Source organism: Streptomyces sp. A012304 (assembly GCF_026008495.1).
GTDB lineage: Bacteria > Actinomycetota > Actinomycetes > Streptomycetales > Streptomycetaceae > Streptomyces.
Genome location: NZ_BQUN01000112.1, coordinates 273,111 through 317,746 on the forward strand (window position 1 = coordinate 273,111; position 44,636 = coordinate 317,746).

The 44,636-nt window shown below is 73.3% G+C and carries 42 protein-coding genes and 1 pseudogene; 19 read left to right on the plus strand and 24 right to left on the minus strand.

The window, feature by feature from the left end:
- Nucleotides 1-43 precede the first annotated feature (43 nt).
- Complete coding sequence (locus tag ALMP_RS29965; protein WP_264933900.1) at nucleotides 44-1,087, plus strand: NUDIX hydrolase; 1,044 nt, start codon at nucleotides 44-46, stop codon at nucleotides 1,085-1,087.
- Nucleotides 1,088-1,298: 211 nt separating this feature from the next.
- Here the strand turns inward: ALMP_RS29965 and ALMP_RS29970 are convergent, their stop codons facing one another.
- Entirely contained in the window at nucleotides 1,299-2,654 is a 1,356-nt protein-coding gene (locus ALMP_RS29970) for a dipeptidase (RefSeq protein ID WP_264933902.1), read from the minus strand.
- 135 nt (nucleotides 2,655-2,789) lie between these two features.
- Here ALMP_RS29970 and ALMP_RS29975 point away from each other — a divergent pair, with 135 nt between their 5' ends.
- Nucleotides 2,790-4,022 carry a geranylgeranyl reductase family protein gene (locus ALMP_RS29975; RefSeq protein WP_264933904.1) on the plus strand — a complete coding sequence of 411 codons (1,233 nt, stop codon included), beginning with the start codon at nucleotides 2,790-2,792 and terminating at the stop codon, nucleotides 4,020-4,022.
- A gap of 16 nt (nucleotides 4,023-4,038) precedes the next feature.
- On the opposite strand, the gene ALMP_RS29980 is transcribed toward ALMP_RS29975, so the two are convergent.
- Nucleotides 4,039-4,494, minus strand: a complete 456-nt coding sequence (locus tag ALMP_RS29980) for a nitroreductase family deazaflavin-dependent oxidoreductase (RefSeq protein WP_264933905.1) — start codon at nucleotides 4,492-4,494, stop codon at nucleotides 4,039-4,041.
- Nucleotides 4,495-4,669: 175 nt separating this feature from the next.
- Here ALMP_RS29980 and ALMP_RS29985 point away from each other — a divergent pair, with 175 nt between their 5' ends.
- The gene (locus ALMP_RS29985; protein ID WP_264933906.1) at nucleotides 4,670-5,362 is read left to right on the plus strand and encodes a TetR/AcrR family transcriptional regulator; all 693 of its coding nucleotides are present in this window, start codon (nucleotides 4,670-4,672) and stop codon (nucleotides 5,360-5,362) included.
- 151 nt (nucleotides 5,363-5,513) lie between these two features.
- On the opposite strand, the gene ALMP_RS29990 is transcribed toward ALMP_RS29985, so the two are convergent.
- Nucleotides 5,514-6,170, minus strand: a complete 657-nt coding sequence (locus ALMP_RS29990) for a maleylpyruvate isomerase N-terminal domain-containing protein (RefSeq protein WP_264933907.1) — start codon at nucleotides 6,168-6,170, stop codon at nucleotides 5,514-5,516.
- A gap of 140 nt (nucleotides 6,171-6,310) precedes the next feature.
- A complete protein-coding gene (locus tag ALMP_RS29995; protein WP_264933909.1) occupies nucleotides 6,311-7,801 on the minus strand; it encodes an MFS transporter in 1,491 nt (496 codons plus the stop codon).
- 86 nt (nucleotides 7,802-7,887) lie between these two features.
- On the opposite strand from ALMP_RS29995, the gene ALMP_RS30000 reads away from it, so the two are divergent.
- Nucleotides 7,888-8,283 (plus strand): MarR family winged helix-turn-helix transcriptional regulator, encoded by a 396-nt coding sequence (locus ALMP_RS30000; protein WP_264933911.1) that lies wholly within the window; start codon nucleotides 7,888-7,890, stop codon nucleotides 8,281-8,283.
- A 10-nt stretch (nucleotides 8,284-8,293) separates the two neighbouring features.
- On the opposite strand, the gene ALMP_RS30005 is transcribed toward ALMP_RS30000, so the two are convergent.
- Nucleotides 8,294-9,040, minus strand: a complete 747-nt coding sequence (locus ALMP_RS30005; RefSeq protein WP_264933913.1) for a maleylpyruvate isomerase family mycothiol-dependent enzyme — start codon at nucleotides 9,038-9,040, stop codon at nucleotides 8,294-8,296.
- 181 nt (nucleotides 9,041-9,221) lie between these two features.
- Here ALMP_RS30005 and ALMP_RS30010 point away from each other — a divergent pair, with 181 nt between their 5' ends.
- A complete protein-coding gene (locus ALMP_RS30010) occupies nucleotides 9,222-10,046 on the plus strand; it encodes an SAM-dependent methyltransferase (protein ID WP_264933914.1) in 825 nt (274 codons plus the stop codon).
- Between the two features lie 693 nt (nucleotides 10,047-10,739).
- Here ALMP_RS30010 and ALMP_RS30015 read toward each other — a convergent pair.
- Both ALMP_RS30015 and ALMP_RS30020 read right to left on the minus strand, forming a co-directional pair.
- Nucleotides 10,740-11,951, minus strand: a complete 1,212-nt coding sequence (locus tag ALMP_RS30015; protein WP_264933915.1) for an MFS transporter — start codon at nucleotides 11,949-11,951, stop codon at nucleotides 10,740-10,742.
- Between the two features lie 254 nt (nucleotides 11,952-12,205).
- Nucleotides 12,206-13,018: a VOC family protein gene (locus ALMP_RS30020; RefSeq protein ID WP_264933917.1), complete on the minus strand. Its 813-nt coding sequence runs from the start codon at nucleotides 13,016-13,018 to the stop codon at nucleotides 12,206-12,208.
- Nucleotides 13,019-13,324: 306 nt separating this feature from the next.
- Here ALMP_RS30020 and ALMP_RS30025 point away from each other — a divergent pair, with 306 nt between their 5' ends.
- Entirely contained in the window at nucleotides 13,325-15,673 is a 2,349-nt protein-coding gene (locus ALMP_RS30025; RefSeq protein ID WP_264933919.1) for an MFS transporter, read from the plus strand.
- Between the two features lie 178 nt (nucleotides 15,674-15,851).
- Here ALMP_RS30025 and ALMP_RS30030 read toward each other — a convergent pair whose 3' ends face one another.
- Nucleotides 15,852-16,202 carry a hypothetical protein gene (locus ALMP_RS30030; RefSeq protein WP_264933921.1) on the minus strand — a complete coding sequence of 117 codons (351 nt, stop codon included), beginning with the start codon at nucleotides 16,200-16,202 and terminating at the stop codon, nucleotides 15,852-15,854.
- A gap of 216 nt (nucleotides 16,203-16,418) precedes the next feature.
- Nucleotides 16,419-16,541: a hypothetical protein gene (locus ALMP_RS30035; RefSeq protein ID WP_264933923.1), complete on the minus strand. Its 123-nt coding sequence runs from the start codon at nucleotides 16,539-16,541 to the stop codon at nucleotides 16,419-16,421.
- Nucleotides 16,542-16,796: 255 nt separating this feature from the next.
- Here ALMP_RS30035 and ALMP_RS30040 point away from each other — a divergent pair, with 255 nt between their 5' ends.
- Together ALMP_RS30040 and ALMP_RS30045 are read left to right on the plus strand one after the other, a co-directional pair.
- Nucleotides 16,797-17,678, plus strand: a complete 882-nt coding sequence (locus ALMP_RS30040; protein ID WP_264933925.1) for an SIS domain-containing protein — start codon at nucleotides 16,797-16,799, stop codon at nucleotides 17,676-17,678.
- Between the two features lie 18 nt (nucleotides 17,679-17,696).
- Nucleotides 17,697-18,539 carry a class II fructose-bisphosphate aldolase gene (locus ALMP_RS30045; protein WP_264933926.1) on the plus strand — a complete coding sequence of 281 codons (843 nt, stop codon included), beginning with the start codon at nucleotides 17,697-17,699 and terminating at the stop codon, nucleotides 18,537-18,539.
- Here the strand turns inward: ALMP_RS30045 and ALMP_RS30050 are convergent.
- Nucleotides 18,526-19,686, minus strand: a complete 1,161-nt coding sequence (locus tag ALMP_RS30050) for a methyltransferase (RefSeq protein ID WP_264934019.1) — start codon at nucleotides 19,684-19,686, stop codon at nucleotides 18,526-18,528. The two genes, ALMP_RS30045 and ALMP_RS30050, sit on opposite strands and share 14 nt — an antisense overlap.
- 67 nt (nucleotides 19,687-19,753) lie before the next feature.
- Here ALMP_RS30050 and ALMP_RS30055 point away from each other — a divergent pair, with 67 nt between their 5' ends.
- The 3 genes from ALMP_RS30055 (at nucleotide 19,754) to ALMP_RS30065 (ending at nucleotide 22,696) form a co-directional block, all read left to right on the plus strand.
- Complete coding sequence (locus ALMP_RS30055) at nucleotides 19,754-20,416, plus strand: alpha-ketoglutarate-dependent dioxygenase AlkB (protein ID WP_264933927.1); 663 nt, start codon at nucleotides 19,754-19,756, stop codon at nucleotides 20,414-20,416.
- Nucleotides 20,417-20,444: 28 nt separating this feature from the next.
- Nucleotides 20,445-21,689, plus strand: coding sequence for an ROK family protein (locus tag ALMP_RS30060; RefSeq protein WP_264933929.1), 1,245 nt, complete (start codon nucleotides 20,445-20,447; stop codon nucleotides 21,687-21,689).
- Nucleotides 21,690-21,799: 110 nt separating this feature from the next.
- Complete coding sequence (locus ALMP_RS30065; RefSeq protein ID WP_264933931.1) at nucleotides 21,800-22,696, plus strand: NAD(P)-dependent oxidoreductase; 897 nt, start codon at nucleotides 21,800-21,802, stop codon at nucleotides 22,694-22,696.
- 19 nt (nucleotides 22,697-22,715) lie between these two features.
- On the opposite strand, the gene ALMP_RS30070 is transcribed toward ALMP_RS30065, so the two are convergent.
- The 6 genes from ALMP_RS30070 to ALMP_RS30095 all read right to left on the minus strand — a co-directional run bounded on the left by ALMP_RS30070 (nucleotide 22,716) and on the right by ALMP_RS30095 (nucleotide 26,492).
- Nucleotides 22,716-22,901: a DUF1272 domain-containing protein gene (locus tag ALMP_RS30070; protein ID WP_264933932.1), complete on the minus strand. Its 186-nt coding sequence runs from the start codon at nucleotides 22,899-22,901 to the stop codon at nucleotides 22,716-22,718.
- A gap of 194 nt (nucleotides 22,902-23,095) precedes the next feature.
- Nucleotides 23,096-24,004, minus strand: coding sequence for a phosphotriesterase (locus ALMP_RS30075; RefSeq protein ID WP_264933933.1), 909 nt, complete (start codon nucleotides 24,002-24,004; stop codon nucleotides 23,096-23,098).
- A complete protein-coding gene (locus ALMP_RS30080; protein WP_264934021.1) occupies nucleotides 24,001-24,579 on the minus strand; it encodes a DUF4865 family protein in 579 nt (192 codons plus the stop codon). Before ALMP_RS30080 ends, ALMP_RS30075 begins: the two co-directional genes overlap by 4 nt.
- Nucleotides 24,580-24,605: 26 nt before the next feature.
- Complete coding sequence (locus tag ALMP_RS30085; protein ID WP_264933935.1) at nucleotides 24,606-25,178, minus strand: TetR/AcrR family transcriptional regulator; 573 nt, start codon at nucleotides 25,176-25,178, stop codon at nucleotides 24,606-24,608.
- 229 nt (nucleotides 25,179-25,407) lie between these two features.
- Entirely contained in the window at nucleotides 25,408-25,956 is a 549-nt protein-coding gene (locus tag ALMP_RS30090; protein ID WP_264933937.1) for an ATP-binding protein, read from the minus strand.
- Between the two features lie 212 nt (nucleotides 25,957-26,168).
- Nucleotides 26,169-26,492 carry a hypothetical protein gene (locus tag ALMP_RS30095; RefSeq protein WP_264933939.1) on the minus strand — a complete coding sequence of 108 codons (324 nt, stop codon included), beginning with the start codon at nucleotides 26,490-26,492 and terminating at the stop codon, nucleotides 26,169-26,171.
- A 341-nt stretch (nucleotides 26,493-26,833) separates the two neighbouring features.
- Here ALMP_RS30095 and ALMP_RS30100 point away from each other — a divergent pair, with 341 nt between their 5' ends.
- Nucleotides 26,834-27,958, plus strand: coding sequence for a PLP-dependent cysteine synthase family protein (locus ALMP_RS30100; RefSeq protein WP_264933941.1), 1,125 nt, complete (start codon nucleotides 26,834-26,836; stop codon nucleotides 27,956-27,958).
- Nucleotides 27,959-28,003: 45 nt separating this feature from the next.
- Here ALMP_RS30100 and ALMP_RS30105 read toward each other — a convergent pair whose 3' ends face one another.
- Both ALMP_RS30105 and ALMP_RS30110 read right to left on the minus strand, forming a co-directional pair.
- Nucleotides 28,004-28,480: an SRPBCC family protein gene (locus tag ALMP_RS30105; RefSeq protein WP_264933943.1), complete on the minus strand. Its 477-nt coding sequence runs from the start codon at nucleotides 28,478-28,480 to the stop codon at nucleotides 28,004-28,006.
- Nucleotides 28,481-28,531: 51 nt separating this feature from the next.
- The gene (locus ALMP_RS30110; protein WP_264933945.1) at nucleotides 28,532-29,362 is read right to left on the minus strand and encodes a DeoR/GlpR family DNA-binding transcription regulator; all 831 of its coding nucleotides are present in this window, start codon (nucleotides 29,360-29,362) and stop codon (nucleotides 28,532-28,534) included.
- Nucleotides 29,363-29,663: 301 nt separating this feature from the next.
- Here ALMP_RS30110 and ALMP_RS30115 point away from each other — a divergent pair, with 301 nt between their 5' ends.
- Nucleotides 29,664-31,991 (plus strand): hypothetical protein, encoded by a 2,328-nt coding sequence (locus tag ALMP_RS30115; protein WP_264933947.1) that lies wholly within the window; start codon nucleotides 29,664-29,666, stop codon nucleotides 31,989-31,991.
- Between the two features lie 36 nt (nucleotides 31,992-32,027).
- Here the strand turns inward: ALMP_RS30115 and ALMP_RS30120 are convergent, their stop codons facing one another.
- The 4 genes from ALMP_RS30120 to ALMP_RS30135 form a co-directional block, all read right to left on the minus strand.
- The gene (locus ALMP_RS30120) at nucleotides 32,028-34,463 is read right to left on the minus strand and encodes a right-handed parallel beta-helix repeat-containing protein (protein ID WP_264933949.1); all 2,436 of its coding nucleotides are present in this window, start codon (nucleotides 34,461-34,463) and stop codon (nucleotides 32,028-32,030) included.
- Between the two features lie 106 nt (nucleotides 34,464-34,569).
- On the minus strand, nucleotides 34,570-35,175 hold the full coding sequence (locus tag ALMP_RS30125) for a hypothetical protein (RefSeq protein ID WP_264933951.1): 606 nt from the start codon (nucleotides 35,173-35,175) through the stop codon (nucleotides 34,570-34,572).
- A gap of 183 nt (nucleotides 35,176-35,358) precedes the next feature.
- Entirely contained in the window at nucleotides 35,359-36,183 is an 825-nt protein-coding gene (locus tag ALMP_RS30130; RefSeq protein ID WP_264933953.1) for an MOSC domain-containing protein, read from the minus strand.
- 41 nt (nucleotides 36,184-36,224) lie between these two features.
- Nucleotides 36,225-36,656: a DUF6643 family protein gene (locus tag ALMP_RS30135; protein ID WP_264933955.1), complete on the minus strand. Its 432-nt coding sequence runs from the start codon at nucleotides 36,654-36,656 to the stop codon at nucleotides 36,225-36,227.
- Between the two features lie 309 nt (nucleotides 36,657-36,965).
- On the opposite strand from ALMP_RS30135, the gene ALMP_RS30140 reads away from it, so the two are divergent.
- Nucleotides 36,966-38,246 (plus strand): TerD domain-containing protein, encoded by a 1,281-nt coding sequence (locus tag ALMP_RS30140; RefSeq protein ID WP_264933956.1) that lies wholly within the window; start codon nucleotides 36,966-36,968, stop codon nucleotides 38,244-38,246.
- Between the two features lie 6 nt (nucleotides 38,247-38,252).
- Here the strand turns inward: ALMP_RS30140 and ALMP_RS30145 are convergent, their stop codons facing one another.
- Complete coding sequence (locus ALMP_RS30145) at nucleotides 38,253-39,446, minus strand: glycosyltransferase (protein ID WP_264933957.1); 1,194 nt, start codon at nucleotides 39,444-39,446, stop codon at nucleotides 38,253-38,255.
- A 39-nt stretch (nucleotides 39,447-39,485) separates the two neighbouring features.
- Between ALMP_RS30145 and ALMP_RS30150 the strand changes: the two genes are divergently transcribed.
- Together ALMP_RS30150 and ALMP_RS30155 are read left to right on the plus strand one after the other, a co-directional pair.
- On the plus strand, nucleotides 39,486-40,271 hold the full coding sequence (locus tag ALMP_RS30150; protein WP_264933958.1) for a glutamate racemase: 786 nt from the start codon (nucleotides 39,486-39,488) through the stop codon (nucleotides 40,269-40,271).
- A 108-nt stretch (nucleotides 40,272-40,379) separates the two neighbouring features.
- Nucleotides 40,380-40,922 (plus strand): hypothetical protein, encoded by a 543-nt coding sequence (locus tag ALMP_RS30155; protein WP_264933960.1) that lies wholly within the window; start codon nucleotides 40,380-40,382, stop codon nucleotides 40,920-40,922.
- 11 nt (nucleotides 40,923-40,933) lie between these two features.
- Here the strand turns inward: ALMP_RS30155 and ALMP_RS30160 are convergent, their stop codons facing one another.
- Nucleotides 40,934-42,067, minus strand: coding sequence for an O-antigen ligase family protein (locus tag ALMP_RS30160; RefSeq protein WP_375803550.1), 1,134 nt, complete (start codon nucleotides 42,065-42,067; stop codon nucleotides 40,934-40,936).
- Between the two features lie 204 nt (nucleotides 42,068-42,271).
- On the opposite strand from ALMP_RS30160, the gene lnt reads away from it, so the two are divergent.
- The 3 genes and pseudogenes from lnt to ALMP_RS30175 form a co-directional block, all read left to right on the plus strand.
- On the plus strand, nucleotides 42,272-43,876 hold the full coding sequence (gene lnt / locus ALMP_RS30165) for an apolipoprotein N-acyltransferase (protein ID WP_264933964.1): 1,605 nt from the start codon (nucleotides 42,272-42,274) through the stop codon (nucleotides 43,874-43,876).
- A 98-nt stretch (nucleotides 43,877-43,974) separates the two neighbouring features.
- The gene (locus ALMP_RS30170) at nucleotides 43,975-44,454 is read left to right on the plus strand and encodes an NUDIX domain-containing protein (protein ID WP_264933966.1); all 480 of its coding nucleotides are present in this window, start codon (nucleotides 43,975-43,977) and stop codon (nucleotides 44,452-44,454) included.
- Between the two features lie 54 nt (nucleotides 44,455-44,508).
- A pseudogene (locus ALMP_RS30175) lies at nucleotides 44,509-44,636 on the plus strand (3-hydroxybutyrate dehydrogenase); the annotation flags it as partial.

The window sequence follows — 44,636 nt, forward strand, 5'->3', positions numbered from 1 at the left end:
TGGAGCGGGCAAGCCACAGGGGGCCAACAGAAGAGGGGGAAACGTGACCGTCGTCTGGATCAACGGCGCGTTCGGTGCGGGGAAGACGTCCACCGCACGGGAACTGATCGACCTGATCCCGAACAGCACGCTCTTCGACCCCGAGGTCATCGGGGCGGTGCTCCCGCACCTGCTGCCGCCCAAATGCCTCGCCGAGGTCGGCGACTTCCAGGACCTGCCGATCTGGCGCCGCATGGTGATCGACACCGCGGCCGCCCTGCTCGGCGAGGTCGGCGGCACCCTCGTCGTCCCCATGACCCTGCTGCGTCAGGACTACCGCGACGAGATCTTCGGCGGCCTCGCCGCACGCAGGATCCCCGTCCGGCATGTGCTCCTCGCCCCGGCGGAAACGATACTGCGCGAGCGGATAGCCGGGCGGGACGTCCCGCCCGACCTCCCCGACGGCGAGCTGCGGATACGCCAGTGGTCGTACGACCACATCGAGCCCTACCGCAACGCCCTCGTCTCCTGGCTCACCGCCGACGCCCACCCGGTGGACACCAGCCACCTCACCCCGCACGAGACCGCCGTGCGGATCGCGCAGGCCGTCGGCAGCGGAAGCGTCGCCGCCTGTGACATCGTGCAGACCCCCGAGCCCACCGCCGAGACCCTGGCCGCGGGGGTGCTGCTCTTCGACGAGCGGGACCGGGTGCTGCTGGTCGACCCGACGTACAAACCCGGCTGGGAGTTCCCCGGCGGGGTCGTGGAACCGGGCGAGGCGCCCGCGCGCGCGGGCATGCGCGAGGTCGAGGAGGAGACCGGCGTCCGGCTCGACGACGTCCCCCGGCTGCTCGTCGTCGACTGGGAGCGGCCGACACCTCCCGGATACGGCGGACTGCGCCTTCTCTTCGACGGCGGCCGTCTCGACTCCGCCGCGGCCGCGGGGCTGCTGCTGCCCGGCCCGGAGCTGCGCGGCTGGCGTTTCGCCACGGAGGAGGAGGCGGCCGACCTCCTGCCCCCGGTCCGCTACGAGCGGCTGCGCTGGGCGCTGCGGGCGCGGGAGCGCGGTGCGGCGCTGTACCTGGAGGCCGGCATCCCGGTCGGGTGAGTCACCGGGCGGCGCGCTCCAGCTGCTGTGCCGGGTAGGGGGTCGACCTGCTCTCCTCCCGCAGTCGTCGTTCGAAGTCCGTCATCACCGTGGCGACCCGGGCGTGACGGGTGAGGAGGGGCAGGGGACGTGTCGGCCGTTCGCCGCGGTCGGGCGGTCCCGTGGGCCCCGCCCCGGTGGGCGGGACCGTCGCCGGGGCGGGGCCCACGGGTCAGCTCGCCGCGTAGCTGCGCAGGAACAGCGCCTCCGCCACCGACAGACGCTCCAGCTCCTCGGGCGAGACGCTCTCGTTGACCGCGTGGATCTGGGCCTCCGGCTCGCTCAGACCGATGAGGAGGATCTCCGCGCGCGGGTAGAGCGCGGCGAGGGTGTTGCACAGCGGTATGGATCCGCCCTGCCCGGCGTACTGCATCTCCTGGCCCGGGTAGGCCACCGCCATCGCCTCGGCCATCGCCGCGTACGCAGGGCTCGCGGTTTCCGCGCTGAACGGCTGGCCCTGCCCGATCTGCTCGGTCTGCACCCGCGCGCCCCACGGCGTGTGCGCCTCCAGATGGGCCTGGAGCAGCTTGGTCGCCTCGGCCGCGTCGACACCCGGCGGCACCCGCAGACTGATCAGCGCACGGGCGCTCGCCTGCACCGACGGGGTGGCGCCGACGACCGGCGGGCAGTCGATGCCGAGGACGGTGACGGCCGGCCGGGCCCAGATCCGGTCGGCGACCGTGCCGGAACCGATCAGCCCGACGCCGTCGAGGACCTTGGCGTCGCGGCGGAACTGCTCCTCGTCGTACTGCAACCCCTCCCAGGAGGCGCCGTCGGTCAGGCCGTCGACGGTCGTCGAGCCGTCCTCGGCGCGCAGCGAGTCCAGGACGCGGATCAGCGCGCCGAGCGCGTCGGGGGCGGCGCCGCCGAACTGGCCGGAGTGCAGATTGCCCTCCAGCGTGTCGATCCGCACCCGCATCATCGTCATGCCGCGCAGGGTGGAGGTGACGGTCGGCAGGCCGACCCGGAAGTTGCCCGCGTCACCGATGACGATGGTGTCGGCCGCGAGCAGCTCCGGGTGCTGCTCGGCGTAGCGCTCCAGACCGCCGGTGCCCTGCTCCTCCGAGCCCTCGACGATCACCTTCACATGGACCGGCACCCCGCCGTTCGCCTTCAGGGCACGCAGAGCGAGCAGGTGCATGATGAAGCCGCCCTTGCAGTCGGCGGTGCCGCGCCCGTACCAGCGGCCGTCCCGCTCGGTCAGCTCGAAGGGCGGGGTGGACCAGCCGGCCTCGTCCAGCGGCGGCTGCACGTCGTAGTGGGCGTACAGCAGGACGGTCTTCGCGCCCTCGGGGCCCGGCAGGAAGCCGTAGACGGACTGGGTGCCGTCCGGGGTGTCGAGGAGGGCCACGTCCTGGAAGCCCTCGGCGCGCAGCGCGTCCGCCGCCCAGTTCGCCGCCGCCTCGCTCTCGCTCCTGGGGAACTGGTCGAAGTCCGCCACCGACTTGAAGGCCACCAGTTCGGTGAGCTCCGCCTTGGCCCTGGGCATCAGGGAGGCGATGGTCTCGGCGACCGGATTCGACGACATGGGCACGCTCCTTGTGGGTGCGACGTTGTACCGATGAGTGCCGTCGATCCTCCCACAGCGGCCTGTGGCGATCACGGTCGTAGGATGCGGGGGGACAGGTGCGGCAGGCGGCTTGATCGGGAGCAGTAGACCATCGTGAGCAGCGAGAACTCTTCGGCGGACGACGTGCGGCAGGTGTGGGACGTCGTCGTGGTGGGCGCGGGACCCGCGGGGGCTTCGGCCGCCTACGCGGCGGCGGTCGCGGGGCGGCGCGTGCTGTTGCTGGAGAAGTCGGAGCTGCCCCGCTACAAGACGTGCGGCGGCGGCATCATCGGACCCTCGCGCGACGCGCTGCCCCCGGGCTTCGAGCTGCCCTTCCGCGACCGGGTGCACGCGGTGACCTTCTCCCACAACGGCCGCTTCGCCCGCACCCGCCGCTCCCGGCAGATGCTGTTCGGGCTGATCAACCGGCCCGAGTTCGACCAGCAGCTCGTCGAGCACGCCCAGAAGGCGGGTGCCGAGCTGCGTACGGGCGTCACCGTGCAGCGCGTCGAGCAGCACGGCTCGGCGGTGCCGGACCGGCGCACGGTCGCGGTCGTCCTCCAGGGCGGCGAGACGGTGCTGGCGCGCGCGGTGGTCGGCGCCGACGGCAGCGCCAGCCGCATAGGGGCCCACGTCGGAGTCAAGCTCGACCAGGTGGACCTCGGCCTGGAGGCGGAGATCCCGGTGCCGGAGACGGTCGCCGAGGACTGGAAGGGCCGGGTCCTCATCGACTGGGGCCCTATGCCGGGCAGTTACGGCTGGGTGTTCCCCAAGGGGGACACGCTGACGGTCGGCGTGATCTCGGCGCGCGGTGAAGGCGCCGCGACCAAGCGGTACTTGGAGGACTTCATCGGCCGCCTCGGCCTCGCCGGCTTCGAACCGAGCATCTCCTCCGGCCACTTGACCCGCTGCCGGGCGGACGACTCGCCGCTCTCACGCGGGCGGGTGCTGGTGTGCGGGGACGCGGCGGGCCTGCTGGAGCCGTGGACCCGGGAGGGGATCTCCTTCGCGTTGCGCTCGGGCCGGCTCGCGGGGGAGTGGGCGGTCCGCATCGCCGAGGCGCACGACGCGGTGGACACCCGCCGCCAGGCGCTGAACTACGCCTTCGCGGTCAAGGCGGGCCTCGGTGTCGAGATGAGCGTGGGCAAGCGGATGCTGGCCCTCTTCGAGCGCCGCCCCGGCCTCTTCCACGCGGCCCTCACCGGCTTCCGCCCGGCGTGGCGTGCGTTCACCGACATCACCCGGGGCCGTACGACGCTGGGCGAGATCGTCCGTACGCATCCGCTGGCCCAGCGGGTGCTGCACGCGATGGACCGGCGCCAGTCGGGGGAGGAAGCCGGTTCCTGAGCCGGGGTGTCCGCGATCACCGGCTGTGGGTGACGGTGATCCGGAACACCGGGTGGTCGGGGGCGATGCGCCGCAGGTCGGCGTCGGCGGAGTCGGGGCCGACCCCGTTGAAGAACGCGCCGACCTCGGCCTTCCAGCGCTTGAGATAGGCGCGCAGCAGCGGCACCTTCTCGTCGTCGCCGACCTCGACCGCGGTGAACTCGTCGACCTTCTTGCCGAGGTGCAGTTCACCGCCGCCGGCCGCGCGCATGTTGTGCGTCCACTGGACGTGCCCGCGCGGGGCGACCAGGTACTGCTGCCCGTCCACGGTCAGCAGGTTCACCGGGGTGGTGCGCCACTGGCCGCTCTTGCGGCCGCGCACCGCGAGCACCCGCGACCCCCACACGCTCAGGCCCCGACGGGTCAGCCAGGACACGGCACGGTTGAAGACGTTGATGGTGAACCAGCCGGGCTTCTGGACGTGGGTGGACATGGCAGGGGCCTCCTGGATTCAGAAAAGTGTGAGCAGTGCTCTCGATCTGAAAAGAGTGTGCCCTGGATCGACACCCCATAGCAAGAGCGCTGCTCTCTTTTTTGTTCGGTGATCTCGAATGTGTTGCCCGCTCACGGTTGTGTGCAGTGCTCCGTCTCCGTGGGACACTGGACGCATGAGCAACGTCGCCCGAGGGGCCCGCGCCCGCGCCAGGATCGAAGTGACCGCCGCCATCAAGGAAGAGGCGCGCAGACAGCTCGCGGCGGAAGGAGCCGCCAAGCTCTCCCTGCGGGCCGTGGCCAGAGAGCTCGGCATGGTCTCCTCCGCGCTGTACCGGTACTTCCCGAGCCGTGACGACCTGCTCACCGCGCTGATCGTGGACGCGTACGACTCCCTCGGCGAGGGCGCGGAGGCCGCGCACGCCGCGGTCGCGGACGCCGACCCCGTCCGGCGCTGGGTCGCGGTCTGCGAGGGGGTGCGGGAGTGGGCGTTGGCGCATCCGCACGAGTACGCGCTGATCTACGGCTCGCCGGTACCCGGCTACACCGCTCCCGAGACGACGCTCCCCGCCGCCGCCCGGGTCGGCACTCTCCTCATCGACATCGCCCGCGACGCGCGGCAGAGGGCCGGGGGGACGCAGCTGCCGCCGCTGCCGGCCGAGCTGCGCACCGAGGCCGAGCGCATCGCCGCCGACCTCGCGCCGGACCTCCCTCCGGAGACGGTCGCGGTACTCGTCGCGGCCTGGGCCCAGTTGTACGGGCTGGTCGGGTTCGAGCTGTTCGGCCAGTTCAACCGGCTGGTCGAGGACCGCGAACCGTTCTTCCGGCACGCGGTGACGCGCCTCGCGCAGGGGGTGGGGCTGGTCTAGCGGCGCCCTGGGCCTCGGGTGGCAGGGGCCCGCCCTCAGGCGCCGTCTCCTGGCCATGGGTGTGCGCCGCGTCGGATGCGGCGAGTGACAGGCTGACCAGGCCCGTTTCGACGAGGATGGAACTCCCACCTGGCGGCAGCCCTCCGGGCGGTCAGCCGAGGAGGAGCTGGAGCCTCGCGGTGAGATCGCCCAGCGCGGCCTGTTCCGCGGCGGTCGGGGTGCGGCGTCCGGTACCGATCAGCAGGGCGTCCGGGTCGCGGAGCGCGGCGGGAAACGGCGCCCCGGCGATCCTCTCCAGCGACGCGCGTGCCGCGGCGAGGGTCTCGGCGGGCGGCTCGGCGGCCGACGGCAGATGCGCGATCAGATCGAGGTGGTGCAAGGTCCACTCGAGCACGTACGCGTGCAGGTAGTCGCCGACGGTCAGTACCTCGTCGCGGGTGCTGACGCGGAGGGTGGGATCGGCGAGGCCGGCCGCGCGGCCGGCGGCGGAACCGACGTCGTCGAGGTGGAACTTGAGCCACCGCGGCTCGCCGTACGCGGCGGCCAGCCGGGGGATCAGCGCGTCGAGCGGGTCCTCGCCGGTCGGTGGTTCCGCGAGGAGGTCCCAGTAGGTGACCGCGTCCACGGTGGGCTCGGTGTCGGCGGGTGTGACCAGGGTGATCAGGACGTCCTGCGCGTCGAGGACCAGATGACACACCAGGTCCCGCACCAGCCAGCCGGTGCAGCCGGACGGACGCTGGAAGTCCTCGTCGGAAAGGTCGGCCACCGCGGTGCGCAACGCCGTCCAGGAACGGGAGAAGAGATCCACCGCGGCACGGTAGTCCCGGACCGGAACGGCGGACAAAGGGATTTTCGGCGGAGCCGGCCGTTCCGGCCCCTGAGCCGCCGCACAGGAGCGCGCCCGGCGGGGCAAGCAAGCCCCGCCGGGCGCGCCCTGGAGGCGTCCCCCTAGTCGCGGACCGGGACCCGTTCCGCGTGCGCCTCCTCCACGGTGGATTTCGCGACGACCACCGACGGCCGCGCGCGCCGGGTGCGCAGACCGGTCAGGGTGATCAGGAGACCGGCGGCGGCGATGCCGGTCACGACGGTCAGGCCGGGGCGGTAGCTGTCCAGGACGGCCTGCGGCGTCGGATCGGCCGGGGCGCCCGCGGTGACCACCGCCGTGACCACGGCCAGGAAGATCGCGCCACCCACCTGCACGGAGGTGTTCAGCAGGCCGGAGACCATGCCCTGCTCGTGGTCCTCCACCCCGTTGGTGGCCTGGATGTTGAGCGAGGGGAAGACCAGCGCGCAGGCCGCGCCGATCAGCAGCATGCTGGGCAGGATCACGGCCGCGTACACCGGGTCGAGGTCGACGCGCAGGAACAGCGCGTACCCGGCGACCATCAGGGCGAAGCCCACCACGATCAGCCGCGGCGTGCCGAACCGGTCGACGATCGAGCCCACCTTGGTGGAGGAGAGCGCCACCAGCGCGCCCGCCGGCAGGAACGCCAGCGCCGTGTGCAGCGCCGACCAGCCGAGCAGCGTCTGCATGTACAGCGTCGCCAGGAACTGGAAGCCGACGTACGAGCCGAAGAAGGCCATCGCGCCGAGCTGGGCGCGGATCTGGGTGCCGGAGCGCAGTACGCCGAGCCGGATCAGCGGGCCGGACGAGCGCCGCTCCACCAGGACGAACACAGTCAGCAGGGCGGCCACGGCGAGGAAGGACAGCAGCGTGCGGGCGGACGTCCAGCCGATTTCCGGCGCCTGGACGACGGTGAAGACCAGCAGCAGCATCGAGGCGGTGCCGAGGACGGCGCCGGGGACGTCGTAGCCCTGGTGGTTCTTCTCGCGTTCGCTGCGGGGCAGCAGCTTCAGGCCCGCCAGCAGGGCGATCAGCGCGATCGGTGCGGGCAGCAGCATGGTCAGGCGCCAACTGGCCTCGGTGAGCAGGCCGGACAGCACCAGGCCCATGGAGAAGCCGGTGGCGGCGCAGGTGGTGTAGATGGACAGCGCCCGGTTGCGCAGCGGGCCCTCAGGGAACGTCGTGGTGATGATCGACAGGCCGGCGGGCGCGGTGAAGGCGGCGCTCAGGCCCTTGATGAAGCGGCTGGCGATCAGCAGCGGACCGGAGTCGACGAGCCCGCCGAGCAGCGAGGCGAGCGCGAACACTCCCAGGGCGACCAGGAAGACCTGGCGGCGGCCCAGCAGGTCGGCCGTGCGGCCGCCGAGCAGGAGGAGGCCGCCGTAGCCCAGGATGTAGCCGCTGACGATCCATTGCAGCGTCGAGGTGGACAGACCGAGGTCGGAGCCGATGGACGGCAGGGCGACGCCGACCATCGACACGTCCAGTGCGTCGAGGAACATCGCGGCGCACAGCACCAGCAGGGTGCCCCACAGGCGTGCCGTCCAGCGTCCCGCCGTCGAGGGGGAGGCGGGGGAGGTGAGCGGAGAGGTCATGCCCAGAACACTACATGCGCATGCATGGAATGCAAGCGCATTTAATTCTGATGCAATGAATTCGGTTCTCTGCTACGGTGCGCCCCATGGCGGCGAAGAAGGCCGAACAGGCGCTCGTGGAGCAGTGGCGGGGCATCCTGGCGCTGCATGCGCGGACCCAGTGCGAACTCGACCGCGCGCTGCACCACCACGGCCTGTGCGCCAGTGACTTCGAGGTGCTCGACGTGCTCGCCGGGGGAGCCGCGGCGGACGGCTCGTGCGGCTATCGCGTGCAGGAGATCGCCGACCGGGTCCATCTGAGCCAGAGCGCGCTGTCGCGACTCATCGCCCGGCTGGAGAAGGACGGTCTCGTCGAACGCGGCATGTGCGCCGAGGACCGCAGGGGTGTCCGGGTCGCGCTCACCGGCAAGGGGCGCGCGCTGCACCGCGAGGTGCTGCCGGTGCAGCGCGCGGTGCTGACCCGGATGCTGGAGTCGTCCTAGCCGGTCACTCTCATATCACGGCGGACTTCTCGCGCCACAGGGCGGCGAGTGCGTCGTCCCCGGTGACCGTGGGGAAGGGCAGCCGGTTCCACAGGGCCAGGTAGAGCTGCCCCGCTGTCCCCGTCACCTCGCAGTCGGCGTCCCCCGCGTCCCCGAGCTCCGTCACGGGCGGCTGGGGCGACAGCCGTACGGTCCACACGGCGCCCTCGACGTCGGTCGCCCGCACCCGCAGGGTGCGCGGCTCCTCGGTGCGCACCGCGCTCTTGGGGCGGGCGTGGAAGGCGCGCAGCAACTCGTCGACACCGTCCACCGCGAACCGCGGGGCGAGGGAGGCGGCGATCGCCTCGGGTGCCGTACCGCGCGCGGACTCCGCGTCCACGCGGTGCACGGTCGTCTCGTGCGCCTGTCGCCGAGTCCAGAACGCGAGGGGTGAGGGGGCGGGCATGAAGTGCCAGCACTCCACGTCGGGCGGGGCGCTGGCCAGGGTGTCGACGAGCCGGCGGTGCCCGTCCCGGAACCAGTCCAGCAGCGCGGTGCCGTCCAGGTCGGGCAGTCCGTCCAGGGGACGGGGGGAGGTGTGCCTCTCGGCCACGAACGAGGTCGCCCAGCGGTGCACCATCCCCGTGTGCCGCAGCAGGTCCCTGACCTGCCAGTCCGGGCAGGTCGGCACCTTGGCGTCGGGGCCCGCCTCGGCCGCGGCGGCCGCGAGGCCGAGGCCCTGCTCGTCGAGCGCCTGTATGAACGCGGTGGTCTCCATGGGGCTGAGTGTGCCGGATGGAGTGCGCTCGATGGCCAGGATTTTCGGTGGAACGGGCCGCCGCGATTGGCCGAAACGGCACGGTGCGGGGACGCCGTCCGCTCGAACTGGCATGCGTGCACGGCAAGTTCGCCTAGGTTTGGTTCCTGATCATCAGTGTGAGCACGCAGGAGGCCTTGCCGTGTCGGATTCCACCCCCCAGACCACTGCCAGCGCGGGCATACCCGGCCGGATCGACACGTCCAAGCCGCATTCAGCCCGGTTCTGGAACTACTTCGTCGGGGGGAAGGACAACTACGAGGTCGACCGTGAGATCGGGGACGACATCAAGAAGATCTTCCCCGGCCTCGTCGACGTGGCCGTCACCAGCCGGCACTTCCTCGGACGCGCGGTCCGCCATCTCGCCGTCGAGCAGGGCATCCGCCAGTTCCTGGACGTCGGCACCGGTCTGCCGACCGCCGACAACACCCACGAGGTCGCCCAGCGGGTGGCGCCGGACGCGCGCATCGTCTACGTCGACAACGACCCCATCGTGCTGGCCCATGCCCACGCCCTGCTCACCAGCACGCCCGAGGGCCGGACCGCCTACCTGGACGCCGACCTCTACCAGCCGGAGGCCGTCCTCGAAGCCGCCCGCGGGACGCTCGACCTGTCCCAGCCGGTCGCCCTGATGATCCTCAACACCCTGGGGCATGTCGCCGACTACGAGCAGGCCCGCGACCTGGTGCGCCGGCTCATGGCGGGCCTGCCGCCCGGCAGCCACCTCGTGATCAGCGACAGCACCGCCACCAGCGAGGGCATGATCGCCGCGTCCGACGCGTACAACGCGAGCGGCGCGGTGCCGTACTACGTCCGCAGCGTCGAGGAGATCGCCGGCTTCTTCGACGGCCTCGAACTGGTGGACCCGGGCATCGTCCAGGTCCCCGCGTGGCGCCCGGAGGCAGGCGATTCGGCCAACCCGGTCGGCGCTGTGGACGCCTACTGCGGGGTGGGGCGCAAGAAGTAGGGGCGGCTGGCGGCGGGGGTGCCCGTCGCGTTCCCCCGGGCCCGCGGGCCTGCGCATGGACGAAACGGCGTACTCCGACGCGGTGTCGGAGTACGCCGTCCCTGGGCGCCGGGACTGCCACCGGGGTGAGCGAGTCGATGCGGTCCGTACGGGACCACGCCGTCGGCCCTGTCTACCGAGCCGGCTCGGCCGCCCCGTCCCGCCCGCCGCCGAACACGTCCTCGATGAGCCTCGTCCACCCACTCCCGGCCCGCGGTCGTGGCGGGGATCCCCGGTGCGGACGTCCCGTCGTCGTAGTACTCGCCGGTGAAGTTGAACACCCCGCTGGTGGGTGTGTGAAGGGTCGCTGAACCGGCCGGCTGTGGCGCGACGGAACGGCGAAGCCCGCCCCACGGTGTGTGGGACGGGCTTCGTGTCGAGCGCCGGGCAGGCCTTGCACCTGCATCTTCCCGCAGGAAGCGGGACGTCTTTCCTTGGACCACCAACGCATAGGCGACCGCCCGGAATCGGGGGCGACCAGCTCAAGATCAAGTCTAGCGCATCCCCCAGCGGCCGCTGACGAGCTGTCCCACGGTCGGCAGTTCCATGCACCTGGGCAAAGCCATCTGCCGTTCTCGTGGGCCCAGGAGTACTCGCTCGTGCCGCTGATCACGGCACGCGACGGTTGCCCCTGGACCCGTTCCGACGTGCCGGTCAGTGATCGTCCGTCGCCCGTCGTGTGCCCAAGCCGATCAGCGCTGCCACTCCCGCCAGCGCCGCCACGCTGGTGAGGGCTGTGGGGAGGGTGAACCAGTCGGCCATGAAGCCGATGGCAGGGGGGCCCAGGAGCATGCCGCCGTAGCCGAGGGTCGAGGCGATGGCCACTCCGCTCGGACCGGCCAGGGCGCCCGCCCGTTCCACGGCGATCGGGAACAGGTTGGCCAGGCCGAGGCCCGTGACGGCGTAGCCGAGGAGTGCCGCCCACAGGGCCGGGGCGAGGGAACCGAGCAGCATGCCGGCCGCCGCGACGCTGCCGCCGGCCACCACGGTGCGGGTGCGGCCGAGCCGTTCCAGCAGGGTGGTGCCGGTCAGCCGGCCCACCGTCATGGCGAGCGCGAAACAGGAGTAGCCGGCCGCCGCCGCGCCGGCCGAGGAGCCCAGGTCCTGCTGGAGGTGGAGGGCGCCCCAGTCGGCGAGGGCGCCTTCGCCGTAGGCGGTGCAGAGGGCGATCAGGCCGAAGACGATGACGAGCCCGCGGGTGCGGGGAGTCGGGCGGGACGCCCCGGTGTGCGCGGGGCCGGTCCCGGCGGCGGTCTTCGGTGCGGGTGGTCGGAGGCGGAGCAGCGGCGGGCCCGCCAGCGCCGTCACGAACAGACCGACGAGGCCGAGGCCGAGCAGATGGCGGGTGGGGGAGAGGGAGCCGGCGACCAGCCCGCCGAGGCCGGCGCCGATCATTCCGCCGAGGCTGAAGGCCGCGTGGAACGTGGGCATGACCGGCCGGTCGAGGGCCCGCACCAGATCGACGGCGGCACTGTTGAAGGCGACGTTGATCCCGCCGTACGCGGCGCCGAAGAGCAACAGGACGGTGCCGAGCGCGAGGACGGAGTGGGTGAGCGGGGGAAGCGTGACGCTCAGCGAGAGCAGGACCGCGCAGACCACGGTCACCGGATGGCTGCCGTAGCGGCGGCAGAGACGGCCGGTGAGCATCATGGTGACGACCGCGCCGGCCGAGACGCCGAGCAGGGCGAGCCCCAGGGCGCTGGCGGAGGCGTTGGTCTGCTCCTTGATGGCGGGGATGCGCACGACCCAGCCGGCGAAGACGAAGCCGTCGAGGGCGAAGAAGACCGTGAGGGCGATGCGGAGTCGGACGAGTGCGCTGCCGTGCGGCACGACGCTGTGCGTACGGAGTTTGTTTATGGGCGGCACAAAGTCAGGCTAGGCGGGTGCCGGGGGCGGGGCAAGGTGGTTGAAGACCGCACGGTCGGTCGTCGAACCCGGTGTGCGGGTGTTTCAGTGCGCGGTCGACCGTCGCGCCGTGGTGGGCGGGTGGTGTGGGTGCGGCGTCAGTCGTCGCACGGCGGTGTGCGGGTGGTGTTCGGTACGGCGGCAGTCGTCGCACCGCGGTGGGCGGGTGCTCAGTGCACGGCCGGTCGTCGCACCGCGGTGCGCGGGTTGGTCGGTCAGCGCTCGGTCGGGGTGAGCACCACGAAGTCCGCGTTCGACGGGTCGAGGCAGATCGCCAGTCGGCCGACGCCCTCGGCGTCCTCGGGGCCCATCTGCACACTGCCGCCGTTCTCGGTGACCTTGGCGACCGCGGCGTCGCAGTCCGTGACGTCGAAGACCGGGTGCCAGTACGGCCGCCCGTTCGTCAGGGTGAGGTCCTTCTCTGGAAGTTCCATGAGGCCGCCCTGCATGCGCTCCGCCGGCAGTCCGGCGGGCGTGATGAGGATGTACGTGCCTGCGTCGCCCGGCAGCGGCATGTCGCTGAACTGCCAGCCGAAGACACTGCCGTAGAACTCCTTCGCGGCTGCGGCGTCGCTCGTGAACAGTTCGGTCCAGGACAGCGAGCCCGGCGCGTCCGCGAGTTCGAAGCCCTTGTCCTTACCCGGCTGCCATACGGCGAACTGGCCCCCCAGCGGGTCGCTGAACTGCGCCATCCGGCCCCAGTCCTCCAGGTCCCTCGGGGGCACCCGCACGGTGCCGCCCGCGCGCTCCACGGCCTGTGTCGTGGCGTCCGCGTCGTCGACCGTGTAGTAGATCATCCAGGCGGACCGCGCGCCCTCCTCGGTGAGCTTGCCGAGTCCGGCGACGGTCTTGCCGTCCTTCTTCAGCATCCCGCCTTCCATCTCTCCGCCCTCGGCCCCCTCGGCCTCGCCCATGGGCTCGTATTCCCAGCCGAGTACCGCGCCGTAGAAGGCCGCGGCGGCTCGTACGTCGGGGGTGCCGAGGTCGATCCAGCAGGGGGAGCCGGCGGTGAGTTCGGTGGTGATCATGTGTTCCCCTATCGATGGTCTCGTGATTTCAGCGTGACACCGGGCAGCGACAATCGCCCGCCGGCCGCTCCCCGGGGTCCCTCTCCGTGCTGGCGCACCGCTCGGCGGGCCCGCCGAGCGCGGCGCGGGGGCGCGGCGGTGTGGCGTCGAGAATGGAGGAACCCCGCGTTCCGGCACGGCAGTTGACTGGTGCATGATTGCGGAACCTTTACTTCGCCCTTACCGAATCCTCTTCTTGCTTAAGTCAATCAAGGGATAGGTTTCGGGGCGTCGTGCAGACCGCATCTCCCCACGGAGGCCCGACCCGTGTCCCATGTCCACCCCAGGTCCGACCGGGCGGGGGAGCCCGCCGCGCCACGGACCGGTCTCGTCGTGACGGTGCTGGCCTTCGGCGGGATCGTGGTCTCGCTGATGCAGACCCTGGTCATCCCGATCGTCCCCCAGCTGCCGGAACTGCTGGACGCCCCCGCCTCGGACACCGCGTGGGCCGTCACCGCCACGCTCCTCGCGGCCGCCGTCGCCACCCCCGTGATGGGCAGGCTCGGCGACATGTACGGCAAGCGCCGCATGCTCATGGTCAGCCTGCTGGTGCTGATCGCCGGATCGGTCACCGCCGCCCTCAGCGACTCGCTGGCCCCGATGATCGTCGGGCGTGCGCTGCAAGGCCTGGCGTCCGGCGTCATTCCGCTCGGCATCAGCATCATGCGCGACGAACTGCCCGCCGAGCGGCTCGGCTCGGCCACCGCGCTGATGAGCGCCTCCCTCGGTGTCGGCGGCGCGCTCGGTCTGCCCGCCGCCGCGCTGATAGCCGACCACTTCGACTGGCACATGCTCTTCTGGACCTCGGCCGGGCTCGGTGCCGTCGCCGCGTTGCTGGTGCCGCTGACCGTGCCCGAGTCGAAGGTGCGCACCGGCGGGCGGTTCGACATCGTGGGCGCCGTCGGCATGGCGGCCGGGCTGGTCTGCCTGCTGCTGGCGATCTCCAAGGGCGCCGACTGGGGCTGGAGCAGCACCACCACCCTCGGCCTGTTCGCGGGCGCGGTCGTCGTCCTGCTCCTGTGGGGTGCCTTCGAACTGCGCGTCCGGGAGCCCCTGGTGAACCTGCGGAGCACCGCCCGCCGTCAGGTGCTGGTGACCAACCTCGCGTCGGTGGCGTTCGGCTTCTCCATGTTCGCGATGTCGCTCGTCCTGCCACAGCTCCTGCAACTGCCGCGGGCCACCGGCTACGGTCTGGGCAGGTCGCTGCTGGACGCCGGTCTGGTGATGGCGCCGGCGGGCCTGGTGATGATGGCCATGGCGCCCGTCTCCGCCCTTCTGTCGAGGGCGCGGGGCCCGAAGGTGACCTTGATGGTGGGCGCCGTGATCGTGGCGGCCGGATACGGCCTCAACATCGTGATGATGGACGCCGTCTGGCAGCTCGTCGTGGTCACCTGCGTCATCGGCGCCGGCATCGGCTTCGCCTACGGCGCCATGCCCGCGCTCATCATGGGCGCCGTGGACCCCTCCGAGACGGCCGCCGCGAACAGCCTCAACACCCTGATGCGTTCCATCGGCACGTCAACGGCCAGTGCTGTCGCCGGTGTGATCCTGGCTCAGATGACCACGGCCTTCGGCGCCACCGCGCTGCCCTCGGAGAACGGGTTCAAGGTGGTCATGGGTGTGGGCTCGGGAGCGGCGGTGCTCGCCTTCGTCGTCGCGGCGTTCCTTCCGGGCCGGAAGGCCACCGCCGGGGCCGCCGAAAAAGACGCCGAAGAAGCCGCCGGCGCTGCCGAGAGCCCTGCCGCGCGTGCGGGGGAGGAGGCCGTGGGCGCCGCCGTCGCCGTACCGCTGGCCCGTGCCGTCGCGGAGCTCGTCGCGACGGTGCCGGGGCTGGCCGACGGCACACCGGCCGGCGGCGGGCATCCGGTGCGCGGCCGGGTGCGGGGCGTGGAAGGCGCGCCCGTGGGCGGGGCCGCGGTGACGCTGATCTCCCTGGGCGGACGGCAGTTGAGCCGCTCGGTGACCACTGCGGACGGCTCCTACGCGACCGAGGCGCCGGGCGAGGGCACGTACGTGCTGATCGCCTCCGCCGAAGGTCACCGGCCGCAGGCCACGACCGTCGTGGTCGGCGCCACGCCGGTGACGTACGACGTGCTGCTCAGCGGCGGCAGCGGGCTCACCGGTGTCGTGCGGTCGGCGGACGACGGGGCGCCCGTGGCCGGGGCGGTGGTCATCGTCACGGACGTCCGAGGCGACGTGCTCGCCACGGCGCAGACCGACGGCGTCGGCGAGTTCACCCTGGCCGAGCTGGTGCCGGGCCCGGTGACCCTCGCCGTCAGCTCGCCCAAGCACCGGCCGGTGGCGCTGCCCGTCGAGGTCGGCGGCCAGGGCATCACCCGTGTGGACGTCGAACTGCGGCCCGGCGCGCAGGTACGGGGCACCGTCCGTGGCGCGGGCGCCCCGCTGGGCGACGCGCGGGTGACGCTGGTGGACGCCGCCGGCAACGTCGTCGCCACCACGACGACCGGCCGCGACGGCGTCTACGCCTTCGGCGACCTGGACGCCGGCCAGTACACGGTCATCGCGACGGGGTATCCGCCGCGCGCGGCCGGAGTGAGCGTGTCCGGCGGCGACATCGACGGCCATGACGTCGAACTGGCCCACGCCACCGACTAGCTGTACGTCGTGCTCCTGACCGGCGCTCGTCCGTTGCCACCCCTCCGCGGAACACTCAACCGGCCGGAGTCGGCGTGGTAGGCGCCGCAGAGCAGAAGCGTCTCGTCGGCGCGGGCGGCGCCTGGGTCCGGTTGCTCGGGCCAGGACCCGTCGGGTTCCGACTCGCCCAGAAAGCGGCTCACTCTCGGGCCGCGTCCAGCGCGTCGGCCCGCCTCGCCAGATCTGTGGCGATGTCGTCCCAGTCCGGGCCGTGCATCCACAGGTTCTCGGCGGCCTCCCGCAGGAGCGCCGGCTCGTCCGGCCGCTGCAGAAGCACCAGTCGATAGGCCAGATTCCGGATCCAGACCGGCAGATTGCCGTCCACGACGTGCGGGCAGAGCGCACGCAGCATGGCGAGGATCGACTCCGCGTCGGCGAACGTCAGCTCCTCGACGAAGTAGTGCTCCCGATGGTCGAGCCCGCACTGCGGGGCGGGCCGGTACTCGTCTCCATAGAGACACCGGGCGTGCTCCGTCAGAGTGCTGTGCATGACCTGGAGCCTACGGCGCCGCGAGCGGCCGGACGGAACCTGGTCGCCGTACGGGCCGAAGACCACCGTCGGAGGTGCCGGCGGGCGTGAGCCGACGGCCAGGCCGGGCGTCGCCGCGACGGGGCGGCAGCACCAGCGCCCTGACCAGCAGACGGCGCGGGCGGGGCCCGCCCGCGTACCGGCGGCCGTTCGGGGCGTCGTACGGTGGCGCCGGGGTCAGCCGTCGCCACCGCCGCTCTCCGCGCGGAGCCGCTCCGCGATCCGGTGCCCGAGCGCCTTCTTGTCGATCTTCCCGACGGAGGTGCGCGGGAAGAGGCCCACGGCCTCCACCCGGTCCACCAACTACTCGGTCGTCGACATGGTGGACCTACGCCCAGGGCGGCACCGAGCACACCCGCGGACTGACCTCCACCCTGCTGTCCACCACCGCGGTCCGCGCCGCGGAGATCCACCGCTCCCTGCTGGAGCGGCACAGCGCCACCGTCCGACCGGCCCACGGTCTCACCGGCGACCGCCGACCGCCGCCGCGCCCTCGCCGTGCGCGGCGGCACGGCTCTATGGTGCGGGGACCGTCACCGTCGCGAGGGGTGGGACATGACGCACGTCGAGGACGAGCTGACCGGCCAGCCGGAGTGCTGGGCCCGCGCCGCCGCCGAAGTGGCCCGGCACACACCACAGTTGCCACGACGGGGCGAGCGCGTCGCGTTCGTGGGATGCGGCACCTCGTACTTCATGGGCCGCGCCGCCGCAGCCCTGCGCGAGGGCGCCGGCCACGGAGAGAGCGACGCGTTCGCCGCCTCGGAGTTCCCCCACCTCCGCAGCTACGACCACGTCGTCGCCCTCACCCGCTCCGGCACCACCACCGAGGTCCTCGACCTGCTCGCCCGGCTGCGCGGACGGACCCGCACGACCGCGATCACCGCCGACCCGCACACCCCCGTCAAGGACGCCGCCGACCACCTCGTGGTCCTGCCCTACGCCGACGAACGCTCCGTCGTCCAGACCCGCTTCGCCACCACCGCCCTCACCCTGCTCCGCGCCCACCTCGGCCTGCACACCGACTCCGTCGTCACCGACGCCCGTACCGCCCTCGCCGAGCCGCTGCCCGAACAGCTCCTCGGATGCGGCCAGTTCACCTTCCTGGGACGCGGCTGGACCGTCGGCCTGGCGCACGAGGCCGCGCTGAAGACGCGCGAAGCCGCACTGGCCTGGAGCGAGGCGTATCCCGCGATGGAGTACCGGCACGGCCCCATCAGCGTCACGACCGGCGGCTCGGCGACCTGGATGCTGGGCGACGCGCCCGACGGCCTCCCCGAAGAAGTCCGCGCCACCGGCGCGCTGTGGATCCCCGGCACACTGGACCCCCTCGCGGAACTGGTCCGCGCCCAGCGCCTGGCCGTCGCCCTGGCCGCCGCCCGGGGCCTGGACCCCGACCGGCCCCGCCACCTCACCCGCTCGGTGATCCTCGCCCCCTGACCGAGCGGAGGAGACACCGTGTCCCTCACCACCACCGGCGAGCTGGTCACCGGCGCCCACGCGGCCCGCACCGCCGTAGCCGCCTTCAACATCATCACGCTGGAACACGTGGAGGCCGTCATCGCCGGCGCCGAGACCGCCGGCGCGCCCGTCGTCCTCCAGATCAGCGAGAACGCCGTCCGGTTCCGCCGGGGTCGCCCGCTCCCGCTCGCCCGCGCCGCCGTCACCGCTGCCGAACGGGCCGCCGTACCCGTCGCATTGCACCTCGACCACGTCCAGGACGACCGACTGCTCGTGCAGGCGGCGGACGCCGGCTTCAGCTCCGTGATGTACGACGCCTCCCGCCTGCCCTACGCCGAGAACCTCGCCGCGACCAGGTCCGCCGTCGACCGGGCACACGGTCAAGGCCTCTGGATCGAGGGCGAGTTGGGGGAGATCGGCGGGAAGGGGGCCCACGCGCCCGGCGCCCGCACCGACCCCGTTGAGGCCCGCGCGTTCGTCGCGGACTCGGGCGTCGACGCCCTGGCCGTCGCCATCGGCAGCGTCCACGCGATGACCACCCGCACGGCCACCCTCGACCACCATCTGCTCGAGCGGCTCGCCGCGGCCCTCGACGTGCCGCTCGTGCTGCACGGCTCCTCCGGCGTCCCGGACCACGAGCTGCGCGCGGCCGTGGCCGGCGGCATCGCCAAGGTCAACATCGGCACCGCCCTCAACCAGGCGCTGACCGGCGCGATCAGGGAGCACCTCGACGCACACCCGGACGCGGTCGACCCCCGCACCTACCTGAGCGCGGGCCGGGAGGCGATGGCCCGGACCGTCGAGCACATCCTCACCGGGGTGGGGCTCACCCCCGCCTGACCGCCTTCAACACCACGAACTTCCGGTCACCGGCGACCAGTTCACCATTGCCGAACAGGCGCCGCAGCTTCACGTGGTAGCCCAGGTGCCGGTTGCCCACGACCCACAGCTCCCCGCCCGGCCGCAACGCGCGCCGCGCCCCGGTGAACATCCGCCACGCGGTGGCGTCCGTCGTCGCCTGGTGGGAGTGGAACGGCGGGTTGTTCAGCACCACGTCCACACTGCCGTCGGGCACCCCCGCCAGCCCGTCCCCGACCCGGAACTCGGCGTGCCCCGGCACCCCGTTCGCCTTGTACGTCGCCTCCGCCGAGGCCACCGCCTGGAACGACTCGTCGGTGAACAGCACCTCGGCCCCCGGGTCGGCCAGCGCCACCGCCGTCCCGACGATGCCGTTGCCGCAGCCCAGGTCGACCACCCGCCGGGCGCCGCGCGTCCGCGGCAGGTGCCCCAGGAAGAACCGGGTGCCGATGTCGAGCCGGTCCGCGCAGAACACCCCCGCGTGGTTGACGACCGGCCGGCCGGACAGCGGCCCGAGGCCGTCGGGGAGGTCGTAGCGGTACGGCCAGGGATTGGCCGGGCGCTCCAGCGACGGGTCCGGGGCGCAGAAGATCAGCCGGGCCTTCTGCTCGGCCAGGGAGGTCCGGGTGGGGCCGAGGATCCGCTCGAAGAGCCGCAGCGTCGAGGTGTGGATCTCCTTCACCATGCTGGTGCCGACGACGACCGTCCCCGCGTGCACGGCGGGCGCGAGCCGCAGCAGCTGGTCCTCCAGCAGCGCGAGGCTCTTCGGCACCCGTACCAGCAGCACGTCGACCCGCCCGGGCGGCGGGTCCTGGGTGGTGAGCAGCCGCACCGAACCGGGCTCGACACCGTTGCGGGCGAGGTTCGCCCGGGTCGCCTCCTGCCCGAGCCAGGAGTCGGTGATCTGCGCCGGCCGGCCGTCCTCCAGCCGCGCCGGCCGGTGCGCCGCGAGCGCCGTGACCAGCGCGCCCCAGCGGTCGCCGAGCACCACGACCGTCCCGGACAGCGGCAGCTCCCGCTCGGCGAGGTGCCGCAGCAGATACGCGTCGGCGGCGTCCCAGGCACGCAGCCTGTCGCGTGGATCCTCGGGGTGGCGGGCCAGCGCGAGCCGGCCCCACGGCGTCGTCATACGGTCGTCCATCGTGGGTCAAGGCTAGCCGAGTCGCAGCTCAGACCCGGTGGGGGAGGATGGGGCCATGGACAGCGAGCTGTTTCCCCGGGAACGCGCTCGGATCGCCCCGGGCGCGGTGCACGTGCCCGACTGGCTGGACGCGGCCCGCCAGCGGGAGCTGCTGGAGGCCTGCCGGGCGTGGGCCCGGCCGCCCGCCGGCCTGCGCACCGTCCGCACCCCCGGCGGCGGCACGATGACCGCCCGCCAGGTCTGCCTCGGCCGGCACTGGTACCCCTACGGCTACGCCCGCACGGCCGTCGACGGCGACGGCGCGCCCGTGAAGCCCTTCCCGGCCTGGCTCGGCGACCTGGGCAGGCGCGCGGTGGCCGACGCGCTCGGGCCGGAGCACGTCGGCCCGGCGGCGTACGACATCGCACTGATCAACTTCTACGACGGCGACGCCCGCATGGGCATGCACCGCGACGCCGACGAGCGGTCCGACGCGCCCGTGGTCTCCCTCAGCCTCGGCGACACCTGCGTCTTCCGCTTCGGAAACACCGAGACCCGTACCCGCCCCTACACCGACGTGGAGCTGCGCAGCGGTGACCTGTTCGTGTTCGGCGGGCCGTCCCGGCTCGCCCACCACGGGGTGCCGCGGGTCCTTCCGGGGACGGCCCCCGGGGGGCTCGGGCTGACCGGGCGGCTGAACGTGACCCTGCGCGTCAGTGGCTTCCCGGACGCCACCTGACCGAACGGATCATGGGAGACTCCCCCTCATGAGCGGCAAGGCGGACCCCCGGCAGGCGGGGGATGGGACCACCTCGAGGGCGCGGCTGGACCGAGGGCGCGGAGCGCTCGGGCCCGCGTTGGAGCTCGTGCACACCGGGCGGGCCCCCACGCGCGCGGTGCTCACCGCCGAACTGGGCGTCACCCGCGCCACGGCCGGCGCGGTCGCCGCCGAACTGGAGGCGCTCGGCCTGATCCGGGTCGACGCGCGGCCCGCGGCGGCGGCCGGCTCCCAGGGCCGCCCCTCGCACCGCCTGGAACTCGCCGAGGACGGACCCGTCGCCCTCGCCGCCCAGGTGCACGCCGACGGGTTCCGGGCCGCGCTGGTCGGCCTGGGCGGGAAGATCGTCGCCACCACGCCCGGCTGCGAGACCGTCGACGCCGACCCGGCGAAGGTGCTCGCCACCGTCGTGGAGGCCGGCGCCGAACTGCTGCGCGACACCGGCCGCCGCTGCGTGGGCGCCGGACTTGCCGTGCCGTCCGCGGTCGCCGAGCCCGAGGGCCTGGCCCTGAACCCGCTGCACGTGGCCTGGCCGGTGGGGGCACCGGTGCGCGAGATCTTCGCCGAGCGGGTCCGCGCGGCCGGCCTCACCGGCCCCGTCTTCGCCGCCAACGACGTCAACCTCGCCGCCCTCGCCGAACACCGGCACGGTGCCGGACGCGGTGCCCGCGACCTGCTGTGCGTGGCCACCGGGCACCGGGGTGTCGGCGGCGCGCTCGTTCTGGACGGCCGTCTGCACACCGGCAGTTCGGGCCTCGCGCTCGAAGTGGGGCACCTCACCGTCAACCCCGAGGGCCGCCCCTGCCACTGCGGCAGCCGCGGCTGCCTGGACGTCGAGGCCGATCCGCTCGCCCTCCTCACCACCGCCGGCCGTGCACGCGGCCCCGAGGGATCCCTGCTCCAGCAGGCCAACGAGCTGATCCGCGAGGAGTACGCCGACCCGGTCGTGCGCACGGCCACCGAGGCCCTCATCGACCGCCTCGGCCTCGGTCTCGCCGGTCTGGTCAACATCCTCAACCCGGACCGCATCATCCTCGGCGGCCTGCACCGCACCCTCCTCGACACCGACCCCGACCGCCTCCGCGCGGTCGTGGCCGACCGCAGCCTGTGGGGACGCAGCGGCGGCGTCCCCATCCTCTCCTGCACCCTCGACCACAACAGCCTGGTCGGCGCGGCGGAACTGGCCTGGCAGCCGGTGCTGGACGACCCGCTGGCGGCGCTGAGCGGGGTGTGAGGCCGGTGCGCCCGCCGCCGAGGTGATCCTTCGTATGCTGCATGCCTGGGCGGCCGGGTGCTCGTCCGGCCCCGCCTCGAAGCAAGCGCACCGGCAGGAGAGTTGACGTCATGACCGACAAGCTCATCGTGAGCGTCCTGGGCACCGGCATCATGGGCGCCGCGATGGCCCGCAACCTCGCCCGCGCCGGACACACCGTCCGCGCCTGGAACCGCACCCGCGCCAAGGCCGAGCCGCTGACCGCCGACGGCGTCACCGTCACCGGGACCCCCGCCGAGGCGGTGCGGGGCGCCGACGCCGTCCTGACCATGGTGTACGACGGTCCCGCCGCCCTGGAGGCGATGCGCGAGGCCGCTCCCGCACTGCGTCCCGGCGTCGCGTGGGTGCAGTCGACGACGGCGGGCATCGACGCGATCGGGGAGCTGGCGGCCTTCGCGCGCGAGCACGGCCTGGTGTTCTTCGACGCGCCGGTCCTCGGCACCCGGCAGCCCGCCGAGGCCGGCCGGCTGACCGTGCTGGCGGCCGGCCCCACCGAGCACCGCGACGCGGTGAACCCCGTCCTGGACGCGGTGGGTGCCCGCACGGTGTGGACCGGCGAGGACGGCGCGGCGGGCAGCGCGACCCGGCTGAAGCTGGTCGCCAACAGCTGGGTGATCGCGGCCACCGCCGCGGCCGGCGAGGTCCTGGCCCTGTCCGAAGGGCTCGGCGTGGATCCGCACGCCTTCTTCGAGCTGATCGCCGACGGCCCCCTGGACATGGGCTACCTGCGGGCGAAGGCAAGCCTCGTCCTGGAGGACCGGCTCACGCCCGCCCAGTTCGGCGTGGCGACCGCCGCGAAGGACGCCCGTCTGATCGTCGAGGCCGGCGAGAGCGCCGGAGTCCGTCTGGACGTGGCGGCCGCGAGCGCCGAGCGCCTGGAGCGGGCCGCGGCCCAGGGCCACGCCGAGGAGGACATGGCCGCCGCCTACTTCGCCAGCTTCGACGACCAGCCCTCCGAGAACGGCTGAGGGGCCGGGCCCGTCGCCGTCACGCCGGCAGCGCGCGGCGGGGCCGGGCCACCAACTCGCCGCCGCAGTTGGGGCAGACGGTGCTCATGGCCTTGCCGCACGGCACGCAGAAGGTGCACTCGTACGAGCAGATCAGGGCCGGCGCGTCGTGCGGCAGGGCGGCCGTCGTACAGCGCTCGCAGCGGTCGCGCATCTCCAGGGCCATCGGCGTACTGCTCCTTCGGCGGGGTGAGGTGTGGTCGTACTAATCGTGACCCGGCCGCGGACGGCCGGCAGCGTCACGTCAGGTCAAAGATCAACACGATCGGGCCACCTCGGGGCGGCACGAGCCCGCGGCGGGGACGAAGACGCGTGTCGCGTGTGCGGTCGGCGCGGTGGCGCGGCGGAGATCGCGCGCGCTCAGCGCCACTCCACCGCGAAGGCACGCCCGGGATTCTCCGTGAGGACACGCGCCACCAGCTCCTCGCCCACGGCGAGAGCGAGCCGGGGCCGCACCCGGCGCAGCAGATACGGCATCCCCGGGCCGCCGTCGACCGACCGGGCCGCCGCGGTCGTCGTGTCACCGCCCAGCAGCAGACGGTCGCCGTGACCGGCCTCCGCCAGCGCCCGTACGGCCTCCGGCATCCGCCAGTCCGTGGCGTGATGAGCGCGGGACGGGCCGTCGAACGCCAGGTAGCAGCCCGCCTCCGCCGCCTGCCGGTGCACCACGGGGTCGGGGCAGCGGTTGAGATGCCCGAGCACCACCCGCCCCGGCGGCACGCCCCGCTCCCCGCACAGCACGTCCAGCACGTCGAGTGCGCCGGTGCCCAGTTCCAGGTGGACGGCGATCGGCGCGCCCGTCGCGTGGTGGGCCTCGGCGGCCGCGGCCATGGTCCAGCGGGCGTGCGCGTCGAGGGTGTGGAACCCGCCCGCGACCTTGACGAACCCGGCCCGCACCCCCGATGTGCCGATGCCGTCGGTCAGTTCGGCCACGAACACCTCGGCGAGGCGCCCGCGCAGCCCGGCGAGCGTCCCCTCGGTGTAGTGGACGTCCTGGTGCAGCCCGGTCGCGGCGACGATGTGCACGCCGGTCTCCCGGGACAGCGCCGGCAGTTCGGCGGCCCGCCGCCCCATCCCGTACGGCGTCCACTGCGCCACGGCCCCGCCGCCCTGTTCGCGGAACGCGGCGAGTTCCGCCCGCGCCGCCGACCTGCTCCGCAGCTCCTGTCCGGGCAGTCGGGGACTGGCGAGGAACAGATGGTCGTGCGCGTCGCACACGCCCAGTCGCCCGGGCGGCACGTCCCCGAGCACCGTACGGACCGTGCTCACCACCGGCGCCCCAGCGGCAGCCGGTGCCGCCCCGGCGCCGACAGGTGCAGCACCTCGTACACGTCACCGTCCGCCTCGGGCGTGTCGTGCTCCCACAGCGAGAAGTGCACGAGTTCCCAGCGGCTCGTGTCCACGCCTGCCGCCGCCAGTACCGCGCCGTCCTGCGCGGCCAGCCGCCCGGCCTCCCGCACCGTGTCCCGCGCCACCTCGGCGAGCCGCGCCCCCTCCGGCACGGGCTGCCGTCGCCGTACCGCGTACCGGGCGAGCGAGCCACCGCCGGCCTCGTGCGCGAGCCCGGTCCACTGCCGTACCGACGGCCGCCCGAAGTCGTCGGCGAGGCCCTGGAAACCGCCGCCCCACAGGAAGGAGTTCATGCCGTCGACCGTGTTCCACAGGTAGAACGGGGCGTACTGGTTGACCGACGAGCCCCGCTCACCGCGCTCACGTATCAGATACGCCTTGCACCCGAGCCCCTCCCAGTCGTCGAGCAGGTGCCCGACCCGGGCGACCCGGTCGCGGACGACGCCCATGTCGTAGTCGGCGGGCAGGGTGAGCTCGTACTGCATGGCGTGCATCGGCGTCTCCTCGGGGTTGATCGTGCTCACGCGGACGGGGAGTTGTGGGGGGCGAGCAACGACAGCAGTCCGCGCACACCCGCGTCGAAGGCGGCCGGGTCGCCACAGGCGCGGGCGAGGACGTAGCCGCCCTGGACGGTGGCGAGGACGGCCGTCGCGATCTCCGCGCCGTCCAGGCCGGGCGCGAAGTGCCCCTGCTCCTTGCCCTCCTCGACGATGGCGGCGATCCGCTGCCGGACCCAGCCGAGCGTCTCCTCGACCGGGGCGCGCAGCTCCTCGCTGGCGACGATGTCCGGGTCCATGGTCAGCCGCCCGACCGGGCAGCCCCGCAACACGTCCCGCTCCCGCCGCAGATACGCCTCGATCCGCTCGTACGGCGTCCCGGGCCCGTCGAGCACTCCCGCGACGGCGGTCCGCATCTCCGCGGCGGTCCGCCGGATCGCGGCCAGGGCGAGATCAGGCTTGCCCTTGAAGTGGTGGTACATGCTGCCCTGGCCGGCGTCCGCCCGCTCCAGGATCGCCTTCGGGCTGGTGCCCACGTAGCCGCGCTCCCACAGCAGTTCGCGGGTGGCGTCGATCAGTCGCTCCGAGGTGCTCATGAGGGAACTGTACATACTAGTAGTTACAGAAATCGAGCGCGCGGCGGGCCGCCCGGGGTCGGGCGGCGAGGTGAGCCTCCTGGTCGGGCCGCCGCCACCGAGTGCCGCTGCGGCCGGCCGACCGGCCGCGAGCCGACTGGTGCAGTCCGTACGGCCGTGGACCGCCGGCCTTTTACGGCGGCTGTGAACCGGGCCTTCTCACGGCGGCCGTAAAAGGGTCACCGCCCGGTCAGCCGACGACGGCGGACCGGGCGGGAGCGTGGGCCGGGCGTCGGTCGTCGGCGCCCACGACCTCGGCGAACGGACGCGCGCCGGCCTCCGCGGGCGCACGGCGCGGCGGCCGTGCCGACCGGTCCCGCGCGCCGACCGACGTCGGCAGCGTGAACCACACGACCTTGCCGGACTCGCCGTCCGGCCGCGCGCCCCAGCTCTCGCTGACCGCGGCCACCATGGCGAGCCCGCGCCCACAGGTGGCGAGGCCGTCGGTGTCGTCGGCGGCCACGACGTCCTCCACCACCGGCAGGCGCGGATCGTGGTCGCGCACGGAGACGGTGAGCCGGTCGAGCAGCAGCTCCAACTCCACGGTGCACGTCTTGTCGGGCTGGGCATGCAGGTGGACGTTGGTCAACAGCTCCGTCACGCCGAGCGCGGCCCGGTCTATGAGCGGATCGAGATGCCAGTAGCGCAACTGCGCCGATACGATTCTGCGGACCTGGCCGATCCGCGACGGCAGGGCTTGAAGCTCCACCGTGCAGTGCCTGCTTGGGTTGCTGATCACGGCTGCGACTCCCCGACGTGAGGTCCGGAAGAACACGGAGTTCGGATCGATCGGAGCAGTGCGTCTGCGCGAGGCGGCCGCCTGCTGTCGTGGCCGGCGGGCTGGTTCGCAGCGTTATCGCCGGTAAACCCAGAGTGACGTGAGAACAGCGTGACGCAAGGGATTGCGGACCGCAACTCGCCGTTCCGGTACGGTCACCCTTCGCGGCCGGATCAGCCCTCGCGTCCCGCCGCCCGACGCACGGCCTCGATGAACCGGCTCACGGCGGGTGGCCCCGGCTCGCCCGGCGCGGGGTCGTGCTCACCGAGCGTCAGCAGGTACCGCTTGCCGTTGAGGTCGGCCAGCGCCCTGTCGTCCGGCGCGAACCAGGGCCGGGAGGTACGCACCGCCTGCACCGGAGCGCTGTCTATCTCGCTGCCGTAGCTGGTGAGCAGCTCCAGCCTGCCGTCGTTGATCCGGACCTGCCCGGCCCGGGTGAGCGACCGCAGTCTCTTGTCGATCCGCACGCCCGTGGCCGTGAACTCCGGCTCCGCCATCCCCGCCCCCCTTGCACGTGGGTGTGCCGGCCCGTGCCGCCGCGCGGACCGGGACCAGCTCGTGTCGTGATCCAGTGTGCGCCCCCGTCCGGGACCCTCGCCCCGCCGGGTGCAGTCTGCCCGCGCCCGGCGTCGAGCACCAGTGCGCACGACACGCCGGGGAGGGGCATCCGGAGCACTCGCGCGAATGCGCCCCCCACCCCGCGAGCTTCCTCCCCAGGGGCGCCTTTGAGCCTCCCAAAGATGCGTTTATGCAGGTGAGAAGCGTGTGGAAGGTGCTTATGATCGAGGTGCCGGCCGCGTGAGGCGCCGCCCGAGCGAAGCACCAAGGAGCCCCCGCCGTGAGCACCATCCAACAGACCCCGACCGGCGCCACCCTCGACGTCGACCGCACCGACACCGCCTACCGCGGCTGGCTGAAAGACGCCGTCCGCAAGGTCCAGGCCGACGCCAACCGCTCGGCCGACACCCACCTGCTGCGCTTCCCGCTGCCCGAGCGGTGGGGCATCGACCTCTACCTCAAGGACGAGTCGACCCACCCCACCGGCAGCCTCAAGCACCGCCTCGCCCGATCCCTGTTCCTCTACGGCCTGTGCAATGGCTGGATCCGTCCGGACCGCCCGGTGATCGAGGCGTCCAGCGGCTCCACGGCCGTCTCGGAGGCGTACTTCGCCAAGCTGATCGGCGTCCCCTTCATCGCCGTCATGCCGCGCACGACGAGCGCCGAGAAGATCCGCCTGATCGAGTTCCACGGCGGACAGTGCCACTTCGTCGACGACCCGCGCACCATGTACGAGGAGTCCGCCCGTCTCGCGGCGGACACCGGCGGTCACTACATGGACCAGTTCACCTACGCCGAACGGGCCACGGACTGGCGCGGCAACAACAACATCGCCGAATCGATCTTCCGCCAGCTGGAGCTGGAGCGGTTCCCGGAGCCCGCGTGGATCGTCGCCACGGCCGGCACCGGCGGCACCTCCGCGACCATCGCCCGCTACGTCCACTACACACAGCGCGACACGCGCGTGTGCGTCGCAGACCCCGAGAACTCCTGTTTCTTCGAGGGCTGGACCACCGGCGATCCGGACGTCACCTGCGACTGCGGCTCCCGTATCGAGGGCATCGGCCGGCCCCGCATGGAACCGAGCTTCGTGCCCGGGGCCGTCGACCGGATGATGAAGGTCCCCGACGCCGCGAGCGTGGCCGCCGTCCGGGCCCTGGAACAGGCCATCGGCCGCAAGGCGGGCGGCTCGACCGGCACCGGACTGTGGAGCGCCCTGAAGATCGTCGCCGAGATGGTGGCCGAGGGGCGCCAGGGCAGTGTGGTCACCCTGCTGTGCGACCCGGGCGACCGCTACCTCGACAAGTACTACTCCGACACCTGGCTCGCCGAACAGGGCCTCGACATCGCCCCCTACACCACGGCGATCCGTTCCCTGCTGGCGACGGGCGTGTGGCCGGAGTGACCCCCGTGGAGGTGGCGGCGTGCTCGGCGGCCCGCCCGCCGGCCTCTACGCGGACGTCTCCAGGCGCCGCTCCAGCAGGGTCAGCGCGTCCCGGAAGGCGCGGCCCTGGGCGGCGCGGACCGGCTTCATGAACAGGCGGAACGCCGCCGTCCCGTCGGCCGCGAAGGTCCACCGCACGCGGGTTCCGGTGCCGGCCGGAAGCAGCCGCCACTCCTCGACGAGGGCCCGGACGCCGGGCGCGTTCGTCGTGTCGACGCGGTAGGCGTACACCTCGGGAGCCCGCGCCACGAGGATCGTCTCCCGGAACCGGACCGCGCCCGAGAGCCGGATCTCCCGCCCCGCACCACCCTCCACCGGCCGCGCGGACCTCACCTGGGGAAACCACTCGGCCCAGCCGGGCACGTCCTCGGCCAGCGCGCGGAACACCCGCTCCGGCGCGGCGGAGATCTCCCGGGCGAAGACCAGCCTCACCGGCGCGCTCAAAAGGAAGTCGAGCCCCACCGGACGCAGACGACGGGCCATGGCCACGCAACCCCCTCGGTCGACGGGTGCGTCACCCTAGCCGGTGTCCCCTCAGTTGTCCCTACCCTCGTCGGGCTCACCCGCGACGACCAGCCGCCGCAGATGATCGGAGATCTCCGCGCGCGCCGCCGCCGGCAGGCCCGCGTCCGTCACCAGCGTGTCGACCTGCTCCAGCGCCGCGAAGGAACTCAGGCCCACCACACCCCACTTGGTGTGGTCGGCGACCACCACCACCCGACGCGCCGACTGCACCAGCCGCCGGTTGGTCTCGGCCTCCGCGAGGTTGGGCGTCGACAGGCCGGCCTCCGCCGATATCCCGTGCACACCGAGGAAGAGCACGTCGAAATGGAGCGCCGCGATCGCCTGGTCGGCCACCGGCCCCACCAGCGAGTCGGACGGTGTGCGCACCCCGCCGGTCAGCACCACCGTGGCCGCGCCCTGCCGGGGGCCCGTGGTGCGCTGCGCCGCATGGAAGACGTCGGCCACCCGCACCGAATTGGTCACCACCGTGAGGTCCGGCACGTCGACCAGCTGGTGCGCCAGCGCGTACGTCGTCGTCCCGCCCGACAGCGCGATCGCGCTGCCCGGCGCGACCAGCTCGGCCGCCGCCCGCGCGATGTCCTCCTTGGCGGTCAGCTCCAGACCCGACTTGGCCTCGAACCCCGGCTCGTGCGTGCTCGCCTCCACGACCGGCACCGCGCCGCCGTGCACCTTCTCCAGGACACCCTGACGGGCCAGCGCGTCGAGGTCGCGGCGCACCGTCATGTCCGACACGCCGAGCTTGCGCGTCAGCTCGTTGACGCGGACACCACCCCGGCGCCGCACCTCGTCCAGGATCAGGGCGCGGCGCTGCTCCGCGAGGAGGTTCTGATTCTCACTCACGTACGCTCCGGTCCTCTCGCCTCAAGCCGATCCACTCCGTCCGACACGCCCGTACACCTGCCACGACGAGGACATTGTGCCGGTCGGCGGGGGTGTGGGCGTCCCATACTCGCACGGGCGGGCACCGGTCGCGCCACCACCCGCCCGACGCGGGCATGTCACATCCACGACACCCGGCGGTCCCGTTCGGCACACGGAACGGGGGAGATTCGGTGACAAGGGGTGCGCGCGGGCCGCTCAGCGGACATCCTTGCCCCGCACGCACACAACGACAGCGCGTCACGGGGGAAGTGCGAGAGCAGTGGAACGTGCGCAGGAACGGGCCGCGACCGGCGGGGCGGCGGGAGCCGCCCTGGAACTCCTGGTCCATGGCGTGGGCGGGGCCACGCCCGAGAAGATGCTGAACGATCCGCGCACCGTGCGGATCACCGGCGACGACACGGCCGCCGTCTTCCGGCGCGCCGACGACGCGGACGCCGACCACCCCGACAACGCGACCGGCGGCCCCCGCGACCGCCCGGTCCCCGAGGCCTACGTCTGGTGCAACCTCACGTCCGGCAACGGCACCCGCGCCCTGTGGCTCCTGCTGCTGCCGTTCATGGTCGTCAACCTCGCCCACTGGATGCGCCCCGCCGCCCGGGCACGCACCCGCCCGGTGCGCCTGTACGGCCTGTTGGTACGGCTCGCCGGACTCAGCCTGACGGTGCTGTTGGTCGCCGCGGCCTGCGAGGTCGCCCTCGACCTGACGGCCTGGCAGTGCGCGGGCAACCGCTCCTGCGCCGAACGCCACTCCTGGCTGCGCTTCCTCTCCCCGGAGCTCTCGGACGACGGCTGGTGGAGCCTGCCCGGCCGCCGCCTCGCCCTCGCGGCGCTGGTCCCCACCGCCCTCACCGGCCTCCTGTGGTACCTCTCCCACCGCACCTGGCGGGCCTACGAGTCGCAGGAACCCCCGGCAGCCCGGCCCGAACCCGCCGACCCGCTCGCCCACACCGCCCTGGGCCGGCCCGGCTTCTGGTACGGCCGCCGACTGGTGGCCCGGCTGCGCGCCGCCCACACCGCGGCCGGTCTGCTCACGGTGGCGGCGGCCGTCGGCACGGCCGCCGCACGCGAGGACCGCGGCCCGGGCGGCCCCGCGCTGCTCGACGCCCTCGGCTGGCTCCTCCAGGCCGCCCTCGCCGGCGGCGCGCTCGCCACGGTGTGGGTGGTGTGCCGCCGGGGCCGCAGCGAGCGCCGCCTCGACCGGGAACTCGACGCCCACCTCGTACGACGCCTGCCCCTGGCCACCCTCGTCCTGCTCGCCCTGACCCTCGTGTACGCCGGCTGGGAGCGCCCCGAGTGGAGATCGGCCGGCCGACTCCCCGGCGACGTCACCTTCGGCGGGATCGCCCTGATCCAGGGCTCCCTGGTGATCGCCCTCGCCGTCGTCGCCTCCACCCTGCACCGCCGCTCCGGCACGGACCCGGACGGGCGCGCCGCGCTGCGCGGCCTCGGCGGACCCGCCGTCGCGATGCTGGCCTGCGCCCTCGGCGGGGTGATGTCCGGCGGCGTGTCGCAGCGCGTCTCGGACTGGCTGGACGGCACCGCGAGTTCCCTGCCCGGACCGCCCGTGCTGCTGACCTGGCAGGCGTCCGTGATCCCGGTGCTGCTGATCGTGCTGCTCGGCCTGGGCGGACTGCTCGCCCGGCACACCGTTCGGCTGGTGCGCGACCAGCACGCCGCGGTCCTGCGCGACTACGCGGCCGAGTCCGGCGACCCGGCCCGTACCCGGGCCATCGCACGGGCCCGCGCGATGGCCACCCTCACCGACCGTGGCCCCCTCGTCGTCGCCGTCACCGCCACCACGACCCTGTTGCTGGGCGCCGGCGCCCTCGTCGGCGCCTTCGCCACCGGCAAGACCCCGAGCAGCGCAGCGGAGGGAACCCTTCCGTTCGTCCACGGCGCCGCCCAGACCGGACAGGCGCTCGGCTCCTGGCTGATAGGGCTCGGCTTCATACTGTTCGTGACCTGGGGCCGGCGCGCCTACAAGGACGCCTCCGCCCGCCGCACCATCGGCATCCTCTGGGACGTCGGCACCTTCTGGCCGCGCGCCGCCCACCCCTTCGCGCCGCCCTGCTACGCCGAGCGCGCGGTGCCCGACCTGACCTGGCGGATGGCCACCTGGACCCGCGCCACCGGCGGCCGCCTGGTCATCTCCGGCCACTCCCAGGGCAGCGTCCTCGCGGCCGCCGCGGCCTGGCAGCTGAGCCCGGCCGACCGCGGCCGCGTCGCCCTGCTCACCTACGGCTCCCCGCTGGAACGCCTCTACGGCCGCTGGTTCCCCGCCCACTTCGGCCCGGCCGCGCTGACCGCCCTGCACGAGGAGGTCGACTGCTGGCGCAACCTCTACCGGCTCACCGACCCGATCGGCGGCCCGGTACGGCTCTCCGGCGACGACTGCGGCCCCGAGGTGGACCGCGCCCCCCTCGCCGACCCGCTGGCCTACGGCCGCACCGAGAACCACCCGCTGCCCACGCCCCTCCTCGGCCATTCCGACTACCAGGCCGACCCGGCGTTCGCGCAGGAACGGGCCCGACTGCTGGCCCGGCTGAGCCCGCAGCTGCCCACGCAACGCGCCGACGAGTCCGGCTAGGCCCCGCGGACGCCGGGATCACCCCGACGACAGGGCCTAGGGCAGCTCGGGCAGGTCCTCCGCGTACAGCAGGGTCAGGTCGTCGGTGCTGGGCTCCGGCACCTGCGCCACCCGGCTCGCATGCCGCTCCACCATCGCCTCGAACGTCTGGCGCGCGGTGCGGCCGTTGCCGAAGGTGGGGCCCTTGGGGATCTCCGAGAAGTACTTCAGCAGCGCCTCCGCCGTGCCCGACGCGAGCCGGTACTCGTGCTCCTCGGCCTGCTGCTCCACGATCCGCAGCAGCTCCTCGGGCCCGTAGTCGCCGAAGGTGATCGTCCGTGAGAAACGGGAAGCCACCCCGGGGTTGACCGACAGGAACCGCTCCATCTCGGCGGTGTACCCGGCCACGATCACCACGACCGCGTCCCGGTGGTCCTCCATCAGCTTCACGAGCGTGTCGATGGCCTCCTTGCCGAAGTCCCGCCCCGAGTCCTCCGGCGACAGCGCGTACGCCTCGTCGATGAACAGCACACCGCCCCGGGCCCGCTGGAACGCCTCCTGGGTGCGGATCGCGGTGGAACCGATGTGCTCGCCGACCAGGTCGACCCGGGACACCTCGACCAGATGGCCCTTCTCCAGGACGTCCAGCGCGGCGAGGATCTCGCCGTACAGGCGCGCGACCGTCGTCTTGCCGGTGCCGGGGGCGCCGGTGAAGACCAGGTGGCGTTTGACGGAGGCCGCCTTCAGGCCCGCCTGCTGCCGGCGCCGGCCCACCTCGATCATGTCGGTCAGCGCCCGCACCTCGCGTTTGACGCTGTCCAGACCGACCAGCGCGTCGAGCTCACCGAGCACGTCCTTCGAGGTCCGCACGGGTTTCTCCGACTCGGTGACGGCCGGTGCCCCCGGCACGGTCACCCGTTGTTCAGGGATCGCGCCGATCAGGTCCGGCGACTGGGGGTTCGTCTGCACGGCCGTCTCGCGCGCCGTCGACGAGGTGGGCACGCCCGCGCTCTCGTCGCTCGTGCAGTCCTCGACCACCGGGCCCGTACCGGGCGGCGCGTCCGCGGCGTCGGCGAACTCGTACCCGCCGCGCGAACAGCGCTCGGTCCGGCACTTGCGCAGTGTCGTACGGCAGCCGTCTATCACGTGGAAGCCGTAGCCGCCGCTGTCTGTCACCCGGCAGTCCAGGAAGCTGCCACGGCCACCGGCCGACACGTAGAAGCCGGCCTCGGCGGGGGAGCCGACCGTGCAGCGCTCGACGGTGGGGTCCGCGCCCTTGGTGACGATCACACCGGTCTGGATGGACTCCAGGGTGCAGTTGTTGAGGGTGCCGCCGCTGCCGTGGTCGCGGAACCAGGCGCCCGTCGCCGCTTCCCGGATCCGGCAGTCGTCCAGCTGGGCGGTCGCGCCGTCGCTCACCGACACGGCCGTGTTGCGCACCTGCGACAGATCGCTGTCGACGACGTCCGCGCGCGAGCCGCGGTCCAGGACGAACAGGGCGTCCGGCACGTCGTGCACCCGGCAGGAGTCCAGGACCGCCGTGGCGCCGTCGCTCACCCAGACGGCCGGGTAGTCGCCGGTGCTGTCGGAGATCTCGCACTGGTTGGCGTCCACATGGGTGCCCGGGTCCCACACCGACAGGCCGTTGCGCCCGAACTGACGCACCGTCGTGCGCGTCAGTGTCAGGACGGAGCGGGAACGCAGATCGACCGCGTTCTCCGGAATGTCGTGGATACGGCAGTCGGCGAGGGTGAGCACGGCGTCCGTGTCGAGGGTGACACCGTCGGCGGTGGTGCGGTGCACATCGCAGTCGACGAGGTGCGCGCCGGCCCGGGCGGTGACCTGGACACCGCTGCCGCGGACCTCGTACACCTCGCAACTCACCGCCTCCAGCGCGGAGTTCTCGCCGGTCACGCTCAGGCCGCTGCCCGAGGTGTGGTGCACCCGGCAGCGCTCCAGACGGGGGTGCCCGGCCCCGCGCACGGCGACGCCCGCCTGCCCGGCCGCGACGACCTCGCACTCCTCGAAGACACCGCCGCCGCCGTCGACCACGGCGATGCCGCTGCCCGCCGGGTTGTCGACGGTGCACCGCCGTACTGTCGGCCGCGCGCCGCCGCGCACCTCGACGCCGGCCGAGGACCGGGTGACGATCCGCAGGTCCAGCAGCTCGGGCGTGCCCTCCTCGACGAGCACCGCGGGCGCCGTCGGGTCCTGGCCCTCCACGTGCAGGTCCTGGACCACGGCCGCGGCACGCACCGTCAATGGCACACCGTCCACGGGCGCGATGCGCACGGCACCGGGGGAGCCCTCGGGGCCGCGCAGTGTCACCGCCCGCTGGACGACGAGGTTCTCCCGGTAGGTGCCGGGAGCGATCGTGAGGACGTCGCCCTCGGCCGCGGCCTCCAGGGCGGCGGCGAGCGATGCGTACTCACCCGTGCGGCGCCGCCACCGCGACGTGCCGGTGTGCGTCACCTGGACCGTGCCCTGTGCCATGGTGTTGCTGTGCCCCCACCTCGTCGTACGCGGGTTGATGCCGAACGCCTCGGCCGGACCACCGTAGCGTGTGAGTGGGCCGTGGGTTGACCACAGACGCGGGCTGTCAGCTACCGGTCCCCGTGCGGCCCCAGTCCGGGCCCGTACGGTCCCAGGCCTGGTCCCAACGGGCGTACCGGCGGCGGACCATGCGCCACACGATCAGTCTTCTGCCACTCTCTATCAGGCCGACGGCCAGCAGGGCCGCTGCGAAACCGGCGAGGACCGCGTGTGTCGTCGCCGTGGCGGAGTCCAGCGGGCGGGCCACCAGCCGGCCGTGCGCGTCGGTCCAGAGGGAGAACTCGTCACCCGGGTGGGGCGACTTGAGGTCGGCCATGACCGTGCCGTGGTGGCCGGTGCCGTCCGGGGCGGTCCAGTCGGCGACCACGCGGTGGCGGGCGTCCCGCCCGGTGAGGGTCTCGGGGTCCGCCTCCAGCGGTGAGCCCTCCAGCTTCCGTACCACCGTGGCGGTGATCTCGTGGCGGGCGCGGTGCTGGTCGCGCACCGACTGCTGCAGGGCGTCCTGTGCGACGGCCCCGACCAGGGAACCGACGACGGGCGCGACGAGGACGATCGACAGCAGCGCCGCCAGGGCGACCCACGCCTCGACAAGATCCGTCGTACGGCGCAACGGGTTGTGCCGCCAGCGCCACAGTCCGCTGATCGCTCGCACCGTCCCGCACCCCCTTTCCGCTCCGTGATACCCCCCCGGCGAGCCGTTCGCGGACGGACCCGGCCGAAGAGAGAGCGAAATCACCTGCGGCCGGGTCCTCTCATGAACGTCTCACGGAAGCACAACGGCCAAAGGACGGAGGGAGGTTCCCCGGATCACCCGGTCCGGGTAATCCGGCCGGAACTACGCGTCGATCCGCACCGGGTCACCGACCCGGACCGTGCCGCGCGACAGCGGCACCAGGTTCTGACCGAAGATCAGCCTGCCGCCGAGGCGGCGGTGCCGGCCGAGCGAGTACAGCGGTTCCCTGCCGCGGGCCGCGGTGGCCTGGTCGGTCGTGGTCACCACACACCGACCGCAGTTCCTGGCGACCCGGAAGGAGACCTCACCGATCGTCAGGCGCGACCAGCCGTCCTCGGCCCACGGGTCGGTGCCCGCGAGGACCAGGTTCGGGCGGAAGCGGTTCATCGGCAGCGGGCCCTCGGCGGCGTGCTCGCCCCGCGCGATCAGCGAGTTGAGGGCGTCGAGGGAAGCGGTCGTGGTGACCAGCAGCGGGTAGCCGTCGGCGAAGGTGACGGTCTCGCCGGGCAGCGCGTATTCCGGGTCCACCGGACGGCGTGTCGCGGGGTCGTCCATGTGCACCAGGCGCACGTCGGCTCCGAGGTGGGCGCTGCACCAGGCGTGCGCGGCCGCGTCGGCGAGGACGCCTTCCACCTTGTCGCGGAAGACTTCCATCGCGACCGTCGCCACCGGCTCCGGCTCCGCCACGGTCAGCGGCTCCAGACCGGGGGCGGACAGACGGAGGCCGCCACCGGGCAGAGGCTCGGCGGCGGCCATCGCGAGGCGCGGCTGCTGGCGTTGCGTGACGACCTTTCCCCCGTGGTCGATCAGCGCCCAGCGCCGGTCTCCGGCCAGCCCCCAGGGCTCCACGACGGCCTCCCGGGGTGCGACACCCCGGAACGCCTTGACCGGATGAACGTGGATCGACAGCAGCTGCGGATTCCCCATGGACTCATCCTGCCAGGTGGCACGGACAGTCCCGGGTCGGCTCAGTAGCCGCGGTACTGCTGGTTGTTGTACGGGTCCTGGTACGGGGCGCCGGCCGGCCGGGGAGCCGCGGGGCGCATCGCCTCGTAGCCCGTGCCGGGCGCCGCCGGGCGCGGCTGCTGCATCTGCGGACCGGGATAGCCGCGCGGCGCGGTGGCCTGCGGCGGGATGTAGGCCGCGGGCGCCTGTTGCAGCGGAGCGGGCTGCTGCACCTGCGGGTAGCCGTAGGAGGGCTGGGACGGGGCCGCCGGGAGGGCGGGCAGTGCCGAGGGCAGCGCGGGCAGACTGCTGGCCGGCGTGGCGTACTCGGCGGGGACCCGGATCGGGGCGATCTGCGGGGTGCCCCGCTCGGCCACGAGCGAGTCGTAGATCGGGGTGTCCGGGAAGGAGGCGGAGTAGTAGCCGCCGCCATAGGTGGAGCGGGGGGAGGTCATGGCACATAAGTTAAGCCCACGATGTGCTGGTTGGGGAGACCGATAAGAGGGTTGTTTTCCGTGTCCGGGGTGACCTGGCATCCCCAATGCGAGCGAACTTGGCAAAAAGGGGCGGCAATCATCGTTTGGATCATGTAAAGGCCGAGTTCCGGGCGGGTTGCCGGGGTCTGGCGGGCGTGTTCGACGGTTGTTCCCGCGCCATGGATGGGAGTTCGACGTCCGGCCGAATAGGTTGGCCGGGTAGACAGGCCCGTGGATGCCGGGGCGAGCGGCCCCGCACGGTGAGAGCTGATGGGGGCGGACATGTCAATGCCGAAGGGATCCAACACCCCGGTGCCGACGACGGCGCTGCGGGTCGAGGTGGGCTGGCGCTCGGGACCGGGCGTGCCCGACGCGGACGCCTCCGCGCTGCTGCTGGTCGGCGGGAAGGTCCGCTCCGACAGCGACTTCGTCTTCTACAACCAGCCGGCGCACGCCTCCGGCGCGGTCCGCCACGAGGGCAAGCGGGACGCGGGCGGCCGGGTGACCGACACGCTGCTCGTCGACCTCGCGCGCGTGGAGCCCGCGGTCGAGACCGTCGTCCTCGCCGCCTCGGTGGACGGCGGCACGTTCGGGCAGGTGCCGGACCTCTCCATCGAGGTGCGCGACGCGGCCGGCAGCACCGTGGTGGCCCGGTTCGACAGCACCGGCGCGAGTGTCGAGACGGCCTTCGTGCTGGGCGAGTTCTACCGCCGCCAGGGCGCCTGGAAGTTCCGGGCCGTCGGGCAGGGGTACGGCAGCGGTCTGGAGGGACTGGCCACCGACTTCGGCATCACCGTGGACGAGCCGCAGCAGGCGGCGCCCACCGCGGCCCCCGTGACCGCACCACCGCCGGTCCCTCAGGCCAGTCCCACCCTTCCGCCCCCTCCGGCGACGATGCCCTCCGTCCCCGCCCCGCCGGCCACCGCACCGGTCAGTCTGTCCAAGGTCACGCTCACCAAGGCGGCCCCGTCGGTGTCGCTGACCAAGCAGGGCGGCACGTCGGGCGCCATGCGCGTGAACCTCAACTGGGAGGTGCGCAAGCAGTTCTCGCGGTGGGGCGGCAAGCAGGGCCGCGCGGTCGCGCTCCACAACGACCTCGACCTCGACCTGTGTGCCCTGTTCGAGCTCGCCGACGGCCGCAAAGGCGTCGTCCAGGCCCTCGGCAACGCCTTCGGCGCCCTGCACCAGCCGCCGTACATCCAGCTCGACGGCGACGACCGCACCGGGGCCGTGGCCAGCGGGGAGAACCTCACCATCAACCTGGACCACAGGGACGACTTCCGGCGCATCCTCGTCTTCGTCACGATCTACGAAGGCGCCCGCTCCTTCGCCGACCTGCACGCCACGGTCACGCTCCAGCCGCAGTACGGCGCCCCGATCGACTTCTCCCTGGACGAGTGCACCGTCCCGTCGACGGTGTGCGCGCTCGCGCTGATCACCCACACCGGCGGCGACCTCGTCGTCCAGCGCGAGGCCCGCTACCTGGTGCCCGAGCGCGGGGTGAGCCCGCAGCGGACCGTCGACTACGCCTACGGCTGGGGCATGAACTGGACCCCGGGCCGCAAGTGACCGGGTTCAGCCCTCCCCGGCGACGGCGTCCGGACGGGTGTAGGTGCGGCCCTTCCAGGCCGCACCTCGCCCCCGGTGGTGCTGTACCGCGGAATCCACCGTCATCAGCAGATAGAGGAACGCGGTGAACGGCAGCAGCGGGGCGAGCCACAGCGGCTGGCGGTAATAGCGGAGCATCGGCACGTACGTCCCGGTCATCACCAGCCAGGCCGGTCCGCCGAGCCACGCCGCGGCCGCGTCACCGGTGGCGAGCCCGGCCAGGAGGGCGGCCGGCGGCACCAGGTACACCAGGGCGAGGCCGAGGATCGTGCCGGCCAGCAGCAGCGGGTTGTGCCGCAACTGGGTGTAGGCGCTGCGCGAGACCATCCGCCACAGATCCGCCAGCCTCGGGTAGGGACGCACGCTGTCCACCCGGTCGGCCAGCCCCAGCCAGACGCGGCCGCCGGTCGCCTTCACGGCCCGCGCGAGAGCCACGTCGTCGATGACGGCCTGCCGGATGGCGTCCGGGATCCCGGCCCGTTCGGCCGCTTCCGCGCGCAGCAGGACGCAGCCGCCCGCCGCGGCCGCCGTCCGCGCGCCCCGTCGGCCGACCCGGCGGAACGGGTAGAGCTGGGCGAAGAAGTAGACGAAGGCCGGCACGACGAGCCGCTCCCACAGGCTCTCCACCCGCAGCCGCGCCATCTGCGAGACGACGTCGAAACCGCCGGTGCGGGCCGCCGCCACCAGCTCCCGCAGACTCTCCGGCGCGTGCGCGATGTCGGCGTCCGTCAGGAGGAGGAACTCGGGCTCACGCGCGCGTGCCAGGGCGATGCCGTGCCGGACCGCCCACAGCTTCCCCGTCCAGCCCTCGGGCGGCTCGCCCGGTGAGTCCACGGTCAGGGGCAGCCCGTCGTGCCGCCGCGCCAGCTCGCGCGCCAGTTCCCCGGTGCCGTCACGGCTGCCGTCGTCGACGAGGAAGACCTCCGCCCGGCCCGGATAGTCCTGTGTGAGCAGTGACGGCAGGCTCAGGGGCAGCACCGCCGCCTCGTCACGCGCGGGGACGACGACACCGACCGACGGCCACACCTCGGGTTCCCGGCGCGGCGGCAGCCGGACGTCCGTGCGCCAGAAGAAGCCCTGGCAGAGCAGCAGCCACAGCCAGGCGGCGAGGGAGACGGCGGCGGTCCACGCGATGGCGCTCACCCGCGCAGTCTGCCCCACCCGACCGGGCCCCAAGGGCACATCGTCTATCGTGGCCGGGTGAAGATCGCGCTCATGGACTCCGGAATCGGGCTGCTGGCGGCCACCGCTGCGGTACGGCGCCTGCGACCCGACGCCGATCTCGTGCTCTCCCTGGACCCCGACGGCATGCCCTGGGGCCCGCGCACCACCGAAGACCTCACCGCGCGCGCGATGGCCGTCGCCGAGGCCGCCGCCGCCCACCGGCCGGACGCCCTGATCATCGGCTGCAACACGGCGACCGTGCACGCCCTGCCGACCGTGCGGGCCCGCCTCGAACCGGGCATCCCGGTGATCGGCACCGTCCCCGCCATCAAGCCGGCCGCGGCCGGTGGCGGCCCCGTCGCGATCTGGGCCACCCCCGCCACCACGGGCAGCCCCTACCAGCGGGGCCTCATCGAGGACTTCGCCGACGGTGTCACCGTCACGGAGGTGCCCTGCTGGGGCCTGGCCGAGGCGGTCGAGCACGCGGACGAGCCGGCCGTCGAGGCCGCCGTCGCGGCGGCCGCCGCCCTGACCCCGCGGGACGTGACGACCGTCGTCCTGGGCTGCACCCACTACGAGCTGGTCGCCGACCGCATCCGCGCCGCCGTCCAGCGCCCCGGCCGGCCCCCGCTCGCCCTGCACGGCTCGGCCGGCGCGGTGGCCGCACAGGCGCTGCGCCGCATCGGCGCCCGCCCCGCGCCCGACGCGGCGCCCGGCGGCTCCCTGACCGTTCTGCTCAGCGGGCAGGAAGGCGGGCTTCCGGCAGCCGCCCTCGCCTACCCCGAAGGGCGTCTGCTCCAGGCGGTCAGCCCGGCACCGTGACGCCCGGTGACGGAGCGGGTCCATCCGGTCCGCGTCCGTCGTCCGGCCGGCCCAGTCACCCTGTGCGACCCGTTACCGGCGGAGCGAAACCTGAGTAACCTCATGAATATGAGGGACCCCCACCCCGGCGGGGAGGACGCCCCGCACGTCTGGCACGGACGCGCCACCAACCGGTTCCAGTGGCTGCTCGCGCTCGTGGGCGCCGCCTGTATGGCGCTCGGTATCGAGCTGGCCCTCGACTCCGCGTGGTCCTCCGGCGTCGCGCCGCTGGTCATGTCCGTCGTCGGCTGCATCGCCGCCGGGCTGCTGGTCCTCTTCGGCACGCTCGCCTTCGTCCACGTCGATCTCAAGCTCGACAAGGAGTCCGTCGAAGTGCGCTGCGGGCACATCGGCCTGCCGCGCCGCCGTATTCCGCTGGCCCATGTCGCCGGAGCGGACTTCGACCCGCATGTCACCCCCCGGCACTGGGGCGGCTGGGGCTACCGCTGGCGGCCGGAGAAGGGTACCGCGGTCGTCGTACGGCGCGGCGAGGGCGTGGTGCTGCGACTCTGGGACGGCCACACGTTCACGATCACGGTGGACGACGCCGAGTCCGCCGTCCAGGCCATCAGGGCCCGGCTGCGGCAGGGCACGACCGGCGCGGCGCACTGACCTGCCGGGGATCAGGCGGCGGGGCGGCCGCCGCGCGGGAGCGGACCCCTCTCAGGCCCCGACGGCCCGTCGGCCGTGCCCGGCTCGACCACGAGCGGACGGGCCGTGGCCAGGCCCGCCAGCAGGCCCGCGCCGACCGACACGGCGGTGAAGCTGAGCGCGTTGCCGACCGCGGCGACGGCCGCCAGCGCCGTGAGCGCGGCGCCGGCGGTGAGGACGACCGGGGTCGGGCGCGAGGAGCGCCACAGGGCGAACAGCAGCCAGCAGAAGGCGGCCGCCAGCAGCAGCACCCCGACGACCCCCTGCTCCGCGGCCATCTGCAACGGCGCGGAGTGCGGCTTGCCGTCGGACACGGTCGACAGGGCCGCGGTCGGGCTCAGTTCCCCGAATCGCCCTGGTCCCACGCCGAGACCGAGGTCGTGGCGCGCCAGGCGCAGGGCGTCGCGCCACAGGTCGACCCGGCGCGGTGTCAGCTGGTCCTCCAGGGACGCGGCGAGCCCACCGGGCAGCGCGTTCCCGGCCACCGCCCAGAACAGCGCCGTCATCGCCGTCGCGGCCACGGCCAGCCCCGCGAGCCCCGGCCCCCGGTGACGCACGCGTCCGGCCGCCAGGGAGCACAGCAGGACGGCGCAGCAGGTCACGACCGCGGTGGTCGAACCCAGCGCGGCCCCCGTCACCGCGCTGCCGCACGCCAGCAGGCGCAGGGCGAGCCGCAGGGCGGGCACGGGCGTGGCCCAGGCCGCGCAGCACGCGGCACCGGCCGACAGGGTCAGCACCGCGGCGGTGGCGCCCGCGTGTCCGAGCGGGCCGGCGAACTCGGGGCCCGGGGTGAGCCGCGGCAGCGCCACCGTCAGACAGAGCCCGCTCAGTGCGGCGGCGCACGGCGCGGCGACGGGCAGCAGCGCGCCGAAGATCCGCCCCGCCGCGTATCCGGCGGCCACGGCGAGAACCGCCAGCAGCACGCCCTCCGGACGCCCGCCGTGCGCGGTCGCGGTGATGAGCGACCAGGTCGCGCAGGCGCCGAGCACCGCCACACCGGCCGTGTCGGAGACGACGCGCCGGTCCGAGGGCCTGTCGCGGGCTCCGCCCTGAGAAACGTTTCGTCTGTGATCGTCGTCCGCGTCCTGACCGGCCGCGGAGGCCATCCCCGTGAACCGCACGCGTCCCCCCGAACCCGGTTTCCCCGCGACCGTTTCGCACCCCGGCCGCCCCGCGCGACAGGAGCTCTGGCTCACCGTAACGGCTGATGGGCGGTTTGTGGATGACTCGCGCGGAAAACGGACGGTCCGGGCCGGTACGGTCGCCCACCGCGCTGTCGGCCAAAAGGTGACTCGCCGTACACTCCCGGAGTGACCGTCACCGCAACTTCCGTGGACCGGCCGGACCAGCTGGAGCCCACGCCCGCGCCGTCGCGCGGCACACGGCTCCGGCGCCTCGTCCCCGCCGCCACCGCGGCGCTCTCCGGAGTGCTCCTCTACGTCAGCTTCCCGCCGCGCCCCCTGTGGTGGCTGGCCATGCCCGCCTTCGCCCTCCTCGGCTGGGTGCTGCGCGGCCGCGGCTGGAAGGCGGCCCTGGGCCTCGGCTACCTCTTCGGACTGGGCTTCCTGCTGCCGCTGCTGGTGTGGACCGGTGTCGAGGTCGGCCCCGGCCCCTGGCTCGCCCTCGTGGTCATCGAGGCGGTCTTCGTCGCGCTGGTCGGCGTCGGCGTGGCGGCGGTGTCCAGGCTGCCGGGCTGGCCGGTGTGGGCGGCCGCGCTGTGGACCGCCGGTGAGGCGGCCCGCGCGCGTGCCCCGTTCGGCGGTTTCCCGTGGGGCAAGATCGCCTTCGGCCAGGCGGACGGCGTCTTCCTGCCGCTCGCCGCGGTGGGCGGCACGCCCGTGCTCGGCTTCGCGGTCGTCCTGTGCGGGTTCGGGCTGTACGAGGCCGTGCGCCTGGCGCTCCAGTGGCGGCACACGCGTGAGGTGCGGCGGTCGGCCGCCGCGCTGGCACTGCTCAGCGTCGCCGTGCCGGTCGTGGCGGCCGTGGCCGCCCGCCCGCTGGTGAGCGACAAGGCGGAGAACGGGACGGTGACGGTCGCCGCCATCCAGGGCAACGTGCCGCGCCTCGGCCTGGACTTCAACGCCCAGCGCCGAGCCGTCCTCGACTACCACGCGCGTGAGACGCTGCGGCTGGCCGCCGAGGTCAAGGCGGGCAACGTGACCCGGCCCGACTTCGTGCTGTGGCCCGAGAACTCCTCCGACATCGACCCCTTCGCCAACCCGGACGCGGCCGCCGTGATCGAGGACGCGGCCAAGGCCATCGGCGTGCCCATCTCGGTCGGCGGGGTCGTCGAACGCGACGGCAAGCTCTACAACGAGCAGATCCTGTGGGACCCGGTGAAGGGCCCCACCCAGACCTACGACAAGCGGCAGGTCCAGCCGTTCGGCGAGTACCTCCCGCTGCGCTCGCTCATCGGGGCCATCAACTCCGAGTGGACCTCGATGGTCCGCCAGGACTTCAGCCGGGGCGGCAAGCCGGGCGTGTTCGACGTCGGCGGCACCGAGGTCGGCCTCGCCACCTGCTACGAGGCGGCCTTCGACTGGGCCGTGCGCGACACGGTCACCCACGGCGCCCAGCTGATCTCCGTGCCGAGCAACAACGCCACCTTCGACCGCAGCGAGATGACCTACCAGCAGCTCGCCATGTCCCGGGTCCGCGCGGTCGAGCACAGCCGGACCGTCACCGTGCCCGTGACCAGCGGCGTCAGCGCGATCATCATGCCGGACGGGAGGATCACCCAGAAGACCGGCATGTTCGTGGCGGACTCCCTGGTGCAGAAGGTGCCCCTGCGCTCCTCGGAGACCCCGGCGACGCGGATGGGCATCCTTCCGGAGATCGCCCTGGTGCTCGTCGCCGCGGGCGGCCTGGCCTGGGCGATCGGCGCGGGGGTGCGAGGGCGGCGGGCCCAGGCGTAACGGGCGGGCGGGGGCGTGCCGCGTCCCCGCTCCTACGGCCCTCGTACGTTCCCTGCGCGCCTCCGAGGGGCGGTGCCGGTCCCGGATAGGGTCGGCGCATGGCAACTCCTGACTTCATTCGTGAGATCCGGGCCACCGCCGGTCATCAGCTGCTCTGGCTCCCCGGCGTCAGCGCCGTCGTCTTCGACGACGAGGGCCGGGTGCTGCTCGGGCAGCGGACGGACAACCACCAGTGGACCGTGATCACGGGCATCCCCGACCCGGGTGAGCAGCCGGCGGAGTGCGCCGTGCGGGAGGTGTACGAGGAGACGGGCGTGCGGTGCGTGCCCGAGCGGGTCGTGCTCGTCCGCTCCGGGAGAGAAGTCGAGTACCCCAACGGCGACCGGTGCCAGTTCATGGACATCACCTTCCGCTGCCGTGCCGTCGGCGGAGAGGCGCGGGTCAACGACGACGAGTCCCTGGCGGTCGGCTGGTTCGCGGTGGACGCCCTGCCCGTCATGCGCGAACGGCAGCTGTTCCGCATCAAGCAGGCACTCTCCGACGAACCCACATGGTTCGAGACCATGAGTTCCGAGTGAAGTGTGGGGTGTGACCACATGGGACGAGGGGCGGAGGCTGCCTAGGGTCGGGACATGACCACGCCCCCCGCCGCCCCGGTCCCCCACACCCCCTCCCTCGACCTCGGCGGACGCACCGCTCTCGTCACCGGCGCCGCCGGCGGCATCGGCCGCGCCTGTGCGCTGCGGCTGGGGGGGGGCGG

Excerpts from the sequence above, each read along its gene's own strand:
- ALMP_RS29970 (WP_264933902.1), bottom strand. The coding sequence starts at position 2,654 with ATGTCGTCGAATCCGGTCGCCGAGACCATCGCCTCCCTGATGCCCAGG.
- ALMP_RS29980 (WP_264933905.1), bottom strand. The coding sequence starts at position 4,494 with ATGTCCACCCACGTCCAGAAGCCCGGCTGGTTCACCATCAACGTCTTC.
- ALMP_RS29985 (WP_264933906.1), top strand. The coding sequence starts at position 4,670 with ATGAGCAACGTCGCCCGAGGGGCCCGCGCCCGCGCCAGGATCGAAGTG.
- ALMP_RS29995 (WP_264933909.1), bottom strand. The coding sequence starts at position 7,801 with ATGACCTCTCCGCTCACCTCCCCCGCCTCCCCCTCGACGGCGGGACGC.
- ALMP_RS30000 (WP_264933911.1), top strand. The coding sequence starts at position 7,888 with ATGGCGGCGAAGAAGGCCGAACAGGCGCTCGTGGAGCAGTGGCGGGGC.
- ALMP_RS30005 (WP_264933913.1), bottom strand. The coding sequence starts at position 9,040 with ATGGAGACCACCGCGTTCATACAGGCGCTCGACGAGCAGGGCCTCGGC.
- ALMP_RS30020 (WP_264933917.1), bottom strand. The coding sequence starts at position 13,018 with ATGATCACCACCGAACTCACCGCCGGCTCCCCCTGCTGGATCGACCTC.
- ALMP_RS30030 (WP_264933921.1), bottom strand. The coding sequence starts at position 16,202 with ATGCACAGCACTCTGACGGAGCACGCCCGGTGTCTCTATGGAGACGAG.
- ALMP_RS30040 (WP_264933925.1), top strand. The coding sequence starts at position 16,797 with ATGACGCACGTCGAGGACGAGCTGACCGGCCAGCCGGAGTGCTGGGCC.
- ALMP_RS30050 (WP_264934019.1), bottom strand. The coding sequence starts at position 19,686 with ATGACGACGCCGTGGGGCCGGCTCGCGCTGGCCCGCCACCCCGAGGAT.
- ALMP_RS30055 (WP_264933927.1), top strand. The coding sequence starts at position 19,754 with ATGGACAGCGAGCTGTTTCCCCGGGAACGCGCTCGGATCGCCCCGGGC.
- ALMP_RS30060 (WP_264933929.1), top strand. The coding sequence starts at position 20,445 with ATGAGCGGCAAGGCGGACCCCCGGCAGGCGGGGGATGGGACCACCTCG.
- ALMP_RS30065 (WP_264933931.1), top strand. The coding sequence starts at position 21,800 with ATGACCGACAAGCTCATCGTGAGCGTCCTGGGCACCGGCATCATGGGC.
- ALMP_RS30070 (WP_264933932.1), bottom strand. The coding sequence starts at position 22,901 with ATGGCCCTGGAGATGCGCGACCGCTGCGAGCGCTGTACGACGGCCGCC.
- ALMP_RS30080 (WP_264934021.1), bottom strand. The coding sequence starts at position 24,579 with ATGCACGCCATGCAGTACGAGCTCACCCTGCCCGCCGACTACGACATG.
- ALMP_RS30085 (WP_264933935.1), bottom strand. The coding sequence starts at position 25,178 with ATGAGCACCTCGGAGCGACTGATCGACGCCACCCGCGAACTGCTGTGG.
- ALMP_RS30095 (WP_264933939.1), bottom strand. The coding sequence starts at position 26,492 with ATGGCGGAGCCGGAGTTCACGGCCACGGGCGTGCGGATCGACAAGAGA.
- ALMP_RS30105 (WP_264933943.1), bottom strand. The coding sequence starts at position 28,480 with ATGGCCCGTCGTCTGCGTCCGGTGGGGCTCGACTTCCTTTTGAGCGCG.
- ALMP_RS30120 (WP_264933949.1), bottom strand. The coding sequence starts at position 34,463 with ATGGCACAGGGCACGGTCCAGGTGACGCACACCGGCACGTCGCGGTGG.
- ALMP_RS30130 (WP_264933953.1), bottom strand. The coding sequence starts at position 36,183 with ATGGGGAATCCGCAGCTGCTGTCGATCCACGTTCATCCGGTCAAGGCG.
- ALMP_RS30135 (WP_264933955.1), bottom strand. The coding sequence starts at position 36,656 with ATGACCTCCCCCCGCTCCACCTATGGCGGCGGCTACTACTCCGCCTCC.
- ALMP_RS30140 (WP_264933956.1), top strand. The coding sequence starts at position 36,966 with ATGCCGAAGGGATCCAACACCCCGGTGCCGACGACGGCGCTGCGGGTC.
- ALMP_RS30155 (WP_264933960.1), top strand. The coding sequence starts at position 40,380 with ATGAGGGACCCCCACCCCGGCGGGGAGGACGCCCCGCACGTCTGGCAC.
- ALMP_RS30160 (WP_375803550.1), bottom strand. The coding sequence starts at position 42,067 with ATGGCCTCCGCGGCCGGTCAGGACGCGGACGACGATCACAGACGAAAC.
- ALMP_RS30170 (WP_264933966.1), top strand. The coding sequence starts at position 43,975 with ATGGCAACTCCTGACTTCATTCGTGAGATCCGGGCCACCGCCGGTCAT.